Raw genomic sequence first — 53764 nt, forward strand, 5'->3', positions numbered from 1 at the left:
CGGTCGACATAAACGCGCTGGCGGTTGGTGCGAGCGGCGCCATCCGCCGGCATATTCTCGATGACGGTGGCGACGGCCGCTTCCAGCGCGATCGTGATCTTCGACATTGCGTATCCCCTGTTTCGTCCGGGCCCGCCGGGTCTCGGCTGCCGTTCACAGGGGCAACATGGCTTCTAATCCTTTAACAGATCCCTTAAAATCCTATATGTAGTCCTACCAGTGCCGATTTTCCGGCGCGACGCATTGCTCCGTATAAAATACGGATAATGCGTGATATTTATGGAATTCCGTGCCTGAAAGGCCGTCGGTTCCATCATTATAGGATAAAATAATTTAGCCGGCGAATTGTTCCGGACGGATTCGACGATCGATGAATCCGAGCAGCCATTGGCGGTGCGCCTGGGTGGCGTTGCCCGCCGCGGCGATTCGGTGATCGGCCGCACCGCCGCCGATCTGGGCGGCCAGCAGCATGCGCGCGCGGCCCGGCTCGATCCCGCCCGCGAGGAATTTCTTCGCGTCGCCGAGCCCCAGATGATGCGTGAGATAGGCCGACTTCGCCAGCGTCTCGGCGTCGGTGTGGACGCGGATGCCCGATTGCTCGAGCCGCGAAAGGTTGAACTTGGCGAGATCGGCAACGCCCAGGATCGAGGCCTGGCCGTCATAGCGCAGTGCCAGTAGCGCGCTACGCGCGCCGGGAAGCACCTGGCCGCGCCCGTCGAGCCAGCCGCGATCGGTGGCCAGCTGGTTGAGCCAGGTGCCCGAGGTCTCGGCGAGATGCTCCCAGGTGCCGCTGAGGAACTGGCCGAGCCCGGCGGCGCTCGAGCGCGGATTGCGCGACATCGTGTTCCAGCTGCCGTCGCGCCCCTTGGCGGCTTCGGCGTCGACGATGGCGGCCAGCGCGGTCGCGGGAATGCCGGTGCGTGCCTCGGCCATGGCCAGGGCCGGCGCAAAGCGGGTGTTGGCGCCGAGCGCGAGGCCGGAGACCACCGCGCCCCTGGCGACCGAGACGGTAGCCTCGGTGCCCATCGCGGCCGCCATGGCGCGGCTGCGTTCCTCGGCGGTATCGCCGATCGCGCCGCGCAGATCCTCGATGCAGTCGTCGGCGAAATCCTTGCCCACGACCTTCCGGTGACAGGCACAGGCGCAACCGCAATTGCAGCCCTGCACGCCGTTCGCCTGGCCGCCCATCCGGCCGCCGAGCAGGTCGAGCAGCGAATCGCCGCTGAGGCCGTTCTGGCCGATGCCATTGCCCTTGCGGTCGTCGCGCTCGCCATCGCCCAGCGCGGCGCGCCACAACCGGCTGGCGAGCTCGGTCTGCGCCTCGGTGTAGATCACCTTCGCGCGGTTTGCGGGGCTGAGCTGGGAGAGGTCCGCGCGCGGAATCATGCGCTCCGCTCCGCATTGCGGCGCGCCACGACCAGCTTCGCGGCGGCGATATCGTCGATCATGGCCTGTTCGGCGCCGGCCGCGGCGCGCTCGGCCTCGTCCTTGAAGCGATCCGCCGCGCCTTCGATGGCGCGCATCGTGCCATAGGCTTCCACGGCCTGGGCACGCAGATGGGTGAGCCGCCCATGGGCGAGCTGCGACTGGCGATCGAGCCGTGCGCGCTCGGCCTTCATCCGCAACGTCCAGGCATCGCTGGCGATCGGCACGGTGGCGGCGAGCGCGCGCTCCTCGCGCATGCGGATCTCATGGGCCCGGGTCTGGTGGTTGAGCGTGCTGATCGTCTCGATCTCGACGCTGATCGACACCTTCACCGTGTCGACCTCGCGGCGCTGGACGCGCAGGGCGGTGTCGAACGGGGTCATTCGTCCATCTCCATGCTCAGCGCGACGATCTCGCCGAGCGCGGCGAAGGCGGCATCGGCATTGCCCTCGTCATTCTTGCCCTGGTTCAGCATCGCCTCGATCTGGGGGGCGAGCGCCACCGCGCGGTCGACCTCGGGCGAGGAGCCGGCCTTGTAGGCGCCCAGCCGCACCATCTCTTCCATGTCGGAATAGGTGGACAGCAGCTTGCGCGCGCCGACACGGATGTCGTTCTGCGTATCGTTCATGCAGTGCGGCAGCGTGCGCGAGACCGATTTGAGGATATCGATCGCCGGATAGCGGCCGCGCTCGGCGATCGCGCGACGCATCACGACGTGACCGTCGAGAATGCCGCGCACCGCATCGGCGACCGGCTCGTTATGATCGTCGCCGTCGACCAGCACCGTGAACAGGCCGGTGATCATGCCCTTGCCCGGCGCGCCGGGGCCGGCACGCTCGAGCAGGCGGGGCAGTTCGGCGAAGACGGTGGGGGTATAGCCCTTGGTCGCCGGCGGCTCGCCGCTCGCCAGGCCGATCTCGCGCTGCGCCATGGCGAAGCGGGTGACCGAGTCCATCAGGCACAGCACGTTGAGGCCCTGGTCGCGGAAATGCTCGGCGACGGCGAGGGTGGTCCAGGCGGCCTGGCGGCGCATCAGCGCGGGCTCGTCCGAAGTGGCGACGACGACGACCGAGCGGGCCATGCCCTCGGGCCCGAGATCGTCCTCGATGAATTCCTGCACTTCGCGGCCGCGCTCGCCGATCAGGCCGATCACCGCGACGTCGCACTGGGTCCATCGCGCCAGCATCGACAGGAGCACCGACTTGCCGACGCCCGAGCCCGCGAACAGGCCGAGCCGCTGGCCGCGGCAGAGCGGCACGAACAGGTCGAGCGTGCGCACCCCGGTCTCGATGCGTTCGCCCACCCGGGCACGGTTGGCGGCGGCGGGCGGCGGCGCCTTGATCGGCTGGGGATCGGCGCCGTTGGGGAGGGCCCCCAGTCCGTCCACCGGCCGGCCGAGCCCGTCGACCATCCGGCCGAGCCAGGCCTGGGAAGGGCGGACGCTGAACTGGCCGGCGCCGAGTTCGGCGCGCGCGCCCAGGCCCACGCCCTGCGGATCGACGAAGGGAAGGCAGAGCGCGACTTCGCGGTCGAGCGCGGTCACTTCCGCCTGGACGATGCCGCCCGGCGCGGCGATCTCGATGCGGCTGCCGATCTGCGCTGCGCCGGCGAGCCCCTCCACTTCGATCAGCGCGCCGCGCACGGCGACGACGCGGCCGAAGCGGCGATCGGGTGTCATGTCCCGGATCGCACGGGCTGCGCTGGCGAGCGTCTGCACCTTGTGGCCCTCAGGCCGCCTGCGGGGCGGCGAGGGCGTCCTCGAACGCGATCACCTCGCGCGCGGTGGCCAGTGCCTTGTAATATTCGCCCTGGGCGATCTCGCTGGCGAAGCGGATGCAGGCCGACTTGGCCTCCGGCACCTCGAGCGCGACGACCAGCGCGCCGACCAGCCCGACCACGATGTCGTGGTGGCCGTCGCGGTTCGCCGGATCGATATAGGCGAGCATCGCGGCGAAATAGAGCTGGCGCGCAGGCGTGGTCGCTTCCTCGGGGCGCATGACCTCGCGCCCGCGCAGGATCGATACCTGGTTCTCCACGGCGATCTGGGTGCGGCCCACCGCGCGGATCACCGCGCCGTTGACGATCGCCTTCTCGCCGTCGCGAAGGGTGATGCGGAGCATTGGGGAACAGCCTTTCGTTCGTCTGGCTGCATTATAGGATGCCTTTCGCGCCGCTGGTGCCGCACCCGGCAATTTTTGCCCAGCATCATCTTATTGCACCCTGCTTTGGGTCTTCGCTTCGCTCATCCTACAATTGAGGCGTGGCCCGCGCGCGTTCCGTGGGCATCGACGGGAGTTAACGTCTTGAGCCTCTATTCCGCTCTTTATGCCGGCGTCTCGGGCCTCAACGCGCAATCGAGCGCGATGGCGGCGGTTGCCGACAACATCACCAACATCAACACCATCGGCTACAAGGGCATCGAAGCCCAGTTCAAGACGATGGTGACGGATGGCCGCGCGCGTTCGAGCTATTCGGCGGGCGGCGTCGTCGCCGCGCCGATCGCGATGATCTCGAAGCAGGGCATGATGCAGGCGTCGAGCAACAGCACCGACATCGCCATCGACGGCAAGGGCTTCTTCGTCACCCGCACCGCCGCCGGCGGCCAGGGTGAAGTCGCCTTCACGCGCGCCGGTTCGTTCCGCGCCGACGAGGAGGGCTATCTGAAGAACCCGGCGACCGGCCTGTACCTCTATGGCTATCGCCTCGATGCCGAGGGCAAATACAGCAACACCGGCAATCTCGACGATCTGGAGGCGATCCGCGTCAGCGACCTGACCGGCACCGCGGCGGCGACGTCGCGCATCCAGGCGCGCATCAACCTCAACACCGCGACCGACGTGTCGCCTGCCGCCGCCGGCTACACCCAGGGCGACCTGGCGAAGTACGCTGCCGACAATACGTTCACGCCGAAGACCGAGAACCAGTTCCAGCGCTCGTTCACCGTCTATGACCAGCAGGGCGGCTCGCACACGCTGAACATGGCCTTCCTCAAGACCGGCCCGAATGCGTGGAAGGCCGAAATCTATTCGAACCCGCCGGGCGACATCATGAATACCAGCGTGACCCCGGCGGTGAAGAGCACCAACGGCTTCATCGCGGGCGGCGACGTCAAGTTCAAGCCGGACGGCAGCCTGGATCTTCCGGCGGGCAGCTGGCTGAACAGCGCGCTGAACATCACCTACTCCAACCAGGCGGCCTCGGTGCCGATCAAGCTGGAACTGGGCAGCGACGGCAAGATCGACGGCCTTACCCAGTTCGGCCAGCCGAGCTCGCTGATCTCGGGCAACACCGATGGCGGCACGCTGGGCAATCTGTCGCAGATCGAAATCACCAAGGAAGGCGTCGTCAACGCAGTGTTCGACGACGGCACCACCCGCTCGGTGTTCCAGCTCCCGCTGGCGACCTTCCAGAACCCGGACGGCCTCACCCGCGTATCCGGCAATGCCTATAATGCCAGCCGCCTCTCGGGCGGTTTCACGCTGAACGAGCCGGGCGAGCTGGGCGCGGGCGCCATCGCGGCGAACTCGCTCGAGGCCTCGACGGTCGACCTGGCGGGCGAGTTCACCAACATGATCCGCTTCCAGCGTGCGTACAGCGCGTCGTCGAAGATCATCACGACGGTGGACGACATGCTGCGCGAAGTCAGCGACCTCAAGCGCTAACGCCAAAAGAACGTAGGGGAACATGGCGCTCAACGACATTCTCGGTACGGCGGTGTCCGGCCTGGCAGCAGCCCAGGCCGGCCTCCGCGCGGTTTCCAGCAACATCGCGAATGTCGGGGTGGCCGGCTATGCGCGCGAGCGCGTCAACCTCACCACGGGCGTGGTCGCGGGGCAGGTCAGCGGCGTCGTGGTGGGCGAGCCCACCCGCGTCGCCGATCGTTTCCTCGAAGCGACGGTGTACAACCGGGCGGGCGATTATGGCCGCACCGAAGTGACCGCCAACTATCTCGACCGCCTGCAGGCGCTGCTCGGGCAGCCGGGGGCCTCTTCCGGCCTCTCGGCGCGCCTCGACGCGGTCTCGGCCTCGGCGGTGGCGATGACCGGCTCCCTGGGCTCCACGCAGACGGTGGCGCAGTTCACCAACGACGTGCAGGACGCGATCAGCTCGATGCAGCAGATGGACAAGGACGTGTCCCAGCTGCGCTCGGACGTGGAATCGGAAGTCGGTTATTCGGTCGACAAGATCAACACCCTGCTCAAGCGCATCTACGACCTGAACGGCACGGTGGCGCAGGCGACCGGCCTTGGCCGCAGCGCCGGGGGTGCCGCCGATCAGCGGATGAGCGCGATCGAGGAACTGAGCGGGCTGATGCAGGTCACCGTCCGCGATCAGGCGGACGGCCGCGTCACCATCGAGACGGCGAGTGGGCAGATGCTGCTCGACAAGCGCCTGCGGCAGCTTTCCTATCCCAGCGCCGGAGGGGCTTCGCAGCCGACCTATCCGGCGATCGAGATCCGTTTCGCCCAGCCCGACGCGGCCACCGGCGACAAGATCGATTCCGCCGCGATCGGCGGCAAGCTGGGCGGGCTGCTCGATCTGCGCGATCGTGCGCTGCCGGCATTCTCCGAGCAGCTCGGCACGCTGTTCACCGGCCTGTCCCAGGCGTTGAACTCGGTGTCGAACGCGGGCAGCACCGTGCCGCCTCCGGCCGCGCTCAACGGCCGCAACAGCGGCATGGCGGGCAGCGATCGCCTCGGCTTCACCGGCGCGGCGACCTTCGCGGTCACCAAGGCGGACGGCACGCTGGTCGCCAGCACCAAGATCGATTTCGATGCGCTCGGCCCTACCGCGACGATCGACGACATGGTCACCGCGATCAACACGGGCCTTGGCGGCGCCGGCACGGCCAGCTTCGCCAATGGCAAGCTCAGCATCGTTGCCAATGGCACCGGCAACGGCGTGGCGATCGGCCAGGACGCAACCAAGCCTAGCGCGCGCGCCGGGCAGGGCGTCTCGCAATTCTTCGGGCTCAACGATCTGGTCCGCAGCGATGACTCCTCGCTGGTGCCTTCGGGCTTCGCGGCCGGCGATCCGCATGGCTTCGCGACGGGAGAGACCACGCAGATCGTGCTGCGCGACAGCTCCGGCCGGGCGCTGACCAGCTACACGCTGACGCCCACCACCGGCGGCACGTTCGGCGATCTCGTCAGCGATCTGAACGGCAGCCCGCTCTCCAATTTCGGCACCTTCTCGCTGGACGATAGCGGCCGCCTGCGCTTCGCCCCGGCGGCAAGCGTCGCCGGCGCGACGCTCTCTATCCCGGCGGACTCGACCAATCGCCTCAGCACCGGGCGCTCCTTCGCGCAGATGATGAACCTCACCGGCGCGTCGAGCGGGCTCGGCAGCGCGCAGGTGCGGCCCGATATCCTCGCGAGCGCGTCCAAGCTGGGCCTCGCCCGGTTGCAGGACGTCGCGGTCGGCGCCAAGGCGCTCGGTTCCGGCGACACGCGCGGGGCGACGGCCTTCGTCAACAAGCTCGGCAGCGCGATCGATCTTGGCAAGGACGGCAAGTCGACCGTCGATGCCTTTGCCAGCAACCTGATGGGCCGGATCGGCCTCGACGCGAACCAGGCCAAGGGCCAGCTCGCCGATGCCACGGCGCGCCGCGACGACGCGATCACGCGCCGCGACAGCTTCGCGGGCGTCAACATAGACGAGGAACTCTCGCAGATGGTGGTGCTGCAGAACAGCTATTCGGCCGCCGCGCGCGTGATCACCACCGCGAACGACATGTACGACACGCTCCTCGGCATGCTCCGATAGGGCCGGAACAAGAAGGGAAGACCCATGACCCGCGTTGCCACCATCCCGCTCCAGCGCACCATGGCCAGCGCGATCTCGCGCGCCCAGGAGCAGCTCGCCGACACCCAGCGGCAGCTTTCGACCCGCAAAAAGGCCGCGACCTTCGCCGATCTCGGCACCGAGGCGGTACGCAATCTCTCCGCGCACTCGCTGCTCGCCCGCCAGGACGCGCAGGCTACCGTATCGAAGCGGGTCGGCACCACGCTCTCGCTCTACCAGGCCAATCTCGAGGGCATCGACGATGCGACCTCGGATCTGCGCACCAGCCTGATGAAGGCGGTCGGCACCGGCGATTCCGCCGGCCTGCAGGAAGCGATCCAGACCGCTTTCGATCAGTTCCGCACCTCGCTCAACGCTTCCGAAGGCGGCACGCCGCTGTTCGGCGGCAGCCAGATCGATCAGGCGCCGTTCTCGGTGGACACGCTCGCCCAGGCGGCGACGACGCCCGGTGCAAGCGCCTTCCACAACGACACGGTGCGCGCCAATGCCCGCGTGGCCGACGGCGTGGACATCAGCTACGGCGTCGGGGCGAGCGAGATCGGCGCCAATCTCTACGAGGCGTTCCGCACGCTCGGCCAGGCCGGCGACATCGGCACCAAGCCCACCGACGCGCAGATGGATGCGATCAAGCAGGCGGTGGCGCAGCTCAATACCGGCCTTGGCGACGTGCGCGCGATCAACGCCGACAATGGCCGCAAGCAGAACCAGGTCGATACGCTGACCGCGCGGGGCGAAGCCCGCGGGCTGGTGCTGCAGGGCGTGATCCAGGACAATGAGGATGCCGATCTCGGCCAGGTCGCGATCGACCTTGCCCAGCAGAAGACGGTGCTGGAGGCGAGCTATTCGGTGTTCGCCCAGCTGTCGGGGCTGAATCTGACCGCTTATCTGAGATAGGGGCGGCGCGCTCCCGCATGTCCGGCGCCACATGTCCGGCGAAGGCCGGGGCCTGGCCATGGTGCCCGGGCCCCGGCCTTCGCCTTACTTGTTCTTGCAAACTGGGGTTTCGCCTGCCGGGCTGGCGCAGCCGATGCGCGCTGGCGGCCTTTGCGGCCTTTCGGGCGCCGGGACCGGCTGCGATGTTTGGCGATTGTCCCCTTCAAACATGTAGCGCGAAGCAGTTCCCCGGCGAAGGCCGGGGCCCAGTTGCGAAGGCCCCTCGACGGCACTGCTCCCTCGCGAATATGCCGCGACTGGGCCCCGGCCTTCGCCGGGGAGCGCATACATGCTCAAACGAGATAATTCCCCGATGTTGGAACCGCGCGCCCTCATCCGCCGTGCCGGCGAGGGGCTCAGCCCCCGGCGTCGAGCAGGTCGCCGATCGCGCCCGCCGGGCTCGCCTCCGGGATCGCGCCGATCGCGGCGTCGAGCCTGGCCGGGTCGATCTTGTCGATGCTGGCGGTCAGCATGTCGAATGCGCCGGCGGTCGGCAGGCCCCTGAACGCTGCGGCGTAGCGGCCGTTCAGCGCGCGGAGCCTGTCTTCCCGTCCGAGCATCGCCAGCGCGACGGCATAGCGCAGTACCGCCGCCTGTTGCGGCGCGCCAAGCCCCTTGCCCGAGGGCAGGCCCTTCTCGCTTTCCGTCACGAAGGAGCCCCAGTCCTGGGTGCGCCAATGGATCTCGGCGCGTACCGCCGCGCCGTCCGGCACGCCGTCCAGCGCCGCCGCGGCGGCGTCGTCCTTGCCCAGCCTGTGGAACGCAACGGCTTCCATCCGCTTGCGGTCCCAGCGCATCTGGGGGGTATAGCTTGGCTGCTCGGTGGCCTGCAGCGCCTTGAGTGCCAGGTCGGGCCGGCCGGCGAGGACCTGCAGCATCGCCACCCGCACGGAGAGCGGGCCTTGCGCCACGTCCTGCGCACGCTGGGTCAGCTGGTAGGACAGCAGCTCGGCGGCGCGGGCGTAGAGGCCGGCGGCCTGGAGCCGGTCGGCCAGGCGATTGGCGAGCAGGTCGCCATCGCCGCCCGAAGGAGCCAGCTCGCGATAGTCCCAATAGAGGCCGGCGGCCTGGGCGAGCGGCACGCCGCTCTCCGGCGCCAGCACCGCGCTCAGCGCCTGTTGCAGCTCGGCGAGCATCGGCCCGGCCTGGGTGCCCAGCTTGAAATAGCGCAGCAGGGTGGCGCCGCTCTTCAGCTCGGCGCGCAGGTCCTGCTGTTCCTTGGCCAGGCCATATTCGATGGTCAGCGCCCGCCGCTCGACCGGGCCGCCGCGCCAGCCGAAGCGCATCGCGTCGAGCTGCCGGATCGCCTCGGGCGGCGCGATCGCATGGCCGGCGATCGACACTTCGATCGCGCCGAGCCGGGCGCCGGCCTGCACTTCGGGCGTGCCGGTGAGCGCCGCGCGCTCGAAGCGCAGCCGGGCCCCGGCCAGGTCCTTCTGCGCCAGCAGCGCGCGGCCGCGCAGCAGGTTGGCGTCGCCATTGCGGTCGTCGAACAGCTGGAGCCATTGCAGTGCCGGCTGGGGCTGGCCGGCATCGATCGCGGCGCCGGCCGCGGCGAGCATGAAGGGCGCGCGGTCGCGCGGGGCGCGGGCGTTGATCGCGCCGCGGGCGCAGGCGACCTGTCCCACCGCCTCGGGCGCGGCGCCCGAATGGGCGAGCGCGCGCATCCGCCAGGCGCATGCCTCCGCATTGCCGGAGAGTTCGGCGGTGCTCAGCGATTCCACTGCCTCGGCATCGCGGCCGAGCAGGGTGAGCGCCGCGCCGCGCGCGAGCTGATAGGGGGCGACGAGCGCCAGGTCTGGATCGGCGAGGCGCATCGCCTCGAGTACGCCCAGCGCTTCGGCGGCGCGATCCTGGCCGATCAGGCCCCGGGCATAGGTCCAGCGCACCGATTGGCGCGTGTCGGGCGTCGCGGTGGCGAGCTGGTGCCACGCCTCGGTGCCGGTGATGCCGGTCCAGCCGTCCGCGCCGGTGATCATCGGCATTTGCGCCAGCGTGGCGGCGAAGCGGGGCAGGGCGACGCTCGGTATGGTTGCGGCCGGCTTGGCTCCGGGCGCCGGCGTGGCGGCGGGAGTGGGCGTCGCGTGCGGGGCCGGCGCGGTGACGGCGGGCGCCGCGGTGCCCGCGGCGAGGATCAGGAACAGGCCGCGCATCAGCCGAGCCCGAACGGCCGGATCGCGACGACGACGATGCCGCCGCCGATACAGGCGAGCAGGAAGAGAATGGCGTGCAGCATCGGCAGCGTCGCCTTGGCCGGAGCGGGCGCCGGCGCCGGCGGACGGACGATCTCGGCCGTCTCCTCGATGGTCACCCGCACATTGGGATGCCTTCCATTATCGACGACACGCATCTTTCTCGGGCGCTGATCGTGGCTCAACTCGTCACCTGCTCGCTGATTCCATTCTATTATAGAGGGATGGGTGCCCGATGTGGGCGCCGGGCATGGATATCGGAGGACGGGATTTTGCGACGCGAAACGCTGGTGGCGCTGGGTCTTGCGGCATTGCCGCTGCCGGGCGGTGGCGCGCAGGCCTCGGGCGGCGGCGGCGCCGCCGCGGGCGAGGGCCTGCATCTCGTGACCATGGAGGAGATCACCGTGCCGATCGTCGACGCCGATCGCGTCAACGGTGCCCTGCGCTTCAAGCTGGTGATCGATGCAGGCAGCGGCGAGGTCGCTTCCAGGCTGAACGGCGAGATGCCGGTGCTGCGCGCCGTGACGCTGGCGGCGGGGCTGGAGTTCGCCCGGCTCAATGCCTCGGCGCTTCGCGCGGTCGACGCCCAGCGGCTCGACCATGACCTCACCGCCGCGCTGAAGGTCGCCGAGCCGGGCCTGGTCCGCGTGCTGATCGTCGAAGTCGACGCCCGCACCGGCTGACCGAATTTCCGGGAGACTTTGAAGGGGCCGCCCCGGCATTCCGCCCGGGCGGCCTTTTCGTGTCAGCGGCGCGCGGTCGCGGCCGGGCCCATCGCCTGGCCGGGCTGGGGGCGCATGGCCGGCGATGCCGGAGGATGGGCGGCGTTGCGGCGCGCCATCGCCATGCTGAGCGCGGCGGCGCCCTTGGGCGTCATCGCCGCCATGATCATCGCGGTCGAGCGTTCGCGCATCCGCTGCGCGACCTTCATCTGCACTTCCATGTCGAGCTGCTCGAAGACCACCGCGGCGGCCTTGGGCTTCATCGCCTGGTAGATCCGGGCCAGCTCGTCGAACTGCGAGTCCGCCGGGGAAGGCGCACCGGGCGCGCCGCCCGGGCCGGTGCCGGCCTGGAGCTGCGCCTCGTCCTGCTTCCGGCGCGCCTCCACATCGGCGGCGAGCCGGGCCGAGGCGGCCTTGGCCGCCTGTTCGCGCAGGTCGAGCCCGCGCTTGCGGCGGGCGGCGGCGGCGTCGCGGTCGTTCATGTCCTGGGTGATCGCGTTGCCGAGCCGGGTCTGGCCCGTGTCCTGCTGGCCGGTCGCGATCGTCGCCGCATTGGCGACCACGGCGAGCCCGGTCACGCCGGCGGTGAGCAGGAGCAGCGAGGGGCGGGCCATCACGCGGCTTCCGCCAGCGGGGCATCGCCCTCGGCCACGGCCGCCGGCTCGCCCGCTTCCTCGTCGCGCTGGGCATTGGCCATGCCGACCGCGTTGACGATCCGCTCGGCGGCGGCGTCGGCGATGCCGGTCATCAGGCTCAGTTCGTCGCGCAGCTCGCGGGCACGCTCGACCAGCTGGGCGTGGCGGGCGCAATCGGTGCCCAGCGTGTGCTTCATGTCCGAAAGCACGGCACGGGCCTGGACGGTGGCGACCTGCAGCGCCTCGACCACCTGGGTGAGCGCGCCGTCCTTCACGGTGCGCAGGCTCTTCATCATCCGCACGCTCTGCACGAGCACGGCCATGCACAGGATGATCGTCAGCACATTGGCGAGTAGCGCGATGCTCATTGCTTCACCTTCTTGTCGGAGGAAACGTCGTTGATCAGGCGCACGGCGACCTGGCCGTTGCGCTGGCCGATCTGGCCCTGGGCGAGCTTCACGCCGCCGCAAGCGACGTCGAGTGCATCGTCCGGGCTCTTGTGGAGCGCGATGGTCTGGCCGATCTCGAGATTGCGCAGGTCGGCGATCGACATTGCCTTCTCGCCCAGCAGCACGCTCATCGAGACATTGGTCTTGCGCACCTCGGCGGCCATGTGCGCCTCCCAGATGCTGTCGCGGCCGCTCTTCTCGCCCATGAAGCGCTGGAGCAGCTTGTCGCGTACCGGCTCCAGGGTCGCATAGGGGAACACCAGCGTGAACCGCCCGCCGCGCCCGTCCATGTCGACGCGGAACGTCGCGGTGGCGCAGATGTTGGACACGCCGGCGATCGCGGCGAAGCGCGGATTGGTCTCGATGCGCTCGAGATTCATGTTCACCGGCTCGATCGGAGCGAATGCCTCCGAGAAGTCGTTCAGCGCCAGCGTCAGCATGCGCGAGACCAGGCCGGTCTCGATGGTGGTGAAGGCGCGGCCGTCGATCACCATCGCCGAGCCGCCGCCGCGGCCGCCGAGCAGGGCGTCGACCACCGAGTAGATCAGGTTGGAATCGACGGTGACGAGGCCGTAGCTCTCCCATTCCTCGATCTTGAACACGCCGACCATCGCCGGCAGCGCGACGCGGTTCATGAACTCGCCGAAGCGGGTGGAAGTCACTTCCTCCAGGCTGACGTCGACGCCGTCCGAGGTGAGGTTGCGCATCGAGCTGGCGAAGGAACGCACCACCCGATCGCACACCACTTCGAGCATCGGCAGGCGCTCGTGGCTGATGACCTTGGATTCGATGACGGCGCGCAGGCCGGACTTGCGGGCGATGGGGCCCACATCGCCGAACAGCGCGTCGATATCGGCCTGGTCGAACACGCCGCCGCCCATCTCGCCCGGGGGGGCGGGGGGATCGGGAAGATCGAAGTCCTCGAGATCGATCATTGCTGCACCAGGTCCTGGATGAGGATGTCCTTCACCTGGCCCTCGCCGAGCGTGGCGGTGGCGCGCACCATCATCTCTTCCTTGATGCGGAAGACCGCGGCCGATCCGGACAGGTCCTCGGGGCGCAACTCGCGCAGGAAGGGCTGGAAGCTGTCGAGCACCAGCGGCAGCTTCTCCTTCAGGCCGTCCGGGGCGATGCCGTCGCCCGGCACGATCATGAAGTGGATCTTGAGGAAGCGCGCCTGCCCGTCGGGCGAGCGCAGGTTCACCAGCATCGCGGGCACGTCGACAAAGGCGCCCTTGCCCGCATCGCCCGCCGCGGCCTCGCCATGGCCGCCGCTCGCCGCGGCATCCTTCGCGCCGCCATGCCCGTCCTTGGCGCCTTCCGCCTTGGCGCCGGAGCCGGAGAGCATGAAGGCCGCGCCGCCGCCGCCGCCAAGCAGCAGCACGGCTGCCGCGGCACCGATGAGGATCAGCTTCTTCCTCGATTTGGGCTCGGCCGGCTTCGCGGCTTCGGCACCCTCCTCGATGATTTCCGGAGACGACATTCCCTGGTGACCTTCCGAAATCTGCGCGCCGACACCGCGTCGATGCATTTTCTCCTATTATAGGATCAGCGCCCGGCAATTGTTGCCTAGTGCGAATTTTTGAGGGACGTCCGGTGGACATTTCTTCCTATGTGCTGCTGAGCCAGGAAACGGCGCTGCGCCGCCGCATGGACGTGGCGGCGAACAACCTGGCCAACATGAACACGGTCGGCTTCAAGCGCGAGCAGCCGGTCTTCCGCGAATATGTCGAGAAGACGGACAGCGCGGTGAAGCCGGCGAAGCAGACGTCGTTCGTGCTCGATTATGGCGCGATCCATGATTTCAGCCAGGGCGCTTTCCAGGCCACCGGCAACCCGCTCGACCTGATGATCGAGGGACAGGGCTATTTCTCGGTCCAGGCGCCCGACGGCAGCACCGCCTATACGCGGGCAGGCCAGCTCAAGATGCTCCCGACCGGCGAACTTGCCACCTCCACCGGCAACAAGGTGCTGGGCGAGGGCGGCAAGCCGATCACCGTCCCGCAGGAAGCGGCCAACCAGGTCTCGATCGGCAAGGACGGCACGGTCAACGGGCCCGGCGGCCCGTTCGGCCGCGTCACCGTGACCCAGTTCGACGAAGCCGGGGTGGATCCGCGCGGCGACGGGCTGTTCAGCGGCACCGGCGGCCGCGAGCTGCCGTCGGAGCAGACGCATCTGGTGAGCGGCGGCCTGGAAGGGTCGAACGTCAACGCGATCCAGGAGACCACCGACATGGTGGAGATCCTGCGCGCCTATCAGACCAGCCAGAACCTTTCCCAGAGCATGAACGACATGCGCAAGTCGGCGATCGACCGGCTGAGCAAGGTCGGCTGAACCCCATCACGAGCATAAGGAACTAGCTCATGCGTACGCTTTCCATCGCCGCGACGGGCATGCTCGCGCAGCAGACCAATGTCGATGTGATCTCGAACAACATCGCCAACATGAACACCACGGGCTTCAAGCGCCAGCGCGCCGAATTCCAGGACCTGCTTTACGAGCAGGTCGTGCGCCCCGGCTCGGCGACCAGCGCGCAGACGATGAGCCCCACCGGCATCCAGATCGGCTCGGGCGTGAAGACGGGGGCGATCTACCGGATCAACGAGCAGGGCGCGACCCAGCAGACCGACAACCAATATGACCTGGCGATCCAGGGCCATGGCTATTTCCAGATCACGCTGCCCGACGGCACCACCGGCTATACCCGCGACGGCTCGTTCGGCGTGTCGGACCAGGGCGAGCTGGTGAATTCGGACGGCTTCCCGGTCCAGCCCGGCATCACCGTGCCGCAGAACGCGGTGAGCGTCACCGTCTCGAAGACCGGCCAGGTCGACGTCGTCCTTTCGGGCAACCCGACCCCGCAGACGCTCGGCCAGCTCCAGCTCGCCACCTTCGTCAACGAAGGCGGCCTGGAGGCGAAGGGCGGCAACCTGTTCCTCGAGACCGCGGCCTCGGGCGCGCCGATCGCCGGCGCCCCGGGCGATCCGGGCTTCGGCACGCTGCTGCAGGGCTTCGTCGAATCCTCCAACGTCAATCCCGTGGCCGAGATCACCGCGCTCATCACCGCGCAGCGCGCCTATGAGATGAACAGCCGCGTGGTGAAGACCGCCGACGAGATGCTGGCGACGACCAGCCAGCTGCGCTGATGCTCGGCGTTCTCGGCCTCGCGCTGCTCGCCCTCGCCGTGCCCGAGGACGTGCCGGTCGCCGTGCTCGGCCATGCCGTGCAGAAGGGCGACCGGATCGAGGCGGGCGACTTCGCGGTCGAGCAGCGCCCCGCCGCCACGGCGCGCGGCGCACTCACCATCGACCAGGCCGCGGGCATGGAAGCCGCGCGCAACCTGCCCGCGGGCACGGTGGTGCGCCAGGCCGATCTGATGCGCCCGCAGATGGTGCGGCGCGGGGAACCGGTGACCATCCGCATCGTCAGCGGGCCGCTGATCATCACCGCCGCGGGCCGCGCGCTCGGCGGCGGCGCCAAGGGCGAGGCCGTCCGGGTCGTCGCCAATGCAACCAATCGCACGCTGGACGGGGTCGTCGAGGCCACGGGCGCCGTGCGCATCGTCACGCCTTGAGGGAACTATCATGCGCAAGATCATTCTCGCGGCGGCCATCTGCGCCACGCTTTCGGGTTGCGGCGCCGTCGGGCGGCTGAAGCAGGTGGGCAAGGCCCCCAAGCTCTCCGAGATCCAGCCGGTCGAGGCACCCGAGATCGAGCCGTCGCTGGCGATGCCGTCGGAGCGCGTTCGCGGTGCGACCACCAATGGCACCGTGGCGGCGCGGCAGCAGCCCCAGCAGGGGAACAGCGCCTCGCTGTTCCGCACCGGCGCCGGCGCGCTGTTCCGCGACCAGCGCGCGAACAAGATCGGCGACATACTGACGATCAAGATCAACATCGCCGACAAGGCGGACCTGGGCAACAACACCTCGCGCACGCGCGGCGGCAGCGAGAGCGGCGGCCTGGGCGGCCTGCTGGGGATCAGCCCGGTGAAGAAGCTGCTCGGCGCCGATGCCAATGCCGCGCTCGAGACCAATTCGGGTTCGAAATATGCCGGCGGCGGCACCACCGCCCGTTCCGAGACGATCAACATGACGATGGCCGCCATCGTCACCCAGGTACTGCCCAACGGCAATCTGATGATCAAGGGCCGCCAGGAAGTCCGCGTGAACTTCGAGATGCGCGAGCTGATCATCACCGGTCTTATCCGCCCGGAGGACATCGCCCGCGACAATTCGATCCGTCATTCGCAGATCGCCGAGGCGCGCGTGATCTATGGCGGCAAGGGCCAGCTCACCGACGCGCAGCAGGCGCGCTGGGGCCAGCAGATCTACGACGCGCTCTTCCCCTTCTGAGCCGTCGCCAGGATTTGGAGAGGATCGCCTCGCAGCCCGTGCTGCGGGGCGATTTTCCTTTATGGGATGCGTCCGTCCCGATCTGAGCCCAAGCGCCTGGGATTGCTGGACCGATCAGCAAGCCTTGCCTCTTAACCTTTCGCTAACCATCTAAATTCGCCCGGCAATTTTGGTGATCCTATAATTCTTCCCACAATGATCATGCGGGCGTACCGATCACGTTCCGTCGCGGGCCGGCGTCACCGGTCCGGGTCGCAGAAGCGGCCCTTCGATCCAAGAAGGATAGGGAAATGGCATTTTCGGTTAACACCAACGTCGGCGCGATGGCCGCTCTCCAGAGCCTCAACGCGACCAACGCTGGCCTGTCGCAGGTTCAGAGCCGCATCAACACCGGCCTGAAGGTTGCGTCGACCAAGGATGACTCGGCCTCGTACACGATCGCTCAGGGCCTGCGTGGCGACATGGGCGGCCTCGCGGCCGTTTCCTCGTCGCTGAGCCGCGCCAAGAGCGTGACTGACGTGGCGGTGGCTGGCGCCGAGCAGATCTCGGACGTCGTGAACCAGATGAAGGCGAAGGCCTACCAGGCCGCCGACGCCGGCATCGACACGTCGACCCGTGACGCGCTCAACGCGGACTTCGTTGCCCTGCGTGACCAGATCACCACGATCGTGAATTCGTCTGACTTCAACGGCACGAACCTGCTGAAGGCTTCGGGCGGCACCGTGACGGCCCTGCAGTCGCTGCAGGACTCGAACACCAGCTCGACCACCTGGGATCCGGACTCGCTGAGCGTCACCAACCAGGGTCTCGACCTTGGCGGCTCGGTCGTCACGATCGCTTCGGGTGGCAACATCAGCAGCCAGGCCTCGGCTCAGGCGATGATCGACACGATCACGACGACCCAGTCGAACCTGAAGACCAGCCTCAGCACGCTCGGCGCGGCTTCGCGCAAGATCGATGCTCAGGCGACCTTCACCAGCAAGCTCTCCGACGTGATCGAGGGCGGCATCGGCAACCTTGTCGACGCCGATCTCGCCAAGGAATCGGCGAAGCTGCAGGCGCTGCAGGTCAAGCAGCAGCTCGGTGTGCAGGCTCTGTCGATCGCCAACCAGGCGCCGTCGACCATCACCTCGCTGTTCCGTTAAGGCCGGACTTTTCCCTGGAGTCTATGGCCCTGACGAGGAGGCCGGGACGCAAGTCCCGGCCTCCTTTTTTCGTGCCCGCAATTTTCTTGCGCGCGCCGCCCCGCCAATTGGTTGACGCCTCTATAATGATCCCAAGAGGAGAATAGAGCCTTGTTTCCCAGGATCAGAGAAATCACCGATGCGTTCGGCGGCCGCCTTCAGGTGAGCGTCGAGGAGCACCCCTCGGGCGCGCTCGTGGTGCTCGAGCGGCCGGACATGGCCGGCCGGCCCCGCGTGATGCTCGACGGCTACGGCGTCGACATCCTTTCGGGCTATATCATGTCGGCACGCCTCGCCGTGCCGCATCCCCTTCCGGACGAGCATATCGACGGCGTGTTCGCCACGCGCTTCCGGCTGGGGCTCGATCCCTGCGCGGCGCTTGCGCTGTATCAGTCGGATGGCCCGGCGCTCGATATCCCGGCGCCTTTCTGGGATCGGCTCTATGCCGAACTGTGCCTGGTCGCGGCGCACGCCCGCGAGCTCGGGCGGCGCGCGGAAGCGCGGGTCCACTGATTCCGCAAAACCACATACGGGCTTGCCCGTACTACGCCGCAAGCCGGCTTTGAGGCATTTAATACAAAATTCACACGAACAGGTCGGGGGCAGACAAATGGGCGTTGGTGAAATCAGGCAGGGTTTGGAAGCGGCGGCCGGCTATACGGTGACGTTAACGCTAACGGTCGAGGACGTCCGGGCGCTCTGGGCGGCCGCCGCCGATCGCGCGCTGGCGGCGCCGGGCACGACGCTGGCCGATGTGCTCGACACGATCGGCCCGCGCGAGGATCCGTCGATCGCCGATTGCATCGCCATGCTCACCGCGCCCGCCGCATTGCCCGGCTGCGCGCTTGAGGCCTATGAAGTGGCCGAGGCCGGGGACGAACTGCCGCCGATGCAGATCATCCAGCTGCGCACGCAGCCGATCCTGCGTGCCGCGCACGCCTGATCCCCGCATCCTTTTCGGAAATCGCGAACGGGGCCTCCTTGGGCCCCGTTCTGCTGTTCCCGCCCCGCGGGGGCAAAAAAAAGCGGGCCGGTGGAGGATCCGGCCCGCTCGTTTAAGCGAAGGAAAACAAGGCGCCGCGGCGCCGGCCGAGAAACGGGCGGATCGCGAGGGGATTGATACGTCCGCCCGCCTCTCTGATTCCATTATAGAGGCCGGGGAAGGGTGCCCCAAACGCCGGGGCCTCAGGGAAACCCCTGGGATCGAATGGGCTCTCCCGTCATCCCCGCGAAAGCGGGGATGATCGGGTTTCGATCCTAAGCGCCGCTGCCCGTGCCCGTGCCGGCTCCGGTCCCGGCCCCGGCCCCGCCGATGCGGATCAGCTTGCCCGCCTCGACCTGGTTTCCGTTCACCGTCACCAGCACCGCGCCGTTGCTGAGCTGCACGTCGCTGACCGTGCCGATATTGTGGACCGTGCTGGTCAGCTGGGTGCCCGAACTGTCGAGCGCCTTGAGCGACAGCGAATATTTGCCGGCCGGCATCTCGCGGCCGTTCGAAGTCAGGCCGTCCCAGGCGAGCGTGCCGCTATTGCCGGTCACCTGCACGGTGCGGGTGTCGACGACCTTGCCCGAAGCGTCGCTGATGGTGGCGACTACGGAGGCGGCGTCGCGCGGCGTGCTCCAGCTCCACTGCGCCGCCTGCGTCGCGGTGAGCCCGGCGACAGGCGAGTCCACTTCCACCGCGCGGCCGATCAGCGACGAAGCCTGGGTGAGGTTCTGGGTGCCCAGCGTCGACAGGATCGACTTGAGCGTGTTGGTCTGCGCCATCGATTGCTCGACCTGCGAATATTGCACCAGCTGCTGCGTATACTGGGCCGTGTCCATCGGGCTCAGCGGGTCCTGGTTCTGCATCTGGGTGGTCAGCAGCTTCAGGAACATCGTGAAGTCGCCGTTGAGGCCCGTGCTCGACCCATTGGCCGTGCCGTTCGTCGCCGGCGTGTTGGTTGCGGTGTTGACGGTAGTCATGCTGGCTGCTCCTAGGCGAGAAGATCGACCTGCCCGTCGCCGCGGATGCTGCGATAAGCGATGTCGGCCGTATCGGGTTCGTCACTGCCGGCGCGTTGGCCGGTGGAGGAATTCTGGTTCTGCTGCTGCGATTGCTGCTGCGCCTGTGCGTTGCCGTCGCCGGTGCGGCTCTCGAAGCGGAAGCTCTGCGCGTCGGCGCGGATGCCGGCTTGGTCGAGCGCGCGGCCGAGATCGGGCGCATCCTGGCGGAGCAGGTCGAGCGCATGGGCGCTGTCCGCGCGCACCGTGGCGCGCAGCGTGCCGGCATCGTCGAACGCCAGCGTCACCTCGACCTTGCCGAGATTGTCCGGGCTCAGCCGGACGCGCAGCATCTCTTCGCCGGCCTCCACCTTGTGCGCGATCTCGACGCCGAGCGCCTGGCCGAGATGACCGGGCCGCGCGGCGATCGCCGGCTCGGCCGCGGCCATGGCAGGTGCCGCCTGGCTGCGGGGAGCGTCGGTGGCGGCATGCGGCGCGGCCGACGCGGCATGCGCGTCGTGGCGCAGCGTGAAGGCCGGTGCCTGGCCGCGATCGTCGCCGGGCATATTGTCCTTCCCGCCGTCTGGCTTGCCGGTGATCATCGGCGTCCCGGCCTGGACCTTGTCGCTGCCGGTGGCAGGCTCGGGGGCCGGCACAACGCCCTGGTTTCCGCGTGCGGCATCCGCCTTGCGCGCAGGGGAAGAGAGTTCGCCGATCTGGCGTGCCGGCGCGGGCTGCGGCCTCGTCGCGAGCTCGGGACGCGGGGGAGCCTGGACCAGGGCTATGGCGGCCATGTCGGCGGCCTGCGCATTGTCCGGAATGGCAGCGGGAGCGGCGGCGGGCAGTTCCTCGCCAAGGTTCGCCGGGCGCGGGCCGCGCTTGATCGGCGGCCTGGGTTCCGCCGGTTGCTCGGCCTGGACTTGCTCGCCTGTCTCGGCGACCGGAGCGGGAGGCGTGTCGATCGCGCGTTCGGCGGGCACGGGAGCGGGCTGGGCGTTCGCGGCCGGCTTGGCTTCCGTGCCCGGCTTGTCCGGCTTGTCCGGCGTGGCGGCGGGATTTTCCGCCACCACGGGCAGCGAGACCGCCGGAGGCTGCGCTTCCGCCGGCGCGACGGGCTGCGGCAGCGCCGCCCCGAGCGCCGGAGCTTCCGCGGGCGGAGTTTCCGCGGTCGGCACCGGGGCCGCGGTGGTGAGCAGTTGCGCCATGCTCAGCGGCGCGGCGGGCGCGAGCATGTCGTTGGCCGCCGGTGGCGGTGTGGGGCCGGTGCCGGTGGCGTTGCCCGGCGCGCCGAGCATTTGCGCGAAGCCGAAGCCGGCAACGGAGTCGGCGCTCGCTGCGCCGAAGAGGCCTGCGGGAAACCCGATGGTGTTTATCTGCATGCACGCGCCTCATGAGCGGGCGTGGGGCCCGCAATCTTCATTATAGGATGTTCGCGGGCGAAACGGTCGGCGATCAGCCGATCGTGCCGAGCGCGCGGATGCGGGCACGGGCATGGATCTCGTTCTGGGAGAGCACTACCGTTGCCGGACGCACCCGTTCGATGATCGAGCGGACGAACGGGCGGATCGCGGGGCTGGTGAGCATGCACGGTATCTCGCCGTCCTGCGCCAGCCGGTCATAGGTCTCGCGGACATGCGCGATGAACCGGTGGAGCGAGGACGGCGCCATCGCCAGCTGGCGCTCGTCGCCCTGGCCCAGGATGCTCTCCGCGAACTCCTGGTCCCATTCGGGCGACAGCGTCACCACCGGGATCGCCTCGCCGCGCACTTGCGACGCGCTGATCTGCCGGGCCAGGCGCGAGCGGACATGCTCGGTCATCTGGGTCAGGTTGCTGGTCAGCGGCGCCGCCTCGGCAATGCCTTCCAGGATCGTCGGCACGTCGCGGATCGAGATGCCTTCGCCCAGCAGGTTCTGCAGGATGCGCTGCACGCTGGAGATCGAGACCTTGGCCGGGATGATGTCGGCGACCAGCTTCTCGGAATCCTTGTGGACTTCGGTCAGCAGCTTCTGGGTCTCCGAATAGGAGAGCAGGTCGGCGATGTTCTCCTTCACCAGCTCGGTCAGGTGGGTGGTGATGATCGTGCCGCACTCGACCACGGTGAGGCCGCGGAAGCCCGCCTCGTCGCGCAACTCGCGATCGATCCAGAGGGCGGGCAGGCCGAACACCGGCTCGGTGGTCGGCTCGCCGGGCAGGCCGGCCGGGCCGCCGCCCGGATTGATCATCAGCAGCTTGTCGACGCGGATCTCGCCGCGCGCCGCCTCGGTCTCCTTGATGGTGATCACATATTCGTTGGGCTTCAGGCCCATATTGTCGATGATGCGGACCGAGGGGAGCACGAAGCCGAAATCGGTCGCCATCTGCCGGCGCAGCGCGCGGACCTGGTCGTCGAGGCGCGGCTCGCGCTGCTCGTCGTTGATCATCGGCAGCAGGGCATAGCCGATCTCGATGCGCACCGCGTCGATCGCCAGCGTCTGCGAGATCGGCTGCTCGACCACGGCGGCCTGGGCCTGTTCCTGCGCGGCGACGGCCTTTTCGAGCGCGGCCCTGGCGGCGGCGTTCCTGCTCATCCGCCAGGCGGCGAAGCCCGATGCGGCCGAGAAGATGGCGAAGGGCAGGAAGGGCATCCCCGGCATGATCGCCAGCGCGCCCAGCAGGACCGAGACCATGCCGAAGGCCTTGGGATAGCGGCCCAGCTGGTCGCCCAGCGCCGCGCCGGTCTTGCCCTTCACGCCGCCCTTGGAGACGAGCAGGCCCGCGGCGATCGAGATGATCAGCGCCGGGATCTGGCTGACCAGGCCGTCGCCGGCGGTCAGGGTCGTATAGGTGTGGAAGGCCTCGCCGATCGGCACGCCGTGCGAGACGACGCCGATGGTCAGGCCGACGACGATGTTCACCGCGGTGATCAGCAGGCCGGCGATCGCGTCGCCCTTCACGAACTTCGAGGCGCCGTCCATCGCGCCGTAGAAGCCGCTCTCGGCTTCGACTTCGGCGCGGCGGGCCTTGGCCTGGTCCTCGTTGATCATGCCGGCGGACAAGTCGGCGTCGATCGCCATCTGCTTGCCCGGCATCGAGTCCAGGCTGAAGCGCGCCGCGACTTCGGCGATGCGGCCGGCGCCCTTGGTGATGACGACGAAGTTGATGACGATCAGGATGATGAAGATGGTGAGGCCGATGATCACCTCGCCGCCCATCAGGAACTCGCCAAAGGCCCCGATCACGCCGCCGGCGGCATCGGGGCCTTCGTGCCCATGGGTGAGGATCAGGCGGGTCGAGGCGAGGTTGAGGCCCAGGCGCAGCATCGTCGCCACCAGCAGGATTGTCGGAAAGGCGCTGAGTTCCAGCGGCTTCTCGATGAACAGGGCCGTCATCAGGATCATCACCGATACGGTGATCGACAGCGCCAGGCCCAGGTCGAGCAGCCAGCCGGGGATCGGCAGGATCAGCATCGCGATGATCGCGACCACGCCGCCCGCGAGCGCGATGTCGCGGTTCAGGCCGAGCTTGTTCAGGAAGTTCAGGATCGCGGGGGGCATCGGCGGGCCTCGGGGGACATGACTCCCCTCCCTGGAAGGGAGGGGCTGGGGGTGGGTGGATGTACGCGGTACGGCAACCTGATCGGGTGGGCAGGCCGTAACGCCCGGCCGCGACCCACCCCCGGCCCCTCCCTTCCAGGGAGGGGAGCAGTGCAAGCCGCCCCGCGCATCACGCCGCGGGCGGCACGGCGATGCCGCCCTCGATGAAGCTGCGCAGCTTGTTGCGCATCGTGCGCACCGAGATGCCGAGGATGTTCGAGGCGGAGGTGCGGTTGCCGTGGCAGCGTTCCAGCGTGCCCAGGATCAGCTCGCGCTCCACTTCTTCCACCGTGCGGCCGATCAGGCCGTCCACTTCGATCCGCCCGTCGGGCCCCGGCAGCGAGACGAGCGCCTCGAGCGGCGAGCCGTCGGCACGGGTGAGGTCCTCGGCCTCGATCTGCGGGCCATGGGCCAGCAGCGCCGCGCGGTGGATGCATTCCTTCAGCTCGCGGATGTTGCCGGGCCAGCCATAGGCGCGCAGCACCGCGATCGCGTCTTCCGAGAGCGGGCGCGGGGCGAGCCCGTCGCCTCGGGCGAACTGGGCGATGAAGTGCCCGGCCAGCGCGGCGATATCGTCGTCATGCTCGGCGAGCGGCGGCACCTCGATGCATGCCAGGCTCAGCCGCACGAGGAGGTCCTCGCGGAAGCTGCCCCCCGCCACCGCGGCCTCCAGGTCCATGCTGGTCGAGGCGATCAGCCGCGCGGCGAAGGGCACCTCGGCTTCGCCGCCCAGGCGGCGGAAGCGCTTCTCGATCAGCGCGGCGAGCAGCCGGGCCTGGGTGGCGGGCGCGAGCGCCCCCACTTCGCGCAGGAAGATCGTCCCGCCCCGGACGCTTTCGAGCCGGCCGATCCGGCGCGCAGCGGCACCCGGAAAGGCATTCGCCTCGTGCCCGAACAGCTCGGATTCCAGCACGTCGGCGGCAACGCCCGCGCATTCGACCGAGACGATCGGATCCGGCCGGCCGGAAAGCCGATGGATCTCGCGCGCCATCATTTCCTTGCCGCTGCCCTTGCCGCCCGAGACGAGCACGGGGGCGCCGCTCGGCGCGACGGCGGCGGCGAGCGCCATGGCGCGATCGAGCACCGGATGGCCGCCGATAGGCACTTGCGCCTGGCGCTCCACCACCGAAGCGATGGCCGCCGCGATCAACTCGCGCTGCGGGGGCAGGGGCACATAGTCGCGGGCGCCGGCGCGGATCGCCGCCACCGCACGCTCGGCCGGCGCGGAGATGCCGCAGGCCAGCACGGGCACGACGAAGCGCTCGCGACGCAGGTCGGCCAGAAAGCCCACCGCGTCCTCCAGCACGTCGATCATCACCAGATCGGCGCCCTGTTCGCGCAGCGCCTCCAGCGCGGGCCCGGGGGCGTCGGCCATGGTGACTTCCGCGCCAGCGCCCTGCGCCAGCTCCGCAGCCCGGCGGAACTCGCTGCCCGGCGCGCCGATCAGCAGCATCCGGATCGGTCCCATCGTCAATGCTCGGCCCGCACGATCTCGGTGAGAGTCACGCCGAGTGCATTGTCGATCAGCACGACTTCGCCGCGGGCGATCAGCCGGTCGTTGACGAAGATGTCCACCGGCTCGCCGACGCGGCGGTCGAGCTCGACCACGGTGCCGGCACCCAGGTGCAGCAGTTCGCCGATCGGCATGCGGGCGCGGCCCAGCACCGCCTGTACCTTCACCGGAACGTCATGGACGGCTTCCAGGCCTTCGCCGCCATGGTGCGGCTCGGCGCCGCCCTGGTTGTCGAAATCCTCGAGCACGGGCGCGGGCTGGTCGATCGCCGGATCGGTGGGAATGATGTTGTGGGGTTCGGTATCCATGGGTCTGATCCTATGCGTTCATCCACTGACGGATCACCGAGGCCGCCTCGGGCGGGCTGGCGGCGATCGCGTCCCCGATGCGCTTGAGCGCGGAGAGTTTGATGCGGCCGTCGACCTGGGCGAGCGCGATCTCCTGATCGAGCTGCGGCACGTCGGACGGGGTCATGGCTTCGAGCTGGGCCATCGCTTCCACATCGCCGTCGGCGGCGCGCTCGGCGAGTGCGAGCATCTCGGGCGAATGGGTGGGCAGCGCGGCCGGAGCCTCCGCCATCTCCGACGCGGGAGCGGGCTTGGGCTTCAGCATGCGCAGCGCGAGCAGGCCGACCGCGCCGATCACCACCAGCTGGAGCAGGCCCCAGATCCGGTCCATCGGCAGCGACGAGAAGAAGCTGCTCGTGGCGTCGGCCGGGGCGTCGCCGGTGTTGAACTTCATGCTCTCGACGACGACGCTGTCGCCGCGCTGGGTGTCGGCGCCCACGGCATTCTCGACAAGGCGCTGCAGCCGGTCGATCTGCGGCTGGGGCAGCCCCTTGTCGCCGCCATCGACCATCACCGCGACGCTGAGGCGCGTCACCTTGCCCGGCGTGCGGACGGTTACCGTCCTGGTCGAGCTGTTGTCATAGGTGGTGTCTTCCGAATTCTGGTTGCTGCCCGACTGGCGCGAGGCGCCCGGCGTGTTGGCCGCGGCGGTCTGCGCGGCAGGCAGCTGGTTGCCGACCGAGGCGGTCTGCGCGCCGATATCGGTCTCGCGGTTCTGCTCGCCGGTCTCCACGCTCACCTGGCGGGCGATCACCTGCTTGTCGGGATCGAAGACGTGCGATTCCTCGCGCGACTGGTCGCGGTCGATCTGGGCGGAGACTTCGGCGCGGACCTTGCCCTGGCCGACGATCGGCTCGAGCAGCGATTCGATCTCGTCGCGCAGCTTGCCTTCCACGGCCTGCTGGCGCTGGTCGGCATCGCCGGCGCTGGCCGTGCTGGGGTCGCCGGCCCGGGCGAGCAGCGCACCGGTCTGGTCGACGACCGAGACGGCATCGGGCGAAAGCTCGGGCACCGAGGAGGAGACGAGGTAGCGGATCGAGGCGACCGTCTCGCTCGGGATGCGGCCGCGGGTCTTCACGGTCACCGCCGCCGTCGCCTTGCGGCTTTCCTCCGCGAACATGGCGCGCTCGGGCATCACGATATGGACCCGCGCGCCGGTGACGTTCTGGATCGTCTGGATCGACTTGGCGAGTTCGCCTTCGATCGCGCGCGTCTCGTTCATCTTGGCGCGGCTGGCGGAGACGCCGAAGGGCTGCTCCTGGTCGAGCACCTCATAGCCGATCTTGCCGCCCAGCTTCTCGCCGGCCAGGCTCATGCGGAGCTCGGCCAGCTTGTCCTGCGGCGCCATGATCGACGTGCCGTCGGCCGAGAGCTGGAAGGCGACGTTCTGCGCCTTGAGCTTCTCGGAGATCGCCGAGGCGGCCGAGGGATCCAGGTCGGTGTAGAGGAAACCCATGCTCTGGGTGGAGCCGCGGGTGGCGACGAAGGCCAGGGCGGCGAGCAGCGCGAGCGCCACTCCCCCCATCAGCAACAGCCGCTTGGGGCCGATCTGGCCCACCAGGTTCTTGATCGCTTCCAATGTCGCCCCGTTCGATGGAACTGGCGGGGCGGATGCCCCTTGCGATCATTATAGAGGGGCGAGGGAGCCGGCAGTTTTTGCCGGGGGAAATTTTTGCCTAGTGGGCTCGCCGACTGGCTTTTCCCCGGAATCGCGACTCCCCAAGGGCAGGAAACTCAGGCGGCAGGCGCGTCCTTTGCCCCTTCCCGTCATGCTGAACTCGTTTCAGCATCCAAGGCACCGCGAGGGATATCTCCCGGGGAGAGTTGGACCCTGAAACAAGTTCAGGGTGACCTGGGGTGGAAGGCTCGATTAGAGCCCGGCATCGAGAGTCAGGTCAAGCCGCCTTGAGCAGCGTCTCGAGCTCGGCCAGCACCGCTTCGCGGCGTGCCGTGGCATCGAGCGCCAGCCCGCCTTCCTCCCAGCCGATACGGGCATCGCCCACCGGGATGTCGGCATCGGGCACCACGATCAGGTTCAGCTTGCGGCGGTCGCGCGACTGGCGGTCGGCGATGCGGCCCTCGATGTCTTCCAGCAGGTCGGGGTGGACGCGCACCAGCAATTCGGTGCCGCGCGCGACCTGGCCGAGGGCCCGGCCGATCGCTTCGTCGATGGCGGCGCCCGGCGCGGTTTCGAGGGCGCGGCCCGCGATCATGTCGGCGGCGGCGAGTGCGATCTCGGCCGCCTCGCCGGTCACCCGTTCGGAGACTTCGGTGAATTGCGCGTCGATCACTTCGATGCCGGCCTGCAGCGCGTCGACCGCGCTCAGCAGCGCGACTTCGCGTTCCGCGCGGGCCTGGGCCAGCCCGGCCTCATAGCCCTGGGCCCGGGCAAGGGCGAGGGCGGATTCCTGTTCGGACCTGAGCAGCGCCAGCTCGGCGCGCAGCGTCGCCACTTCGAGCGCGGCATCGGGGCCGATCGGCGCGCTCCGGCCGGGCGGCACGGCGAAGATACGGTCGAAGCCGAAGCGCTCGACATGGACATGGGCATGCATGCTCATCGGCAATATTCCCTAGATGATCATCGCGTCGTCGGACTTGGGGTCGACGAGCAGGATCTCGCCGCGGTCCGCCAGGTCCTTGGCCAGGCGCACCAGCGCCGACTGGGCCTCCTCGCAATCGCGGGCGCGCACCGGGCCCATGCCCGCCATGTCCTCGCGCAGCAGCTTCGAGGCGCGCTCGGTCATCGCGCCGAAGAACAGCTGCTTCAGGCTGTCCGGCGCGCCCTTCAGCGCCAGCGCCATCTGGCGCTTGTCGGCGCTGCGGACGATCGACGAGATCGCCGGCGGCAGCAGATTGCCCAGGTCCTCGAAGGTGAACATCAGCGCGCGGATCCGCTCGGCGCTCTCCGGCGCGCGGTTGTCGAGCGCGGTGAGCATCGCTTCCTCGGTCGAGCGGTCGAGCGAGTTGAACAGCTCGGCCATCGCCTCGTGCGGGTCGCGCTTCTGCGAGCGCGAGAGGTTGGTCATGAACTCGGTCTTCAGCGTCTGCTCGACCTGGTTGATCACGTCCTTCTGCACCGTCTCCATGCGCAGCATGCGCATGATCACGTCGACCGAGAAGTCGCGCGGCAGCTCGGAGAGCACGCGCGCGGCATGGTCGGGGCGCAGCTTGGAGAGGATCACCGCCACGGTCTGCGGATATTCGTGCTTCAGCGCGCCGGCGAGCACGGACTCGCTGACATTGGAGAGCTTGTCCCACATCGTGCGGCCGGAAGGACCGCGGATGTCCTCCATGATCTCCTTCACCTTGTCGCCGGGCAGGATGCCGGTGAGCAGGCGTTCGGTGGTCTCGTAGCTGCCGTGCAGCGTCGCCATCGAGGCGACTTCGCTGGTGAACTGGACGAGCAGATGCTCCACCACCTGGGCCGGGATGCGGCCCAGGCCGGCGATGGTCGACGACAGTTCCTTCACTTCGTCGGTGGAGAGCTGTTCCCAGATCGGCGCGCCATGATCCTTGCCCAGCGCCAGCATCAGGGCGGCGGCGCGCTGTGCGCCGCTGAAGCGCTTCAGTTCGGGCGGTTCTGCGATCGGCGCCATCACGGACATGTTTTTTCGTTTCCCTCGCGAAAAATTGCGGCCGCACACACGGGCGGGGGCCGCTTTCCCTCTATTATAGGAGCAAGGCAGGCAGGGCGGATCGCGAAGATGGTTAATTTATCTGGAAACCTGATCGGCTTGAGCATCCTGACGGGGTCGAGCTCGACCATGACGTCGGCGGTCTCGCCGATCGCCTATGAGAGCAAGGCGGTGCGCACGGCCAAGGCGCAGTTCACCACCGCGGCCACCGTCGCGCCGTGGAAGAGCGGCAACGCCCTGCCGGTCAATGCCAGCCAGGTCTCCGCGATCACCGCGCTGCGCTCGATCATCACCCCTGCCACCACCGACGGCAACGGCACCTTTCTGCCCAAGGACGTGCAGACCAGCTTCACTGCCTATCAGGCGCTCGACAAGCTGCGCGTGCTCGCCGAGACCGCGAGCGCCAAGACCACGTCCGACGCGCAACGCACCCAGCTGCAGAAGACCTTCCTCAAGGGGCTGGACGATCTCCAATCCTATCTGAGCACCGCGCCGTCCGACCTGGTGAAGCTCGCTTATGGCAAGCCGGCGTCCAGCATCACCTCGACCAAGCTGGCCGCCACCAGCGTCTACGAGACCGAGGGCAAGACCCTGGTCAAGGCACGCGGCGATGCGATCCCCGGCCTTGCCGGCACCGAGCAGTTCGCGATCACGCTGAGCAAGCCGGGCGTCGCGGCGCAGACGGTCACCGTCGACCTGTCGCAGGGCGCGCAGCCGCCCACGCTCGATTCCGTCGCGGCCCAGTTCAACGCCGCGATCGCCGCGATCCCCAATCTGGATACCAATGGCGCGCCCCAGCTCGACGCCAACGGCAATGTCGTGCCGCGCTGGAAGTCGACCTTCAAGGTGACCAACGAGGGTGGGAAATGGGGCTTCACCCTTTCGAACCCCACCGGCATCGAGCAGGTCACGCTCGACCAGACCAACGCCAAGGACGCGCTGGTCGTCGCCACCGGCCAGACCGCGCTCGACGCGCCGAGCTCCACCCAGCTCTTCCGCTTCGACGATCCCGCGGGTGGCAACACGCGCGTGGCGATGGGCACGATCCAGGCGCTCGATCGCCAGGCGACCGCGCAGAATGTGGCGGCCGGCAAGACGACGACGATCACCACCACCACGACCGATCTCGACGGCAAGGTGAAGACCGTCAAGACGTCGACCAGCAACGTCTACGCCAATACCGATGCCGCCGCGGTGGTCACCGATGCGCAGGGCAACAGCTATGTCGTCGGCACCACCAAGGGCGATCTTGGCGCCAACCTGTCGGACGGCGACAACAACCTGTTCCTCACCAAGGTGGACGGCGCCGGCAATGTCGTGTGGCAGCGCAGCCTGGGCGCCACCGGCTCGTCGACCGGCGCGGCGGTGAGCCTGGGCCCCGACGGCAGCATCGTCGTCGCCGGCACGGTCACCGGCAGCTTCGGCGGCGCCTCTACCGATGGCGACATGGTCGTCGCCAAATATGCCGCGAACGGCGACGAGAAATTCTCCACCGTGGTCCGCTCGGCGGGCACCGACGTCGCCAAGGCGGTCGCGGTCGGCGCTGACGGCTCGGTCTATGTCGGCGGCCGCATCGCCGCCGGCAATGACGGCTTCGTCGCGCGCATCGACGCGAGCGGCAAGATCGCCGAGCGCCGCACCCTCACCGGAGCGGGCAGCGACAGCGTCAATGCGCTCGCGGTCGACGACGACGGCAATGTCCTCGCGCTCGTCTCGCACGACGGCAATGCGGAGCTCCGCAAGTTCCAGGGTTCGTCGCTCGCCACCGATATGGGCAGCCTCAGCCTCGGCACTGCCGATGCCCGCGTGATCGCGGTGGCCGATGACGGCACGATCGCGGTGGGCGGCGCGACATCGACCGCGCTTTCGGGCAGCCAGGTCAACGGCATCAGCGGCAATCGCGATGGCTTCGTCACGCGGATCGATGCCGGCCTGTCGAGCGCCAGCACCACCTATCTCGGCTCCTCGGCCGACGACCAGGTCGACAGCATCGCCTTCATGAACGGCGAGCTCTATGCCGGCGGCCGCACCACCGGCGACCTGGCGGCAACCCGCCGCGGCCCGACCGACGGCTTCGTCGCGCGCATCGACGCATCGACCGGCGCGGTGCAGAACACCACCCAGTTCGGCCAGGCGCTGCTGCGCACCGAGCCGGTCCGCATCGCCGCCGACCAGGGCGGCGCCAGCGCGGTCTCGGCGCTCGGCTATGGGCGCGGCACGATCAACGCGGTCGCCTCGAGCAAGGTGACGACGCAGACGGGGCTCAAGGCGGGCGACTATTTCTCGTTCAAGGCCGATGACGGCGCAGTCCGCAAGCTGACCATCCTCGCCGACGACACGCTTCAGTCGATCGCCACGCGCATGCAGGGCATGCTCGGCGCGTCCAAGGCCACCGTCACCGCCACGGCGGTGGACGGCGTCCAGCAGTTGCGCATCACCATGAAATCGGGGCACCAATTGCAGCTTCTGGCGGGCACCGGCGACAGCGACGCGCTCGCCAAGCTCGGCATGGAGCCGCAGCGCATCGCGACCCAGGCGGCGGTATCGAGCAATGCGCCCAAGGTGCGCCCGGGCGGCAGCTTCGGCCTGGATCTGGGCGAGGGGCTCAGCCTGTCCACGGCCGACATGGCCAAGACCGCGCTCGGCAAGATCAAGGACGCGATCTCGATGTCGCAGACCGCCTATCGCTCGCTCTACTGGGACGACACCAAGGCGAAGATGATCGACGGCAGCAAGAAGAACGCGGCGACCGGCAAGGAAAGCACGGCGATCGTCAACGCCCAGCTCGCAAATTATCAGGCGGCGCTTGCCCGGCTGAACAGCTCCACGCCCTCCACCTACGGATTCTGATCATGGACATGCCCCCGATCCTCTCCGGCATCCGCCGCCAGATGGAGACGCTCTCCGATCGCCAACGCGTGATCGCCCAGAACATCGCCAACAGCGAGACGCCGGGTTTCAAGGCGCGCATGGTGGAGGACGCCGATTTCTCCGACCTGCTCGGCAGCGCGAGCAGCGGCAGCATCCGCGTCGCCAAGCCGCGCGTCGAGCTGACCGCCGGCATGAAGGGGCTGGGCGCGATCCAGCCGGCCGGCGCCGGCATCGTGCTCGACAAGGACATCAGCGAGACCAAGCCCGACGGCAACAACGTCACGCTGGAAGACCAGCTGCTCAAGCTCGGCCAGGTCCAGGCGGATTTCACCGCGATGACCAATCTCTACCGCAAGCAGCTGAGCATGCTGAAGACCGCGGTGGGGAAGGGCGGGTAACTGCCCGCTTCGGTGGACGAAGACGAAAGGGCCCGCGAGCGGATCGCGGGCCCTTTTCATATTTGGCGTTGCGGTTCGATAGTCGTCACCCCGACCTACCGAGCCGCGAATGCTGTGGTCTCGATGCTTGTCCGGCACCCGCCTCCCGTTGGATCGCGCCCGAACCGCCAATCCAAGAAATCACCGTCACCCTGAACTCGTTTCAGGGTCCAACTCTCCACGAGCGGTATCGCCGGTGGCAGGTTGGATGCTGAAACGAGTTCAGCATGACGCAGGAGGAACGGGCGGTTTCGTCTACCTGGCGAACGCCGGAACCTTATCCGCCGCCGAGCCGCTCTTGGACCCCGGGGATCCCCCAACCGCATCAGGGGGCGGCGTCGTCGGTTTCCCGCCGCCGAACACGCCCTTCGCGGTGTAGATTTCGGAACCTTCCGCGCCCCGGGGAGCACGGCTCGGCGCAGGAGGTGTCAGAGCCGCGCGTTGATCGAGATCGGCGCCGGGGCGTCCATCCCGCCCAGGCCGCCACAGGCGCCATAGGTCATGCTGCGGCTGCCCGTCAGGCGCTGGGCCTCGGCGGCGATCGCGCCCATCATCTCGACCGAGAGCTCGATCTGGCGCGCGAGGATCCGGGCATTGACGGCCGAGGCGTCGCGCAAGCCGCGGCTGGCCTCGGCCAGCGTCTCGCGCGTTTCGGGGTCCAGCCGCTCGGCCCAGTCGTCGGGCGCCTCGCGCTTCATCCGCGCCACTTCGGCCTCGATCCGGCCGGTGAGGCGCAGCTTGGCCTGGGCGATCTCGGGCAGTTCCGGGAAATAGGGGCCCCGGCCCAACCGATCACTCTCCTCTTCCATGAGATGGGTGAGGGACACCATGGCGTCGATGAGCTGCTCGGTCATTTACTTGTTACCCTGTTGGAGCTTGAGGATCTGGTCGAGCACCACCGGCGCCAGGCCGATGCCGCCGCGATCGGCGATCGCATTGCCGAGCTTCTCGGCCATGATGCCGCGGAACATTTCCTCGCCATGCCCGCCGGAAAATTCCCCGTCGCCCTGCTGCACGCTCTCGAGCATGAGCTGGGTCATCTGGCCGAGGAACACCGCCTCGAAATTCTTCGCGGTCTCGCGGTTCTTCGCGTCGAGCCTGGGGTTGTTCGTCGCGGCCGGGGCCTGCGGCCCGTTGGCGGAAGTCACGTCGCGCATCACTGCACCTCGATATCGGCCTGGAGGGCGCCGGCGCTCTTGATCGCCTGAAGGATGGTGATCAGGTCGCGCGGGGAGACGCCCAGCGTGTTGAGCCCGCTCACCAGCGTCTGCAGGCTGGCGCCGTCGACCATCGCCAGGCTGGCGCCGTTGCCGTCGTTCACCTGCACGTTGGTGCGCGGCACCACCGTGGTCTGGCCGTTCGAGAACGGTGCCGGCTGCGAGACCTGCGGGCTTTCGGTCACGGTGATGGTCAGGCCGCCTTGGGCGATCGCCACCGGCGTGATCCGCACCTCGGCGTTCATGACGACGGTGCCCGACGCCTCGTTGATCACCACGCGTGCCGGCTGGTCGACCTTGACCGACAGCTCGCCGATGCGCGTGACCAGGTCGATCACGTTGCCGACGAAATTCGAACCCGGCGTGAGCTGCACGGTGGCCGGATCCAGCACCGCGGCGCTGCCCGGATATTTCGAGTTGATCGCGCCGGCGATGCGGTCGGCGGTGGCGAAGTCGGGGTTCTTGAGCGCCAGCTTCAGGCCATTGGCCGAGAGGAGCGAATAGGGCACCTCGCGCTCGATGATCGCGCCGCCGGCGATGCGGGCCGATGTGGTCACGCCCCGGCTCACGCTGGCGGCGGCGCCCTGGCCCTTGAAGCCGGAGACCGCGACATTGCCCTGCGCCACCGCATAGATCTCGCCATCGAGGCCGCGCAGCGACGAGACGATCAGCGTCCCGCCCTGCAGGCTGGTCGCGTCGCCCAGCGCCGAGACCTGGACGTCGATCCGTGAGCCCGAGCGGGCGAAGGGCGGCATCGTCGCGGTGATCGAGACGGCGGCGACGTTCTGCGTCTTCATCTCCGTCCCGCGAATGTTCACGCCCATGCGCTCGAGCATCGCCTGCATCGATTCCTCGGTGAACGGCGTGTTGCGCAGGCGATCGCCGGTACCGGCCAGGCCGACGACCAGGCCATAGCCCACGAGCTGGTTGTCGCGGACATTCTCGACGTTGACGACGTCCTTGATCCGCGTCTGGGCCATGGCGGCCGGTGCGAGGCCCAGGCTCAGCAGCAGGGCGATCATGGGAGCGGCGAAGCGCAGCATATAACCCCTGGAAGTGGAAAATTTCCGATAATTCTCTTATAGGATAGAAGAAGGGCCATGCGGGCCCAGGGGACGAGATTTCGTGCGGATCGAGAACCTGCAGGCACCCTTGCTGCACAGCCTGATGGCGGCGCTGCCCAAGGTCGCGTCCGGCTTCTCGGTGGGCGAGGGGGAAGCCCCCGCGGCGCCCGCGCCCGTGCACCCGGGGGCCAATGCGGCCCAGGCGCTCAACCCCTCGGTCGCGATGCTCGTCACGCTCGCTGCCGCCGATCCGGCGATCGAGCGCCGCCGCAAACAGGCGGTCGACGCCCAGCGCGGCATCGACATGCTCGACCAGCTCCACCGCGAGCTGGTCGCCGGCGTGGTCAGCCCGGCGCGGCTCACGGCGATCGTCGAATGGTCCGAGACCTTCGAGCGCACCGACGATCCCGCGCTCGCCGCGATCCTCTCGGACATCGAGCTGCGCGTCCGAGTCGAACTGGCCAAGCTCGATCTCAAGGCCTGACCCGCGCCCCTCATTCCCTTACGGCATCCTCGGTTTTTCAGTTTCAAATCCGAACGCAATTGCATACCGGATTTTTGGAACCTAGGGAGGCGCCACCGGTTTCGCGTTCGAAAGGGCGATGCCGTTCCTTCCATGACCGGCCGGCAGAGCGCGGCGTGGAATCCCCTCGAGGAGAGTATGCCTATGTTGGCTTTGCTTATGGGGCTCGCCGTCGCAGCGGCCCCCGCGCTCCAGCCGGCCGATGCCGTGGTCGGCCGCTGGAAGACCCCCGTCCATAACGGTATCGTCGAGATCACCCGATGCGGCGCGTCGATCTGCGGCAAGATCGTCGGGTCGGACAAGTTGCGCACCAACCCCAACCTGCCCGACAGCAACAACGGCAACGCGTCGCTGCGCACGCGCAAGCTGATGGGCCTGCAGATCCTGTCCGGCTTCAGCCAGCAGAGCGGCGGCTGGTATGGCGGCAAGATCTACAATGCCGAGGATGGCAAGACCTACAGCGCCGAGATCACCATGACCGGCAACGACCAGCTCAACCTGCGCGGCTGCGTGTTCAAGCCCTTCTGCCGCACCCAGACCTGGACCCGCGTGCGCTGACGCGAGTTTCCGAGTTCTCAGTATCCGTACGCGTACAAGGATTACCCCGATGTCCCCCTTCCGATATTCGCTCGCCGCCGGCAGCGCGCTGACCGCGCTGCTCGGCTTCTCCCAGGCTGCCCATGCCCAGGCCTTCTATCTCCAGGAGCAATCCGCCCGCGGCGCCGGCCGCGCCTTCTCGGGCGAGGCGGCCGATACCGGCTCCGCCTCGATCTGGTGGAACCCCGCCGCGATCGGCGGCATCGAGAGTGGCGACGCCACCCTTTCCGCCTCCGTCATCCTGCCGCGCGGCGAGGTTGCCGACAGGGGCACGCTGATCGTCCGCCCGGGCCAGCCCCCTGCGCCCGTGGGCGGCAATGGCGTCACCCGCAATCCGATCAACAACGGCGTGCTCCCTTCGGGCGCGATCGCCGTGCCGCTGAACGACCGCATCGCGCTCGGCGTGTCGATCACCTCGCCCTACAGCTTCACCACCGATTATCCGGCGGACAGCTGGGCGCGCTACAGCGCCGACCGGACCAAGCTGCGGACGATCGACATCCAGCCGAGCATCGGCGTGGCGGTGACCGACTGGCTGCGCGTCGGCGCCGGGCTCAACATCGAATATACCGATGCCAGCCTCAGCAACGCGCTGCCCAATCTCGCGGCGGTGCTGCCGGACGGACATCAGGAACTGAAGGGCGATGGCTGGGATCTCGGCTGGACCGTGGGCGTGCAGCTGCATTCGCGCCGCTTCACCCTGGGCCTCAGCTACAAATCGGCGATCGAGCACACGCTGAAGGGCGACCTTACCGTCTCGGGCCTGGTCGGCCCGCTCGCAACGTCGAACCTGCAGCTCTCCGGCGTCGAGGCGAAGTTCTACACGCCGTCCCAGGCGATCGCCGGCGCGCGCTTCGCGGCCACCGACAAGCTGACCCTGAACGCGCAGGTGATCCGCTATGGCTGGGACAAGTTCGACGCGATCCGCCTGGGCGCCCCGGTCAACCAGGCGATCCCCGAGAACTACCGCGCCAGCTGGAGCTATGCCGGCGGTATCGATTATGCCGTGTCGCCCAAGGTGACGCTGCGTGCCGGCGCCCAGCGCGCGATCACGCCGACCCAGGACGGCGAGCGCGATGCCCGGGTGCCGGATTCCAACCGCTGGAACTTCGGCTTGGGGGGCAGCCTTGCGGCGAACAAGAAGCTCTCGTTCGACCTCGCGGCCAATTATGTCACCTTCGCCGACGCCCCGATCGACCGGGTGACCGCCGCCTATGCCGGCACCGCCGCGCAGACGCCGATCCTCACCGACGGCGAGTTGCGCGATGCCCATGCCATCGTGCTTTCGGCGGGTGCGCGGCTGAAGTTCTGAGGAACTCCGAAATATCGCGGGGAAGGGGCGCTCAGCGCCTCTTCTTCGCGATCTTCAGCACATAGCTGATCACTTCGGCGACCGCGGCATAATGTTCCACCGGGATCGGGCGATCGATCTCGGCGCTGGCATAGAGCGCACGGGCAAGGGGGCGGTTCTCGACCAGCGGGATGCCGTGCTCGCCCGCGATCTCGCGGATCTTGAGCGCGATCCCGTCGACGCCCTTGGCGACCACCACCGGCGCCGCCATCTGGCCATGGTCATAGTGCAGTGCCACGGCATAGTGCGTCGGGTTGGTGATCACCACGCTGGCCTTGGGCACGTTCTGCATCATGCGGCCGCGCGAGCGCTGCATCTGGATCTGGCGGACCTTCGCCTTGATGTGCGGATCGCCCTCGCTCTGCTTGTGCTCGTCCTTGATCTCCTGGAGGCTCATGCGCATCCGCTGCAGGAACGCGCGGCGCTGCCAGACGAAGTCGAACAGGGCGAGCGCGCCCACCAGCATCGCGATCGGGCGGAGCATCGAATAGACGATGCCGTGCGTGGCGCTGCCCACCTGTTGCAGGTCGGCGCCCACCATCGCATCGATCGTGGCGGCATGGGGCCAGGCCAGATACGCCGCCACGCCGCCGACCAGGCAGAGCTTGGCCAGCGTCTTGGCGAACTCCATCATCGCCTGCTTGCCGAACATGCGCTTGGCGCCGCTCGCGGGATTGAGCTTCGACCATTTGGGCTTCACCCGGCTCCAGCTGAGCATCGGCCGGCCCTGGAGGATGCCGCCGAGCAGCGCGATGCCGAACAACGTGCCCAGGATCGGCAGCAGCGCGAAGGCGCTGGCGCGCATCACGCCGGTCACGAAGCCCTCGGCGCCCTGCGGCTCCATCCGGAAATCGTCGGCGCTGCCCCACAGGCGCACGAAGAGCGTGCCCATCAGCTGCAGCGTATAGGTGCCCAGGCCGCCCATCACCACGAGCATGCCGACGAAGATCGCGGCGTGGCGCATCTCGGGCGCCATCGGCACATCGCCCTTCGCGCGCGCGTCCTCGAGCTTCTTGTCCGTCGGATCGTGAGTCTTGTCGTCCTGGTCGGTATCGCCCGACATCACCAGCCTCCCTGCATCGCATCGCCCATGGCGCGGGCGAAGAAGGTGAGCATGGTGCCGAGCGTGGCGGCGGCGAGGCTGATGCCGAGCAGCAGGTTGAGCGGCTGGGCGATGAAGAAGACCTGGATCGCGGGGGCGACCCGGGCGGCAAGGCCCAGCGCGACGTTGAAGACGATGCCGTAGATGAGCAGGGGCGCGGCCAGGCTCAGCCCGAGCGTCATCGAGCGGCCGACCGCCTCGACCGCGAGCATGGCGAAATCATGCGCCGGTGGCAGCCCGCCGACCGGAAAGCTCTGATAGCTGTGCACGATCGCGCCCAGCCAGAGGTGATGGACCTGCATGCCCATGCACACCAGCGCGGCGGCCATGGCGACGAACTTGGAGAGCTGGGGCGCCGCGCTGCTCTGCGCGGGATCGAAGATGACCGCGGAAGAGAGGCCCACCTGGGTCGAGATCACCGAGCCGGCCATCGAAACGGCGAGGAACAGGATCTTGACGATCATGCCCATGGCGAGGCCCGTCATCAGCTCGGCGATGAGCACGGCAGGCAGTGCCGCCCCGGCTTCCACCGCCACGCGGGCAGGAGCGCCAACCAGGCCGTACATGGTGGCCGACAGCGCGAAGGCGATCATCAGCCGGATGCGGCCGGGGATCGCGTCGTCGCCGAACACCGGCAACAGCATCAGCACCGCGCCCACCCGGGCGAAGACGATGAAGAAGGCCGATGCCTGCAGCGCCAGGTCGGGGGGCAGCGTCATCCGGCGGTCACGATCAGGCTGCCGATCCTCGTCATGAAATCGTTCAGCGCCTGCCCGATCGTGGGCAGCATCAGCAGCAGCACCAGCCCCATGGCGAGCAGCTTGGGGACGAAGGTGAGCGTGGTTTCCTGGATCTGCGTCAGCGCCTGGAGCAGGCCGATGACGGTGCCCACGATCAGCGAGGTCAGCAGCAGCGGACCCGCGATGGTGAGCACCAGCATCAGCGCGCTCTGCGCCAGTGCGAGGACCTGCGACGGCAGCATCGCGCCTAGATCTGCATCCGCATGATGTCGGAATAGGCGTTCACCACGCGGTCGCGCACGGCCACCATGGTGTCGAGCGCGGTCTCGGCGGCGCCGATCGCGGTGACCACGTCGATCAGGTCGCCCTTGCCGGCGACCTGCTGGGCCGACGCCTTTTCGGCCGTGCGCAGCTGGTCGGCGGTGCCGGTGACCATGTCCTCGACCATCGCGCCGAAGCCGCCGGCGCTGCCGCCGGTCTTGATCGGGTCCGTCTTGCTGTTGCCGCCCAGGCCGGCGACGCGGCCATAGGCCGACATCGCATCAAGTGCTCCGATGGACATTCTGTGTATCCTTTACTTGAGGAGGTCGATGGTGCGCATCGTCAGGCTCTTGGCGGCCTCGATGGCATTGAGATTGGCTTCGTAGCTGCGCTGCGCCGCCTTCATGTCGGCCGTCTCGATCAGGCCGTTGACGTTGGGCTTCATGACATAGCCGTCCTTGTCCGCGGCCGGGTGGCCGGGCTGATAGACTTTCACGAAGTCCGACTTGTCGTTCTCGATCGCCTTGACCTTGACGCCCAGGCCGCCGGTCGAGCGGTCGACCTCGGACTGGAAGCTGGCGACGCGGCGGCGATAGGGATTGCCGCCCGGCGTATCCGCCACCGAGTCCTGGTTCGCCAGGTTTTCCGCGATCACGCGCATGCGCAGCGATTGCGCGCGCAGGCCCGAGGCGGAGATGCCGAGCGAGGTCTTGAGGTCCATGATCGTCCTTCCAGCCAGGCCCGACGGGCCGTTTCCTCCATTGTAGGCAAAAATTGCCGGGCCGGGCGCCGAGCGCGGAAAAAAGGTTCCTATAAGTCCTCCTGAAAGGAACACGCATGTCAGTGCTCGACGGAATTATGGTCGATATGTCGATCGTGCTGGGCTCGGCCAATGTGCCGATCCGCCAGGTCCTGCAGATGAGCCGCGGCGCGATGATCCCGCTGGAAAGCAGCCAGGACGATCCCTCGCTCGTCTATGTGAACGACGAGCTCGTCGCGAAGGGGGTGGTCCTGGTCGACGGCGAAGTGATGTCGCTCGAAATCACCGAACTCGTGAAGAAGCAGCGCAACTGATGGACATCCTGTCGACGCTGCGCACCATGGGTGCGCTCGGGATGGTGCTCGGCATGCTCGCCGGCGCGCTGTGGTTCGTGAAGCGCTACGACGTGAAGCTGCCCGGCCGCGTGACCAACACGCGCCGCAAGCGGATCGAGATCGTCGAGCGCCTGTCGGTCGACGGCAAGCGCTCGGTGGCGCTGATCCGCCGCGACGGAATGGAGCATCTCGTGATGTTCGGCCCCGAAGGGCAGGCGACCATCGAGAGCGGCATCGTCGCGCCCGAGCCGCCTGCGCCCGAACTCGCGGCGGAGCCCGTGCCGGTGGCCAATCTCGCCGAGGATATCGCCGCGCTCGGGGCCAATTTCGCCCGGCTGGTCGATCTTCCCAGGCTGGCCGAGCTGCCCAGGGCCGTGGCCGCCCGGGCCGCGACCGCCGCCGCGCGCAATGCCCATTCGCCGCGTGCACCGAAGCGCGTCCGCGAGCAGCGCAACACCACGCGGTGGAACCGTGCCGCGGTGCGGGCCGCGCTCGATGCGTAGGCTCCTCGCGGCGGCCCTTGCCGCCCTGATCCTCCTGCCGGCCGAGGCCTATGCCCAGGCCAAGGGCACGACGATCAACATCGGCGGCCCGGACGGCGCGCTTTCGGCCAAGGCGATCCAGCTGGTGCTGATGCTGACGGTGCTCAGCCTGGCCCCCGGCCTGCTGATGACCGTGACCAGCTTCACCCGCATGGTGGTGGCGCTCTCGCTGCTGCGCACCGGCATCGGCGCACAGGGCGTGCCGCCCAATCCGGTGATCATCAGCCTGGCGCTGTTCCTCAGCTTCTTCGTGATGGCGCCCACCTTCGAGAAGGCATGGAGCCAGGGCGTCGATCCCTACACCAAGGGCAGGATCACCGAGAGCCAGGCTTTCGAGCGGACGGCCGAGCCCTTCCGCAAGTTCATGCTCGGCCAGGTGCGCGACAGCGATCTCAAGCTGTTCGCCGACCTGGGGGGCAAGAAGATCCAGAACCGCGCCGAGACGCCGCTGACCACGCTGGCGCCGGCCTTCATGATCTCGGAGCTGCGCCGTGCCTTCGAGATCGGCTTCCTGCTGCTGCTGCCGTTCCTGGTGATCGACCTGGCGGTGTCGGCGGTGCTGATGGCGATGGGCATGATGATGCTGCCGCCGCCCACGATATCCCTGCCGATGAAGATCATCTTCTTCGTGCTGGTGGATGGCTGGGCGCTGGTCGCCGGATCGCTGGTCAAGAGCTTCGCCCAGTAGCGGGGCTGCCAGCGACCAGGGAAGGGGCGGATGCCGGGGGGCGTTCGCCCCTTTCGTCCTATCGCTGCACGAGCTTCTGCCGCCATTTGGCGGCGTCCGCATCCTTCCATAGGTCGGCGTAGATTCGGTCTTCGGCTTCGATCCGCGCCCAGACGGGGTTCACGCTGGCGAGCGCGGCCAGCGCCTGAAGCGCCACTCCCGGATCGCCCATCGCCATTCCAAGGCGGGCCGCGCGGCGCCAGATGCGATCCCAGCCGGCACCCAGGCGCACGGCTTCCGCAAGATAGGCGCGTGCCCGGAGCGCCTGCCCGGTCCGAACCGCGCGTTCGGCGCGTACGATTGCATCATTGGCCTGGTGGTATCCCAGTAGCCTGCGCAATTCGGCGACGGGTTGCTTCGCCGCGTCGACGCGCAGGTCTATGTCCTGAAAACCCCCGTCGGGGGTCCGCACGAGCAATGCTGCCGAGAGCCTGCCCGTCGTCTGGCCGCCGGCTGCCTCGCCAGCCTCGAGCGCCGCCATCAGCCGATCCGCAAGGCTGCCTTCGGTCTTGAGATAGGCACTGCGCATCGCCTCGACGACGTTCGCGCCGGACAGGCCATTACCCTGAATGCTGAAGCCGGGCCCGGTCAGCGCGCCGGCCCATGGGGAGTCGGTGGCTTCCTTGCCGGTATATGCCGCCCCGATGCCGATGGCGCCGATGACGCCGATCTGCCGGAATGTCGCATCCTGGCCTTCGAAGCCGTCATCGGTGCGGACCAGCTCGCGCAGTGTCGCTTCGGCATCGGTGCCGGCCGCGAGAAGGGCGAGTCCCTTGGGGCCATGCGAGGGATTGGTTTCGAACTGCGAGGCGATCGCGCCGACCCGGGCCCTTGCATGGATGACCGTCGCGCCGACGGCGAGATTGTTGGTCGCAACCGCCGCGCCGCAGCTTCCCTGCCTGTCGCAGGCGATGATCGAGAAGGTCGCCCAGGCTGGCACCGCGGTGCACAGGCCGACGATCGCGGCGGCAATTCCAAGTCCCCGTATCATGCGCCTCATCCCCCTCGGATCCCGGGGGATGACCTGTCCGCTATCCCATCACGACTTGCAAGCAGCGCCGGAGCAGGGTTGCAGGCAAAAAGGAGGCGTCCGTGCCGCGGCACGGACGCCCAGTCGCGTTAAGTCTCGCAGGGTCAGCCGCGGGCGTCGGGGCTGTCCAGCCAGGCCGAGAGCTCGGCATAGGAAATGGGGTCGTGAAAGGCGACGCCGGTGAACTCCTCGTTGCTCCAGCGCGTGGTGCAGCGGCGCGAGGGCAGGCCCGGGATCATCAGGATCACCTCGGTATCGTCGCGCAGCGGCCGTTGCAGGCGCAGGCAGGCGCCACCTTGCGACAGGTCGGCAACGACCACGTCGATCGGGCGGCCGAGCGAGCTGATCCGCGCGGGAATGTCGGCGGCGAAGCGCGGCGAGCGCGGGCGCACCGTGGCCGCCTCGGGCTGCGGCTTGCCGAGAATGGCGTTCACATCGGCGGGAGTGTCGAAGCGTACGCCGGCGCGGCCTCCCCCGGTCCAGGCGATCGCGCCGTGCAACAGCGCGCCGCCGCGCAGCTCGACGGTGATCCGCATGTCGGGCAGCAGCGACGCGATCGTGTCGATCTGCATGCCGCGTTCGGAGAGGTTGCGCACCCGGCAGAGCTGGCCGGGATTGCCCTCGTGGCGCAGCTTCCCGACGAGGAGCGTGGCCACGGTCCGCGGCGCGCGCTCGATCCACTCGTCGCGGTTCTCGCTTGCGATGGCGGAGTTGGGTTCCACTATGTCCTCGCCGAAATTGCGTTACCTCTGTTTTTTATAGGGGGATCGCCGGCCGGGGTGGCCCGACTTGACGCAAAATACGTATTTTACGCAGGGGTCGCCTGGGTGATCGCCACCTTGCGCACCACGCCGGCACCGAACGCTTCCGGAGCGGCGGCCTCCACGATCTTGCGGAACTGCTCGAGGCTGGGCAGCAGCCCGTCCTTGCCGGCCGCCATCGGCGTCCTGAAGGTACGCATGTTGATCGCGTGCAGCAGCAGCGGCAGCCGCTTGGCCACGTCGCCGGACTTGTCGCGCGGCACTTCGAGGTTGAACTGGAACTGGACATAGCCGGTGAGCCGCCCGTCCTCGGGCGAGACCAGCGGTGCGAGCAGCTTGTCCACCTGGACGAACGCGGTCTCGACTTCCGGCTGGGCAGGGGCCGTGGCGGCGTGCGCGGGGCGGGGCCCCAGCACCACCAGCGTGCCGAACGCGGCGGCGCCCCCCAGGCCGAGCCCGGAGAGCAGCACGATGGCCAGGAACAGGATCTTCTTCATGGCGGCGATACTCAGAACTTGAAGCTGCTGTCGGTCGGCAGCGAGGGTGCCTCGGCCTTCAGGACGATGGTGATGCGGCGGTTCTCCGCGCGGTCGGGCTGGTCGGGGAAGACCGGCCGCGTGCCGCCCATGGCGACGACCTCGGCGAAGCGGTCCGGCGTCATGCCCGAGCCGATCATCGCCTGGCGCGCGGCGAGCGCGCGCGCGCCCGAAAGCTGCCAGTTCGCATCGCTCTGGCCGCCGCCGGTCGCGTCGGTATGGCCCTCGATGGCGACCTGTCCGCCCGCCTGGGCGAGCTTGGCCGCGGTCTTGGCGAGCAGCGCGCGGGCGAAGGGATTGAGCTCGGCGGTGCCGGGGCGGAACATCGATTGCTTGTCGGTGTCCATCAGCGTGATCCGCATGCCCGCGCGCTCCGGCTCGATCGCCACGTTCTTGCGCGCCTGGTCCTGCGGCACGGCGTCGAGCGCGATCTGCAGTTCGCTGGCGAGCACGCGCATCGAGGTGTCGGGCACGTCGGCGGTGCCGCCGCGCGCGGCGCCGTTGGTGGCGGCCTCGGTGGTCGGGGTGCCGTTCGCGCGGCTGCTGTCGTTCGACGAGCGGCGCGCCTGGCCGCCTGCACCTTCGGAAGTGCCCATCACCGGCGTCGAGGGCGAGGTGTCCGAGATGGTCGGCGAGAAATAGGCGGCAAGGCCCTTCAGCCGCTGCTTGTCCGGATTGGCGATCAGCCAAAGCAGCATGAAGAAGGCCATCATCGCGGTCACGAAATCAGCGTACGCGACCTTCCAGGCGCCGCCATGATGGCCGGCCGCGACTTTCTTGACCCGCTTGATGACGATCGGGCGATCATTGGCGCCGGGCGCGGGCATGGTCAGGCGCCCCCGAGCGCGTCGCGCATGCGCTGCTGCACCGCGCCCAGGCGGATATGGCCGATCGCCGAGAGCGAATCCTCGCCCCGTGCGATCCGCTCGAGCAGGTTCACGCACTCGTCGGCATGCTGGACGAGATAGTCGAAGTCCTGGAGCTGCTCGAGGTAGGAGCCGACGAAATGCGCGTCGCCGACAAGCACTTCGGCAAGCGCTTCCAGCTTGGTGCGGATCTCGCGGATCTCGCCGGCGATCACATTGTGCAGCGTCGCCGAGAAGGGATCGAATCCGGAGATCGCCCGTGCGGCGGGGAGCTGCGAGGGAACGGGCATGCAGGACATCAGAACAGCTCCAGATCGCCGCCGGAGACCGGGGCGTGAACGGGGACCGGCGGGCGCTCGGGCACGCGGTCCGCAACCTTGACGCAGCGGCTGCGGCCTTCATGGGGAAGGAACTCGATCTTGCGGGCGCTGGTGCCCCCCAGATCGGTGTGCCCCACCGCAATGCCTTCGGTCGCCATGAAGCGGCGCGCGAAGGCGGCATTCGACGAGCCGATCGAGCCCAGCCCCGAGACGATGTTGGCACCGCCATAGAGATGCGCCATCAGCCGGCCGCGCACCGCGCCCTTCTGCATCATCCCGTTGATCAGCAGCTCCATCGCGTGCACGCCGTAGCGCGCCATTTCCGAGGCGCCGACGCGCTGGTCCGCGCCGGGCTCGCCCAGGAGGAAATGGTTCATGCCGCCGACCCGGGCGACCGGATCGAACAGGCACGCGGCGACGCAGCTGCCGAGCAGGGTGGAGACGACCACCCCGGGCTCGGCCACCACGGCATGCTCGCCCTGGACGATGGCGAGCCGGCGCATCAGGTGAGCTCGCCGAAGACGCGCTCGATCTTCTCCTTCAGCGCAGCGGGCGCGAAGGGTTTCACGACATAGTTGTTCACGCCCAGCGCCGCGGCCTTCTGGACGATCTCCTTGTCCGAGGAGCCGGTGAGCATGATGAACACCGTCTTGCCGATCACGGCATCGGTGCGCACCGCCTCCAGGAACTGGAGGCCGTCCATCTCCGGCATGTTGTAGTCGGAGATGATCAGATGCACGCGGTCGCTCTTGACCGCCGCCAGCGCCTCCTGGGCGCTCGGCTTGTCCCGCACGTCCTTGAACCCGAGATCCTGCAGCGCGCGACGGATCATCGCGCGCATGCTGGTCTGGTCATCGACGACCATCACCTTGATCGCTGCAGCAGCAGGCATCAGACGCTCCCAATCTTCTCGCGGCAGGCCTTGAGGATCGCCTCAGGCATGCCAGACAAACCAACTTCCTGTTCCACCGCGCCCAGCTCCTTTGCCGAGCGCGGCATTCCCCAGACCACGCAGGTCTCCCTGCTCTGGCCCAGCGTGCGGGCACCGGCCTGGCGCATCGCCAGCATGCCCTGGGCGCCGTCGGCTCCCATCCCGGTGAGGATCACGCCGACCGCGGCTTTGCCGAGCGGCGCCACCGAGTTGAACAGCATGTCCACCGACGGGCGATGGCCGGAGACCGGATCGCCGTCGCGCAGCTTGATATGGCCGCGGACGCCGCCGCGCAGCTCCATGTGGCGCTGCCCCCCAGGAGCAATATAGACGGTTCCCGGCAGCACCGGCGCGCCATCCGTAGCTTCCACCACATGCACCCGGCATTCGCCGTTCAGCCGCTCCGCGAAATTGTGCGTGAAGGCGGCCGGCATGTGCTGGACGACCAGCACCGGCGGGCAATTTTCGGGCAGGGCCGGCAGCAGCGAGAACAGCGCCTCGACGCCGCCGGTGGACGAGCCGATCGCGATGATCCGCTCGCCGACCGCGCCGGCGGCCAGAGCGGGCTGGGCGGGCAGGCGCTGCGGGCCGGCACGGGCGACCGAGCGGGCGGCGGCCTTCACCTTCTCGCAGAGCAGCACTGCGTCGCGCTCGATGTCCTCGGGCGTGCCGCTGGGCTTGGTGACATAGTCGACCGCGCCCAGGCGGAGCGCCTCGATCGTCACTTCCGCCCCGCGTGCCGTCAGCGTCGAGCACATCACCACCGGCATCGGCCGCAGGCGCATGATCCGCTCGAGAAAGGACAGGCCGTCCATCCCCGGCATCTCGACGTCGAGCGTCAGCACGTCGGGGTTGAGCGACTTGATCATCTCCCGCGCCGCGAAGGGCTCGGGCGCCATGCCGACGACCTCGATCGCGGGGTCGGCGGAAAGCATGCGGTTGAGCGTCGCGCGCATCGAGGCGCTGTCGTCGACGATGAGGGTACGTACCGCTGCCATCAATGCACCTCCGGCTTCTGGTAGATGGTGTGCCCGCACGAGCGCATCTGGCGCGCCGCCGGGCCGATCAGCCGCTCGGAATGGCCGATGTACAGGTGGCCGCCGGGGGCGAGCTGGTCGACGAAACCCGCCTCCAGCTCCTCCTTCGCGGGGTCGCCGAAATAGATCATCACGTTGCGGCAGAAGATCACGTCATAGGCGGCGCGGAGCGGCCAGGGCTCGAACAGGTTGAGCACCCGGGCCGTCACCAGCGCGCGCGCCTCGTCCGCCATCTGGAAGCCGCCCTGGACGGGCTTCATCCACAGGCTGCGCCAGGGCTCGGGCACCGCCTCGGCAGTGCTGTCGGCATAGAAGCCGCGCTTCACCGATTCCACCACATGGGGGGCGATGTCGGTCGCCAGCAGGCGGACATCGGCATTGCGCAGCCACGAGGCGGCGGCGCGGTCCGTTCCCAGCAGGCACATGGCGATGGTGTAGACTTCCTCGCCCGACGAGCAGCCCGCCGACCAGATCCGCACCGGCCCCTGCTTGCGCTTGAGTGCCGGCAGCACGGCCTCGCGAAAATGATCGAAGTGATGCGGCTCGCGGAAGAAATGCGTGTGGTTGGTGGTCAGCGCCACCACCATCGCATGGCGTTCCGCCGGATCGCCCTGCACGAGCGCGACATAGTCGGAGAACTTGGCCAGGCCATGCTCGCGCAGCCGGCGCCCCAGGCGCGACTGGACGAGCGTGGTCTTCGCCTCGCTCAATGCGATGCGCGCATCCTCGTGCATGATCGCGGCGATGGCGGCGAAGTCGCGGGGCGTGAGCTCCGCATTGCTGCCCGTCATGGCCGTGGCGACGCCGGCAGGCGCCAGGGCGCCCCCGGCGGCGGTCACGCTGCGATGTCCAGATGCTTGGTCAGGCTCAGCGCGTCGAGGTCGAGCAGCAGCACCATGGTGCCCTTCTCGTCCCGGGTGCCGTCCTTCTGGCGGGTCGCGATGCGTACCAGGCCGGCGATCACGCTGGGCTCGATCGTCTCGACCTCGGGGGCCGGCTGGATCTCGGTCTCGCCGATCGCGACGATGTCGTTGACTTCGTCGACCAGGAAACCGGCCTGCTTGCCCGCGATGTGGACGACGAGGATGCACGAGCGCGCATGGATCGCGCTCGGCTCCCAGCCCAGCCGCTCGGCGAGGCCGACGACGGGCACCACGTTGCCGCGCAGGTTGGTCACGCCCTTGATGAAGCCCGGGACGTTGGGGAGCGGGGTCGGCTCGTCCCATTCGCGGATCTCGATCAGCGCCCGCATGTCGATCCCGAAGGTCTGCTGGGCGAGCGAGAAGGTGACGATCTTGCGGTCGGTGCCGGCGTTGTCGTTGGTGGTGGTCATGCTGCCAGTCCTTTCGGGGTGAAGCGGTTGGTCGAGGCTACGAGCGCCTCGATGTCCAGAATGAGCGCGATCGAGCCGTCGCCGAGGATGGTGGCGCCGCCCAGGCCGCGGATCGGGTGGAGATTCTGGTCGAGGCTCTTGATCACCACCTCGCGGCGGTCGTCGATCGTGTCGACCACCAGGCCGACCTTGCCCGAGCCTTCGTTCTCGACGATCACGACCAGGCTGTCCTCGATCGCGCGGTCGTCGTTGAGGCCGAAGATCTCGGTGGCGCGTTTCACCGGGACATATTCGCCGCGCATGTCGATCACTTCGCTGTCGGGCGAGGTGCGCTTCACCTGGCCGGGCTCGGGCTGCACCGTCTCGAGCACATGTGCGAGCGGCAGCACGAAGCGCTGGCCGGCGAGGCGGACGATCATGCCGTCCAGGATCGCCAGGGTGAGCGGCAGGATCATCGTGAAGGTGGTGCCTTCGCCCGGGACCGAGTGGATCTCCACGCGGCCGCCCAGCGCCTCGACGTTCGAGCGGACCACGTCCATGCCGACGCCGCGGCCGGAGATGTTCGAGATCGTCTCGGCGGTCGAGAAGCCCGGCGCGCAGATCAGCTGGTCGATCTCTTCGTTCGACAGCTGTGCATCGGCGCCGATGATGCCCTTCTCCACGGCCTTGGCGCGGACCTTCTCGCGATTGATGCCGCGGCCATTGTCCTGCACCCGCACGAAGATGCGGGCGCCGCGCTGCTCGGCCGAGAGCTTGATCGTGCCCTCGGGGCTCTTGCCGGCGGCGATGCGCTCCTCGGCGCTTTCCAGGCCATGGTCGGCAGCGTTGCGGATCATATGGGTCAGCGGATCGCCGATCTTCTCGATCACGCCCTTGTCGACTTCGGTGGTCTCGCCCACGGTCTCGAGCAGGATCTGCTTGCCGGTCTCCACCGAAAGGTCGCGCAGCATGCGCGGCACGCGGCTGAAGGCCTGCTTGATCGGCTGGGCGCGCAGCGACATGACGTTGTCCTGGATCTGGCGCGTCAGCCGCGCCAGCTCCGGCAGCTCCACGCGCTGACGATCGGCCGGCGACAGCCGGTCGGCCAGGATCGAGTTGCGGATCACCAGCTCGCCGACCAGGTTGAGCAACAGATCGAGCTTGCCCAGGTCGACGCGGATCGTCTGCTGCGCCTCGCTGCCCGCCTTGGGGGCGATGGCGGGCGTCTCGACGCTGCCGATCGGGGGGGAGGCGGCGGCGATCGTCTCGACGACGCGCTGCATCTCCGCGGCGAAATCCTCGATGCCGGCGGACACCGGCACGAAGCCGAATTCGTCGGCGGCGGGCGCTGCCTCGGCCATCGGCGCGGCGGCCGGGGCAGGGGCCGCGTCACGGCGGACATCGACGACCGCATCCGGCGCGACGAAGTCGAAGCAGTCGGTGATGTCGCCTTCGGCCAGCTCGCCGGGAAGCCGCAGCGTCCAGGTGAAATAGGCGTCCTCGGGGTCGAGGTCGCGCAGCGGCGGCACCGTCGAGGTGTCGACCGCGACGATCTCGCCGCCCAGGCTCTCCAGCTCGCGGATGATCAGCAACGGCTCGCCGGCGTTGGCCAGCGCGGCGCGCGACGGCGTGAAGGTGACGATCCACGAGGCGTCCGCGGCCGGAGCGTCGGCGGGCGCGTCGAAATCGTCGAGTGAGACGGCCATCGGCACGAAGCCGAACTCGTCCTCTTCCCCGGCCGGCACCTCGGCGGCTGCCGGGGCCGGGTTCGCGGCGGGGGCGCCGTCCTCGGCGCCTTTGTCGGCGAGAACCTGCTCGAGCGCGGCCAGCGCCGCCTGGTCGGCCGGGCGGGGCGCCAGGCCCTTGGCCGATTCCACATGGTCGCTCAGGACGTCGAAGGCGCTCAGCATCACCTTGACCACGCCGGGGCTCGGCGGGATCTTGCCGCCGCGCACCTCGTCGAGGACGTTCTCGAACTTGTGCGCGAACGCGGTGAGGTCGGCATGGCCGAACGCGCCGGCACCGCCCTTGATCGAATGGACCGCGCGGAACACGCCGGCGATCGTCTCGGCCGACACGTCGCCCGCCTGCATGGCCGACAGGCCCTGTTCGGCGGTGGTCAGCCCCTCGGCGCACTCTTCGAAGAAGATCGCCTGGATATCGTCGAATTCGTCGCTCACGGGCACACGCGGCGGATCGCCGCCCCCAGCTTGGTCGCCTCGAACGGCTTGGTGATCCAGCCGGTGGCGCCGGCCGAGCGGGCGCGGGCCTTCTTCTCGTCGGAGAATTCGGTCGACAGCACCAGGATCGGCGTGCCGCGGAAATCGGAGACCGCGCGCACCGCCTCGATCAGCTCGAACCCGTCCATCTTGGGCATGTTGATGTCGGTGATCAGCAGGTCGGGCTTCACTTCGTGCATGCGCTCCAGGCCGTGCTCGCCGTCATTGGCGCTCTCGATGCGGAAGCCCTGCGCGGTCAGCGACGTCTTGAGCAGCATGCGCATGCTCGCCGAATCGTCGACGGTAAGGATCAACTTGCTCACTGGGCGTCTCCGGTCTCGAGGCCGATCGTCGCGGCCAGGTGGCAGCGCTGCACGCGATCGACGAATGCGGGGCTGGGATTGGCGATGCGGAACTCCTGGCCGCCCGCGGCCGCTTCGGCGCGCGCGGCGACGAGCAGCTGGAGCACGGCCTGGCCGACGCTCTCGACCTCGGACGCGTCGATCTCGATCGCGTCGTCCAGGTCCGCGGCGAGCACCAGGCGCACGCGCAGGTCTTCGGCCGTGACGGTGGTGCCATGGACGGGGAGGCGCAGCGCGCGCTCCTCGGCGTCAGGCAGCGGCAGCGACTGGGACTGGTCCATTCTTGGCCTCGTCAAGTGCGGTTTCGAGTTGCTGGAAGCTCGGCGCATAGGCCGAGGGGGTCATGCGGCGGGCGATCTCGATCGCCACCTGGACCGGCTGGTTCTGGGCGTAAGCGACGATCGCCGTCTTCACGATCGAATAGGGCTTGGCGTCGGCCTCGAGCGTCTCGAGCAGCTTGGCGGCGAGGGGGCCGACCACGCAGTAGCTCAGCAGCACGCCCAGAAAGGTGCCGACCAGCGCGCCGCCGATCATCGCGCCCAGGATCTCGGTCGGCTGGTCGATCGAGCCCATGGTCTTGATCACGCCCAGCACCGCGGCGACGATGCCCAGCGCGGGCAGGCCGTCGGCCATGATCTGCAGCGCATGCTGCGGGCCGGCCTCTTCGTGGTGGTGCTTCTCGATGTCCGCGTCCATCGCGGCCTCGATCTGATGCGGATCCTCGAAGTTGACCGTCATCATGCGCAGGTAATCGCAGATGAACTCGACCAGGTGATGGTCCTTGAGCAGGCGCGGATAGGGCGTGAAGAGGTTGCTCACCTCCGGCGCGTCCAGGTGCGGCTCGAGCGCGGTGGCGCCCCCCTTCTTGAAGGTGGAGAGCACGGTGAACATCAAGGTGAGCAGGTCCTTATAGTCCTGCGCCTTCCACTTGCCGCCCTTGAACGAGCGCATGATGCCCGCGCCGGCCTTCTTCACCGTCGACATGGAATTGGCGACGATGAAGGCGCCGATCGCGGCGCCCGCGATCGCCATCATCTCGTGCGGCAGCGCATGCGCGATGATCTCGAACTTGCCGCCCGACAGGATGAAGCTGCCGAACACGCAGACGAGGATGATGATGAATCCGATGCCGTTGAGCATGGCGGTTCGCCCGATGTCCCTGTTGTTTCCAGAATTATAGGAAGGATTTGCCGGCCGGTGTTGCCGTGCCGGCAAATTGCTCAGGCCGCCTCGGCGGTGCGATCCTGCCAGTCGATGACGGCCAGATAGTTGCGCAGCCGGTTCTGCTCGAGCGCGGCGAGCAGCTTGTTGTTGTGCCAGGGCACGATCATCTCGGCGAGGGCGGGAGCCCAGGGTGCCGAGCTGTCGAACAGCACGCCCAGGCCGAACACCGCGGGCACATGCGCCCAGGCGAGCGGACGTGCGTCGGTCTGCGCCTCGGCACGGAAATCCTCCACCGCGGTCAGCACGCCGTTCCGCGGACCGCCTTCGTGCAGTGCCCAGGCGAAGCTGCCCGCGCCGCGGAAGCCGCGATTGGGCAGGCAGGCCGCCTCGCCGAGCGAGACGCCGCCTTCGAAGCTGTACGGGTGGCGATGTTCCTCGGGAATCCGGTCGGGCGCATAATAGCAGTCGCGGCGGGCGCACGGCCAGGAGACGTCGTGCAGGATCGCCAGCAGCGGCTTGCCGTCGCGCCTGGCGAGCTGGTCGACGATGCGCAGCTCGTTGATCACCGTGTAGTAATTATGGTCGCCATCGATCACCCAGGCATCGATGTCCGACAGCCTCGGCATCGCGTCATGGCTCGGCTCGGCGATGTGGCGCACCTCGGGCGTCTGCCGGGCCCAGGCGAGGAACTCGGCCTTGGGCGCCGGATCGATGCTGGTCAGGCTACCGCCGGCCACGCGCGCATAGGCGGCGAGTTGCTGCGACATGCCGCCGAACTCGGCGCCCACCTCGGCGATGTTGCGGGCGCCCGCGATCTGGAGGCCGTGGAGGATGATGTCCGAGAATTCGGACATGGAGTGGATCAACAGGCTCATGCGATGGCTCCCTGGAGCATGGCGGTGGAAGGCGCGGGCGCGGCCGGCTGGCGCGCGGCGATGGGGCGGAAGGCTACGGCCAGCATCATCTGGCGATCTCCCTGGCGCGGTGGCGGCGGGACCATCATGAAGGCGAATTCGTTCTCGCAGCGGAAGAGATGGGGCGCGACCTGCTCCATGCCTTCCAGCGAAGGCAGCGCGTCCATTTCCTGGTTGCCGTCCGGATGCTGCCTGTCGCTCAGGAAGCGATCGACAGGCATGAAGCTCACGCTCTCCACCTGCACATAGTCGAAGAGCTGGCCGAACTGCACGCCCACCGAGAAGCGGCTGTCGCCGATCGGGATGGGAGCGAGATAATAGCCGTCATGCGTCGGGGTGGCGGTCACCGTGCCGGTCGAGACGTGGTTGCCGTCGGCGACGATCAGCGGCAGCGCGATCGAGGTGTCGACGAAGTCCCGGTATTTGAGCGGCATCGCGAAGCGGCGCTGCGCCAGCAGGCTGAGCTTGAGCGCCAGCCCTTCGCCGTGCAGTTCCGCCGGCAGATACATGCGCTCGGCGCCCTTCATGTAGAACAGGCCGCGCTGGCGCAGGCCGCGCCTGGCGATGGCGGGATCGAACAGCGAGACGGTGTTGTCGCCTCCCAGGTTGATGTCGTGCTCGAATGCGCCGAGCACCGCGAGTTCCGCTTCGAGCGGCACGTACATCAGCCGGCCGAGCGCGCTCGCCGCGCCGCGCCGCCACAGGATCGCCTCGTGCGCGGGCCGTCCGGCGCGGATCGCCACGCTGCCTTCGTCGCGCGCGAAGCGCAGGCAGCCCTCCTGCACCCGGTCGCGCACATCCGACTGGCGCGACTTGATCGAGCTGCCGCGGCGGATGGCGGTGCCGTCCTTCTCATAGTCGATCACCGATCCCTGGGCGGCGGTGCAGAGCTGCTCGAGCACGGCGACGTTGGCGCACAGCGCCTCGAGCGCGGCGCAGTCATAATCGTCGTGGCCGATAAAGCCCTTCTTGTCGAAGCCGCTGCGCGACTGTTCGCGCAGCAGCAGGTAGCGGCCGGCGACCTTCACGCCCAACTC

At 68.5% G+C, this 53764-nt stretch carries 61 protein-coding genes (1 of these 61 cut by a window edge); 19 read left to right on the forward strand and 42 right to left on the reverse strand.

Annotated features, from left to right (window positions below):
* Nucleotides 1-333 precede the first annotated feature (333 nt).
* Genes CAP40_RS13715 through CAP40_RS13730 form a run of 4 tightly spaced genes read right to left on the reverse strand, consistent with a single transcriptional unit; the run spans nt 334 to nt 3545 of the window.
* Nucleotides 334-1386, reverse strand: a complete 1053-nt coding sequence (locus tag CAP40_RS13715; protein ID WP_086130116.1) for a peptidoglycan-binding protein — start codon at nt 1384-1386, stop codon at nt 334-336.
* The gene (locus CAP40_RS13720; protein ID WP_086130117.1) at nt 1383-1808 is read right to left on the reverse strand and encodes a hypothetical protein; all 426 of its coding nucleotides are present in this window, start codon (nt 1806-1808) and stop codon (nt 1383-1385) included. Before CAP40_RS13720 ends, CAP40_RS13715 begins: the two co-directional genes overlap by 4 nt.
* Complete coding sequence (gene fliI / locus CAP40_RS13725) at nt 1805-3142, reverse strand: flagellar protein export ATPase FliI (protein ID WP_086130118.1); 1338 nt, start codon at nt 3140-3142, stop codon at nt 1805-1807. Before fliI ends, CAP40_RS13720 begins: the two co-directional genes overlap by 4 nt.
* 10 nt (nt 3143-3152) lie before the next feature.
* Nucleotides 3153-3545, reverse strand: a complete 393-nt coding sequence (locus tag CAP40_RS13730) for a flagellar biosynthesis repressor FlbT (RefSeq protein ID WP_086130119.1) — start codon at nt 3543-3545, stop codon at nt 3153-3155.
* A 183-nt stretch (nt 3546-3728) separates the two neighbouring features.
* Here CAP40_RS13730 and CAP40_RS13735 point away from each other — a divergent pair, with 183 nt between their 5' ends.
* From CAP40_RS13735 to CAP40_RS13745, 3 genes are read left to right on the forward strand one after another with little or no spacing between them, the layout of a single operon-like run.
* On the forward strand, nt 3729-5087 hold the full coding sequence (locus CAP40_RS13735; protein ID WP_086130120.1) for a flagellar hook protein FlgE: 1359 nt from the start codon (nt 3729-3731) through the stop codon (nt 5085-5087).
* A gap of 22 nt (nt 5088-5109) precedes the next feature.
* Nucleotides 5110-7191 carry a flagellar hook-associated protein FlgK gene (locus tag CAP40_RS13740; RefSeq protein ID WP_086130121.1) on the forward strand — a complete coding sequence of 694 codons (2082 nt, stop codon included), beginning with the start codon at nt 5110-5112 and terminating at the stop codon, nt 7189-7191.
* Nucleotides 7192-7215: 24 nt separating this feature from the next.
* Nucleotides 7216-8124 carry a flagellin gene (locus tag CAP40_RS13745; protein ID WP_086130122.1) on the forward strand — a complete coding sequence of 303 codons (909 nt, stop codon included), beginning with the start codon at nt 7216-7218 and terminating at the stop codon, nt 8122-8124.
* Nucleotides 8125-8519: 395 nt separating this feature from the next.
* On the opposite strand, the gene CAP40_RS13750 is transcribed toward CAP40_RS13745, so the two are convergent.
* Together CAP40_RS13750 and CAP40_RS13755 are read right to left on the reverse strand one after the other, a co-directional pair.
* Nucleotides 8520-10316 (reverse strand): hypothetical protein, encoded by a 1797-nt coding sequence (locus CAP40_RS13750; RefSeq protein WP_086130123.1) that lies wholly within the window; start codon nt 10314-10316, stop codon nt 8520-8522.
* A complete protein-coding gene (locus CAP40_RS13755; protein ID WP_086130124.1) occupies nt 10316-10513 on the reverse strand; it encodes a hypothetical protein in 198 nt (65 codons plus the stop codon). The genes CAP40_RS13750 and CAP40_RS13755 overlap by 1 nt, the downstream gene beginning before the upstream one ends.
* Before the next feature lie 132 nt (nt 10514-10645).
* On the opposite strand from CAP40_RS13755, the gene CAP40_RS13760 reads away from it, so the two are divergent.
* Nucleotides 10646-11038, forward strand: a complete 393-nt coding sequence (locus CAP40_RS13760; protein WP_256924206.1) for a hypothetical protein — start codon at nt 10646-10648, stop codon at nt 11036-11038.
* A gap of 62 nt (nt 11039-11100) precedes the next feature.
* Here the strand turns inward: CAP40_RS13760 and CAP40_RS13765 are convergent, their stop codons facing one another.
* The 4 genes from CAP40_RS13765 to CAP40_RS13780 are packed head-to-tail and all read right to left on the reverse strand — an operon-like array spanning nt 11101 to nt 13644.
* The gene (locus CAP40_RS13765; RefSeq protein WP_086130125.1) at nt 11101-11691 is read right to left on the reverse strand and encodes a MotE family protein; all 591 of its coding nucleotides are present in this window, start codon (nt 11689-11691) and stop codon (nt 11101-11103) included.
* On the reverse strand, nt 11691-12080 hold the full coding sequence (locus CAP40_RS13770) for a DUF6468 domain-containing protein (RefSeq protein WP_256924207.1): 390 nt from the start codon (nt 12078-12080) through the stop codon (nt 11691-11693). The genes CAP40_RS13765 and CAP40_RS13770 overlap by 1 nt, the downstream gene beginning before the upstream one ends.
* Complete coding sequence (fliM, locus tag CAP40_RS13775) at nt 12077-13096, reverse strand: flagellar motor switch protein FliM (RefSeq protein ID WP_086130126.1); 1020 nt, start codon at nt 13094-13096, stop codon at nt 12077-12079. Before fliM ends, CAP40_RS13770 begins: the two co-directional genes overlap by 4 nt.
* Nucleotides 13093-13644 (reverse strand): flagellar basal body-associated FliL family protein, encoded by a 552-nt coding sequence (locus tag CAP40_RS13780; RefSeq protein ID WP_086130127.1) that lies wholly within the window; start codon nt 13642-13644, stop codon nt 13093-13095. The genes fliM and CAP40_RS13780 overlap by 4 nt, the downstream gene beginning before the upstream one ends.
* 113 nt (nt 13645-13757) lie before the next feature.
* Between CAP40_RS13780 and flgF the strand changes: the two genes are divergently transcribed.
* From flgF to CAP40_RS13815, 7 genes are all read left to right on the forward strand, one after another.
* Nucleotides 13758-14495 carry a flagellar basal-body rod protein FlgF gene (flgF, locus tag CAP40_RS13785; RefSeq protein ID WP_086130128.1) on the forward strand — a complete coding sequence of 246 codons (738 nt, stop codon included), beginning with the start codon at nt 13758-13760 and terminating at the stop codon, nt 14493-14495.
* 29 nt (nt 14496-14524) lie between these two features.
* Nucleotides 14525-15307 carry a flagellar basal-body rod protein FlgG gene (gene flgG / locus CAP40_RS13790; RefSeq protein WP_086130129.1) on the forward strand — a complete coding sequence of 261 codons (783 nt, stop codon included), beginning with the start codon at nt 14525-14527 and terminating at the stop codon, nt 15305-15307.
* Nucleotides 15307-15735 carry a flagellar basal body P-ring formation chaperone FlgA gene (gene flgA / locus CAP40_RS13795; protein WP_086130130.1) on the forward strand — a complete coding sequence of 143 codons (429 nt, stop codon included), beginning with the start codon at nt 15307-15309 and terminating at the stop codon, nt 15733-15735. Before flgG ends, flgA begins: the two co-directional genes overlap by 1 nt.
* A gap of 10 nt (nt 15736-15745) precedes the next feature.
* The gene (gene flgH / locus CAP40_RS13800) at nt 15746-16513 is read left to right on the forward strand and encodes a flagellar basal body L-ring protein FlgH (RefSeq protein WP_086130131.1); all 768 of its coding nucleotides are present in this window, start codon (nt 15746-15748) and stop codon (nt 16511-16513) included.
* 290 nt (nt 16514-16803) lie between these two features.
* On the forward strand, nt 16804-17658 hold the full coding sequence (locus CAP40_RS13805) for a flagellin (protein ID WP_086130132.1): 855 nt from the start codon (nt 16804-16806) through the stop codon (nt 17656-17658).
* A 150-nt stretch (nt 17659-17808) separates the two neighbouring features.
* Nucleotides 17809-18210: a hypothetical protein gene (locus CAP40_RS13810; RefSeq protein ID WP_086130133.1), complete on the forward strand. Its 402-nt coding sequence runs from the start codon at nt 17809-17811 to the stop codon at nt 18208-18210.
* A gap of 97 nt (nt 18211-18307) precedes the next feature.
* Nucleotides 18308-18640, forward strand: coding sequence for a hypothetical protein (locus CAP40_RS13815; protein ID WP_144034361.1), 333 nt, complete (start codon nt 18308-18310; stop codon nt 18638-18640).
* 314 nt (nt 18641-18954) lie between these two features.
* Here the strand turns inward: CAP40_RS13815 and CAP40_RS13820 are convergent, their stop codons facing one another.
* The 8 genes from CAP40_RS13820 to CAP40_RS13855 all read right to left on the reverse strand — a co-directional run bounded on the left by CAP40_RS13820 (nt 18955) and on the right by CAP40_RS13855 (nt 28718).
* Nucleotides 18955-19662, reverse strand: coding sequence for a flagellar hook assembly protein FlgD (locus CAP40_RS13820; protein ID WP_086130135.1), 708 nt, complete (start codon nt 19660-19662; stop codon nt 18955-18957).
* A gap of 11 nt (nt 19663-19673) precedes the next feature.
* The gene (locus CAP40_RS13825; protein ID WP_086130136.1) at nt 19674-21059 is read right to left on the reverse strand and encodes a flagellar hook-length control protein FliK; all 1386 of its coding nucleotides are present in this window, start codon (nt 21057-21059) and stop codon (nt 19674-19676) included.
* 73 nt (nt 21060-21132) lie between these two features.
* Nucleotides 21133-23214, reverse strand: coding sequence for a flagellar biosynthesis protein FlhA (flhA, locus tag CAP40_RS13830; protein ID WP_086130137.1), 2082 nt, complete (start codon nt 23212-23214; stop codon nt 21133-21135).
* Nucleotides 23215-23383: 169 nt separating this feature from the next.
* Nucleotides 23384-24721, reverse strand: a complete 1338-nt coding sequence (locus tag CAP40_RS13835; RefSeq protein ID WP_256924254.1) for a sigma-54 dependent transcriptional regulator — start codon at nt 24719-24721, stop codon at nt 23384-23386.
* A 2-nt stretch (nt 24722-24723) separates the two neighbouring features.
* Nucleotides 24724-25074, reverse strand: coding sequence for a flagellar motor switch protein FliN (fliN, locus tag CAP40_RS13840; RefSeq protein WP_086130138.1), 351 nt, complete (start codon nt 25072-25074; stop codon nt 24724-24726).
* Between the two features lie 10 nt (nt 25075-25084).
* Entirely contained in the window at nt 25085-26692 is a 1608-nt protein-coding gene (gene fliF, locus CAP40_RS13845; protein ID WP_086130139.1) for a flagellar basal-body MS-ring/collar protein FliF, read from the reverse strand.
* A 316-nt stretch (nt 26693-27008) separates the two neighbouring features.
* On the reverse strand, nt 27009-27671 hold the full coding sequence (locus CAP40_RS13850) for a FliH/SctL family protein (RefSeq protein ID WP_256924208.1): 663 nt from the start codon (nt 27669-27671) through the stop codon (nt 27009-27011).
* A 12-nt stretch (nt 27672-27683) separates the two neighbouring features.
* Nucleotides 27684-28718 carry a flagellar motor switch protein FliG gene (locus CAP40_RS13855; RefSeq protein ID WP_086130140.1) on the reverse strand — a complete coding sequence of 345 codons (1035 nt, stop codon included), beginning with the start codon at nt 28716-28718 and terminating at the stop codon, nt 27684-27686.
* Between the two features lie 129 nt (nt 28719-28847).
* Between CAP40_RS13855 and CAP40_RS13860 the strand changes: the two genes are divergently transcribed.
* A complete protein-coding gene (locus CAP40_RS13860; protein WP_306298579.1) occupies nt 28848-31598 on the forward strand; it encodes a hypothetical protein in 2751 nt (916 codons plus the stop codon).
* Between the two features lie 2 nt (nt 31599-31600).
* Nucleotides 31601-32017: a flagellar basal body protein gene (locus CAP40_RS13865; protein WP_086130142.1), complete on the forward strand. Its 417-nt coding sequence runs from the start codon at nt 31601-31603 to the stop codon at nt 32015-32017.
* Between the two features lie 467 nt (nt 32018-32484).
* Here the strand turns inward: CAP40_RS13865 and CAP40_RS13870 are convergent, their stop codons facing one another.
* Genes CAP40_RS13870 through CAP40_RS13880 form a run of 3 tightly spaced genes read right to left on the reverse strand, consistent with a single transcriptional unit; the run spans nt 32485 to nt 34316 of the window.
* Nucleotides 32485-32910, reverse strand: coding sequence for a flagellar protein FlgN (locus CAP40_RS13870; RefSeq protein WP_086130143.1), 426 nt, complete (start codon nt 32908-32910; stop codon nt 32485-32487).
* On the reverse strand, nt 32911-33213 hold the full coding sequence (locus tag CAP40_RS13875) for a rod-binding protein (protein WP_086130144.1): 303 nt from the start codon (nt 33211-33213) through the stop codon (nt 32911-32913).
* Complete coding sequence (locus tag CAP40_RS13880) at nt 33213-34316, reverse strand: flagellar basal body P-ring protein FlgI (RefSeq protein ID WP_086130145.1); 1104 nt, start codon at nt 34314-34316, stop codon at nt 33213-33215. The genes CAP40_RS13875 and CAP40_RS13880 overlap by 1 nt, the downstream gene beginning before the upstream one ends.
* Before the next feature lie 82 nt (nt 34317-34398).
* Here CAP40_RS13880 and CAP40_RS13885 point away from each other — a divergent pair, with 82 nt between their 5' ends.
* The 3 genes from CAP40_RS13885 to CAP40_RS13895 all read left to right on the forward strand — a co-directional run bounded on the left by CAP40_RS13885 (nt 34399) and on the right by CAP40_RS13895 (nt 36769).
* Nucleotides 34399-34821, forward strand: coding sequence for a flagellar assembly protein FliX (locus CAP40_RS13885; RefSeq protein WP_086130146.1), 423 nt, complete (start codon nt 34399-34401; stop codon nt 34819-34821).
* A 183-nt stretch (nt 34822-35004) separates the two neighbouring features.
* Complete coding sequence (locus tag CAP40_RS13890; RefSeq protein WP_086130147.1) at nt 35005-35418, forward strand: DUF2147 domain-containing protein; 414 nt, start codon at nt 35005-35007, stop codon at nt 35416-35418.
* 49 nt (nt 35419-35467) lie between these two features.
* Nucleotides 35468-36769, forward strand: coding sequence for an OmpP1/FadL family transporter (locus CAP40_RS13895; protein WP_086130148.1), 1302 nt, complete (start codon nt 35468-35470; stop codon nt 36767-36769).
* Between the two features lie 31 nt (nt 36770-36800).
* On the opposite strand, the gene flhB is transcribed toward CAP40_RS13895, so the two are convergent.
* From flhB to flgC, 5 genes are read right to left on the reverse strand one after another with little or no spacing between them, the layout of a single operon-like run.
* A complete protein-coding gene (gene flhB, locus CAP40_RS13900; protein WP_086130149.1) occupies nt 36801-37871 on the reverse strand; it encodes a flagellar biosynthesis protein FlhB in 1071 nt (356 codons plus the stop codon).
* Complete coding sequence (fliR, locus tag CAP40_RS13905) at nt 37871-38629, reverse strand: flagellar biosynthetic protein FliR (protein WP_086130150.1); 759 nt, start codon at nt 38627-38629, stop codon at nt 37871-37873. Before fliR ends, flhB begins: the two co-directional genes overlap by 1 nt.
* The gene (locus CAP40_RS13910) at nt 38626-38892 is read right to left on the reverse strand and encodes a flagellar biosynthetic protein FliQ (protein ID WP_086130151.1); all 267 of its coding nucleotides are present in this window, start codon (nt 38890-38892) and stop codon (nt 38626-38628) included. The genes fliR and CAP40_RS13910 overlap by 4 nt, the downstream gene beginning before the upstream one ends.
* Before the next feature lie 5 nt (nt 38893-38897).
* Nucleotides 38898-39212 (reverse strand): flagellar hook-basal body complex protein FliE, encoded by a 315-nt coding sequence (locus tag CAP40_RS13915; protein ID WP_086130152.1) that lies wholly within the window; start codon nt 39210-39212, stop codon nt 38898-38900.
* 12 nt (nt 39213-39224) lie between these two features.
* Nucleotides 39225-39632: a flagellar basal body rod protein FlgC gene (gene flgC / locus CAP40_RS13920; RefSeq protein WP_086130153.1), complete on the reverse strand. Its 408-nt coding sequence runs from the start codon at nt 39630-39632 to the stop codon at nt 39225-39227.
* Between the two features lie 116 nt (nt 39633-39748).
* On the opposite strand from flgC, the gene CAP40_RS13925 reads away from it, so the two are divergent.
* From CAP40_RS13925 to fliP, 3 genes are read left to right on the forward strand one after another with little or no spacing between them, the layout of a single operon-like run.
* The gene (locus tag CAP40_RS13925) at nt 39749-39985 is read left to right on the forward strand and encodes a FliM/FliN family flagellar motor switch protein (protein WP_086130154.1); all 237 of its coding nucleotides are present in this window, start codon (nt 39749-39751) and stop codon (nt 39983-39985) included.
* Nucleotides 39985-40509, forward strand: a complete 525-nt coding sequence (locus CAP40_RS13930; RefSeq protein ID WP_086130155.1) for a flagellar biosynthetic protein FliO — start codon at nt 39985-39987, stop codon at nt 40507-40509. The genes CAP40_RS13925 and CAP40_RS13930 overlap by 1 nt, the downstream gene beginning before the upstream one ends.
* The gene (fliP, locus tag CAP40_RS13935; RefSeq protein WP_086130156.1) at nt 40502-41236 is read left to right on the forward strand and encodes a flagellar type III secretion system pore protein FliP; all 735 of its coding nucleotides are present in this window, start codon (nt 40502-40504) and stop codon (nt 41234-41236) included. Before CAP40_RS13930 ends, fliP begins: the two co-directional genes overlap by 8 nt.
* A 58-nt stretch (nt 41237-41294) precedes the next feature.
* On the opposite strand, the gene CAP40_RS13940 is transcribed toward fliP, so the two are convergent.
* The 16 genes from CAP40_RS13940 to CAP40_RS14015 form a co-directional block, all read right to left on the reverse strand.
* Complete coding sequence (locus CAP40_RS13940) at nt 41295-42266, reverse strand: DUF1028 domain-containing protein (RefSeq protein WP_086130157.1); 972 nt, start codon at nt 42264-42266, stop codon at nt 41295-41297.
* A 143-nt stretch (nt 42267-42409) separates the two neighbouring features.
* Nucleotides 42410-43027: a PilZ domain-containing protein gene (locus tag CAP40_RS13945; RefSeq protein ID WP_086130158.1), complete on the reverse strand. Its 618-nt coding sequence runs from the start codon at nt 43025-43027 to the stop codon at nt 42410-42412.
* 86 nt (nt 43028-43113) lie between these two features.
* A complete protein-coding gene (locus CAP40_RS13950) occupies nt 43114-43563 on the reverse strand; it encodes a hypothetical protein (RefSeq protein WP_086130159.1) in 450 nt (149 codons plus the stop codon).
* An 11-nt stretch (nt 43564-43574) separates the two neighbouring features.
* Complete coding sequence (locus CAP40_RS13955) at nt 43575-44429, reverse strand: flagellar motor protein MotB (RefSeq protein ID WP_086130160.1); 855 nt, start codon at nt 44427-44429, stop codon at nt 43575-43577.
* Between the two features lie 2 nt (nt 44430-44431).
* On the reverse strand, nt 44432-44767 hold the full coding sequence (locus CAP40_RS13960; protein WP_086130161.1) for a hypothetical protein: 336 nt from the start codon (nt 44765-44767) through the stop codon (nt 44432-44434).
* Nucleotides 44767-45291, reverse strand: a complete 525-nt coding sequence (locus tag CAP40_RS13965) for a chemotaxis protein CheD (protein WP_086130162.1) — start codon at nt 45289-45291, stop codon at nt 44767-44769. The genes CAP40_RS13960 and CAP40_RS13965 overlap by 1 nt, the downstream gene beginning before the upstream one ends.
* Nucleotides 45291-45680 carry a response regulator gene (locus CAP40_RS13970; RefSeq protein ID WP_179188181.1) on the reverse strand — a complete coding sequence of 130 codons (390 nt, stop codon included), beginning with the start codon at nt 45678-45680 and terminating at the stop codon, nt 45291-45293. Before CAP40_RS13970 ends, CAP40_RS13965 begins: the two co-directional genes overlap by 1 nt.
* A complete protein-coding gene (locus CAP40_RS13975) occupies nt 45680-46717 on the reverse strand; it encodes a chemotaxis response regulator protein-glutamate methylesterase (RefSeq protein WP_086130163.1) in 1038 nt (345 codons plus the stop codon). The genes CAP40_RS13970 and CAP40_RS13975 overlap by 1 nt, the downstream gene beginning before the upstream one ends.
* On the reverse strand, nt 46717-47595 hold the full coding sequence (locus CAP40_RS13980; RefSeq protein ID WP_256924212.1) for a protein-glutamate O-methyltransferase CheR: 879 nt from the start codon (nt 47593-47595) through the stop codon (nt 46717-46719). Before CAP40_RS13980 ends, CAP40_RS13975 begins: the two co-directional genes overlap by 1 nt.
* Nucleotides 47592-48089, reverse strand: a complete 498-nt coding sequence (locus tag CAP40_RS13985) for a chemotaxis protein CheW (RefSeq protein ID WP_086130164.1) — start codon at nt 48087-48089, stop codon at nt 47592-47594. Before CAP40_RS13985 ends, CAP40_RS13980 begins: the two co-directional genes overlap by 4 nt.
* A complete protein-coding gene (locus tag CAP40_RS13990; protein WP_086130429.1) occupies nt 48086-50248 on the reverse strand; it encodes a chemotaxis protein CheA in 2163 nt (720 codons plus the stop codon). Before CAP40_RS13990 ends, CAP40_RS13985 begins: the two co-directional genes overlap by 4 nt.
* On the reverse strand, nt 50245-50610 hold the full coding sequence (locus tag CAP40_RS13995) for a response regulator (protein WP_086130165.1): 366 nt from the start codon (nt 50608-50610) through the stop codon (nt 50245-50247). Before CAP40_RS13995 ends, CAP40_RS13990 begins: the two co-directional genes overlap by 4 nt.
* Nucleotides 50607-50930, reverse strand: a complete 324-nt coding sequence (locus CAP40_RS14000; RefSeq protein WP_086130166.1) for an STAS domain-containing protein — start codon at nt 50928-50930, stop codon at nt 50607-50609. The genes CAP40_RS13995 and CAP40_RS14000 overlap by 4 nt, the downstream gene beginning before the upstream one ends.
* Nucleotides 50899-51789 carry a flagellar motor stator protein MotA gene (gene motA / locus CAP40_RS14005; protein WP_086130167.1) on the reverse strand — a complete coding sequence of 297 codons (891 nt, stop codon included), beginning with the start codon at nt 51787-51789 and terminating at the stop codon, nt 50899-50901. The genes CAP40_RS14000 and motA overlap by 32 nt, the downstream gene beginning before the upstream one ends.
* 80 nt (nt 51790-51869) lie before the next feature.
* On the reverse strand, nt 51870-52688 hold the full coding sequence (locus CAP40_RS14010) for a class I SAM-dependent methyltransferase (protein WP_086130168.1): 819 nt from the start codon (nt 52686-52688) through the stop codon (nt 51870-51872).
* Nucleotides 52685-53764, reverse strand: the end of a protein-coding gene (locus CAP40_RS14015) for an HAD family hydrolase (protein WP_086130169.1). The gene runs 1320 nt beyond the window's last position; 1080 of the gene's 2400 nt are visible here — the last part of the coding sequence; its start codon lies beyond the right edge, outside the window — the gene reads right to left on this strand; it ends in the stop codon at nt 52685-52687. The genes CAP40_RS14010 and CAP40_RS14015 overlap by 4 nt, the downstream gene beginning before the upstream one ends.

The organism is Sphingomonas sp. IBVSS2, assembly GCF_002127225.1.
Taxonomy (GTDB): Bacteria; Pseudomonadota; Alphaproteobacteria; order Sphingomonadales; family Sphingomonadaceae; genus Sphingomonas.

Excerpts from the sequence above, each read along its gene's own strand:
- CAP40_RS13715 (WP_086130116.1), bottom strand. The coding sequence starts at position 1,386 with ATGATTCCGCGCGCGGACCTCTCCCAGCTCAGCCCCGCAAACCGCGCG.
- CAP40_RS13720 (WP_086130117.1), bottom strand. The coding sequence starts at position 1,808 with ATGACCCCGTTCGACACCGCCCTGCGCGTCCAGCGCCGCGAGGTCGAC.
- CAP40_RS13730 (WP_086130119.1), bottom strand. The coding sequence starts at position 3,545 with ATGCTCCGCATCACCCTTCGCGACGGCGAGAAGGCGATCGTCAACGGC.
- CAP40_RS13740 (WP_086130121.1), top strand. The coding sequence starts at position 5,110 with ATGGCGCTCAACGACATTCTCGGTACGGCGGTGTCCGGCCTGGCAGCA.
- CAP40_RS13745 (WP_086130122.1), top strand. The coding sequence starts at position 7,216 with ATGACCCGCGTTGCCACCATCCCGCTCCAGCGCACCATGGCCAGCGCG.
- CAP40_RS13750 (WP_086130123.1), bottom strand. The coding sequence starts at position 10,316 with ATGCGCGGCCTGTTCCTGATCCTCGCCGCGGGCACCGCGGCGCCCGCC.
- CAP40_RS13755 (WP_086130124.1), bottom strand. The coding sequence starts at position 10,513 with ATGCGTGTCGTCGATAATGGAAGGCATCCCAATGTGCGGGTGACCATC.
- CAP40_RS13765 (WP_086130125.1), bottom strand. The coding sequence starts at position 11,691 with ATGGCCCGCCCCTCGCTGCTCCTGCTCACCGCCGGCGTGACCGGGCTC.
- CAP40_RS13770 (WP_256924207.1), bottom strand. The coding sequence starts at position 12,080 with ATGAGCATCGCGCTACTCGCCAATGTGCTGACGATCATCCTGTGCATG.
- fliM (WP_086130126.1), bottom strand. The coding sequence starts at position 13,096 with ATGATCGATCTCGAGGACTTCGATCTTCCCGATCCCCCCGCCCCCCCG.
- CAP40_RS13780 (WP_086130127.1), bottom strand. The coding sequence starts at position 13,644 with ATGTCGTCTCCGGAAATCATCGAGGAGGGTGCCGAAGCCGCGAAGCCG.
- flgG (WP_086130129.1), top strand. The coding sequence starts at position 14,525 with ATGCGTACGCTTTCCATCGCCGCGACGGGCATGCTCGCGCAGCAGACC.
- flgA (WP_086130130.1), top strand. The coding sequence starts at position 15,307 with ATGCTCGGCGTTCTCGGCCTCGCGCTGCTCGCCCTCGCCGTGCCCGAG.
- flgH (WP_086130131.1), top strand. The coding sequence starts at position 15,746 with ATGCGCAAGATCATTCTCGCGGCGGCCATCTGCGCCACGCTTTCGGGT.
- CAP40_RS13805 (WP_086130132.1), top strand. The coding sequence starts at position 16,804 with ATGGCATTTTCGGTTAACACCAACGTCGGCGCGATGGCCGCTCTCCAG.
- CAP40_RS13815 (WP_144034361.1), top strand. The coding sequence starts at position 18,308 with ATGGGCGTTGGTGAAATCAGGCAGGGTTTGGAAGCGGCGGCCGGCTAT.
- CAP40_RS13820 (WP_086130135.1), bottom strand. The coding sequence starts at position 19,662 with ATGACTACCGTCAACACCGCAACCAACACGCCGGCGACGAACGGCACG.
- CAP40_RS13825 (WP_086130136.1), bottom strand. The coding sequence starts at position 21,059 with ATGCAGATAAACACCATCGGGTTTCCCGCAGGCCTCTTCGGCGCAGCG.
- flhA (WP_086130137.1), bottom strand. The coding sequence starts at position 23,214 with ATGCCCCCCGCGATCCTGAACTTCCTGAACAAGCTCGGCCTGAACCGC.
- CAP40_RS13835 (WP_256924254.1), bottom strand. The coding sequence starts at position 24,721 with ATGGGACCGATCCGGATGCTGCTGATCGGCGCGCCGGGCAGCGAGTTC.
- fliN (WP_086130138.1), bottom strand. The coding sequence starts at position 25,074 with ATGGATACCGAACCCCACAACATCATTCCCACCGATCCGGCGATCGAC.
- CAP40_RS13850 (WP_256924208.1), bottom strand. The coding sequence starts at position 27,671 with ATGAGCATGCATGCCCATGTCCATGTCGAGCGCTTCGGCTTCGACCGT.
- CAP40_RS13855 (WP_086130140.1), bottom strand. The coding sequence starts at position 28,718 with ATGTCCGTGATGGCGCCGATCGCAGAACCGCCCGAACTGAAGCGCTTC.
- CAP40_RS13865 (WP_086130142.1), top strand. The coding sequence starts at position 31,601 with ATGGACATGCCCCCGATCCTCTCCGGCATCCGCCGCCAGATGGAGACG.
- CAP40_RS13870 (WP_086130143.1), bottom strand. The coding sequence starts at position 32,910 with ATGACCGAGCAGCTCATCGACGCCATGGTGTCCCTCACCCATCTCATG.
- CAP40_RS13875 (WP_086130144.1), bottom strand. The coding sequence starts at position 33,213 with ATGCGCGACGTGACTTCCGCCAACGGGCCGCAGGCCCCGGCCGCGACG.
- CAP40_RS13880 (WP_086130145.1), bottom strand. The coding sequence starts at position 34,316 with ATGCTGCGCTTCGCCGCTCCCATGATCGCCCTGCTGCTGAGCCTGGGC.
- CAP40_RS13890 (WP_086130147.1), top strand. The coding sequence starts at position 35,005 with ATGTTGGCTTTGCTTATGGGGCTCGCCGTCGCAGCGGCCCCCGCGCTC.
- CAP40_RS13895 (WP_086130148.1), top strand. The coding sequence starts at position 35,468 with ATGTCCCCCTTCCGATATTCGCTCGCCGCCGGCAGCGCGCTGACCGCG.
- flhB (WP_086130149.1), bottom strand. The coding sequence starts at position 37,871 with ATGTCGGGCGATACCGACCAGGACGACAAGACTCACGATCCGACGGAC.
- fliR (WP_086130150.1), bottom strand. The coding sequence starts at position 38,629 with ATGACGCTGCCCCCCGACCTGGCGCTGCAGGCATCGGCCTTCTTCATC.
- CAP40_RS13910 (WP_086130151.1), bottom strand. The coding sequence starts at position 38,892 with ATGCTGCCGTCGCAGGTCCTCGCACTGGCGCAGAGCGCGCTGATGCTG.
- CAP40_RS13915 (WP_086130152.1), bottom strand. The coding sequence starts at position 39,212 with ATGTCCATCGGAGCACTTGATGCGATGTCGGCCTATGGCCGCGTCGCC.
- flgC (WP_086130153.1), bottom strand. The coding sequence starts at position 39,632 with ATGGACCTCAAGACCTCGCTCGGCATCTCCGCCTCGGGCCTGCGCGCG.
- CAP40_RS13925 (WP_086130154.1), top strand. The coding sequence starts at position 39,749 with ATGTCAGTGCTCGACGGAATTATGGTCGATATGTCGATCGTGCTGGGC.
- CAP40_RS13930 (WP_086130155.1), top strand. The coding sequence starts at position 39,985 with ATGGACATCCTGTCGACGCTGCGCACCATGGGTGCGCTCGGGATGGTG.
- fliP (WP_086130156.1), top strand. The coding sequence starts at position 40,502 with ATGCGTAGGCTCCTCGCGGCGGCCCTTGCCGCCCTGATCCTCCTGCCG.
- CAP40_RS13940 (WP_086130157.1), bottom strand. The coding sequence starts at position 42,266 with ATGATACGGGGACTTGGAATTGCCGCCGCGATCGTCGGCCTGTGCACC.
- CAP40_RS13950 (WP_086130159.1), bottom strand. The coding sequence starts at position 43,563 with ATGAAGAAGATCCTGTTCCTGGCCATCGTGCTGCTCTCCGGGCTCGGC.
- CAP40_RS13955 (WP_086130160.1), bottom strand. The coding sequence starts at position 44,429 with ATGCCCGCGCCCGGCGCCAATGATCGCCCGATCGTCATCAAGCGGGTC.
- CAP40_RS13960 (WP_086130161.1), bottom strand. The coding sequence starts at position 44,767 with ATGTCCTGCATGCCCGTTCCCTCGCAGCTCCCCGCCGCACGGGCGATC.
- CAP40_RS13965 (WP_086130162.1), bottom strand. The coding sequence starts at position 45,291 with ATGCGCCGGCTCGCCATCGTCCAGGGCGAGCATGCCGTGGTGGCCGAG.
- CAP40_RS13970 (WP_179188181.1), bottom strand. The coding sequence starts at position 45,680 with ATGCCTGCTGCTGCAGCGATCAAGGTGATGGTCGTCGATGACCAGACC.
- CAP40_RS13975 (WP_086130163.1), bottom strand. The coding sequence starts at position 46,717 with ATGGCAGCGGTACGTACCCTCATCGTCGACGACAGCGCCTCGATGCGC.
- CAP40_RS13985 (WP_086130164.1), bottom strand. The coding sequence starts at position 48,089 with ATGACCACCACCAACGACAACGCCGGCACCGACCGCAAGATCGTCACC.
- CAP40_RS14000 (WP_086130166.1), bottom strand. The coding sequence starts at position 50,930 with ATGGACCAGTCCCAGTCGCTGCCGCTGCCTGACGCCGAGGAGCGCGCG.
- motA (WP_086130167.1), bottom strand. The coding sequence starts at position 51,789 with ATGCTCAACGGCATCGGATTCATCATCATCCTCGTCTGCGTGTTCGGC.
- CAP40_RS14010 (WP_086130168.1), bottom strand. The coding sequence starts at position 52,688 with ATGAGCCTGTTGATCCACTCCATGTCCGAATTCTCGGACATCATCCTC.